The following is a 55627-nucleotide window of genomic DNA, read 5'->3' on the forward strand; positions in this document are numbered from 1 at the left end:
GCGCCGATCCGCCCGCGCGCCGTCGTTGCACCGCGCGTCGCGTGCCGCCCACTGCGTCGCTGTCCCGATTCTCCCCCTTCAGGGCTATATGCGGGGTAAAGCCCAGGCCAGAGGTCCGCCCGGCGCGTCGGGCCCACGGGAGCAGTGGGGCGCACCGGTCCCGTAGGGAGCGCCGGGCGGGGAGCCGTCTACCGGGAGCGGAGCCGTCTACCGGGCGGCCAGTTGCGCCTGCCCCTCCGTGGCGATCCGCTCGAAGACCGCGAGATCGGCCTCGAAGAGCGAATCGGGGATCGGCCAGTGGAGGACCAGTTCGTCGATGCCCAGCTCGGCATGGTGGCCGGCGAAGTCGACGAAGGCGTCCACGGAGTCCAGCGGACGGTCCGGGGTGAAGCCGGTCAGCATGATCTTCTGGAGGTCGGCGACGTCGCGGCCCTGGTCGGCACAGGCCTTCCCCAGCCGCTCGAACTGCCCGCGGATCGCCTCGTGCGACTCCGCCGGGGTGCCGCCCCCGTTGGACACCTTGGGATCGCCGGTCGTCACCCAGGCCTGGCCGTACCGGGCCGCCAGATTCAGCCCCCGCGGGCCGGTGGCCGCCACCGCGAACGGCAGCCGCGGCCGCTGCACACATCCGGGAATGTTGCGCACCTCGTGCGCGGAGTAGTGCGTGCCCTCGTGGGAGACCACGTCCTCGCTCAGCAGCCGGTCCAGCAGCGCGACGAACTCGGCGAAGTGGTCGGCGCGTTCGCGCGGCGCCCAGGGCTCCTGGCCGAGCGCGGTGGCATCGAAGCCATTGCCGCCGGCGCCGACGCCGAGGGTGATCCGGCCGTCGCTGATGTCGTCGAGCGAGATCAGTTCCTTGGCGAGGGTGACCGGGTGCCGGAAGTTCGGCGAGGTGACGAGGGTGCCCAGCCGCAGGCGGGAGGTGACGCCCGCCGCCGCGGTCAGCGTCGGTACGGCGCCGAACCAGGTCCGGTCGCGGAAGCTCCGCCACGAGAGGTGGTCATAGGTGTACGCGGCGTGGAAGCCCAGCTCCTCGGCGCGCTGCCACACCTCCCGCCCGCCTTCGGACCAGCGGCGGACGGGGAGTATCAGGGTGCTCAGTCGCATACTCCGAGCTTACGGCCGTCCGAAGGAGCCGACGATTCCCCCGCGGTGCTCCGGGCGGCCCGGTCCACCTGCCCATACGTCCTCGGACCGACGGCGCGCGGGCTCATCCGCGCAACCCACCGCACTCCTGTGCACCGCGGTACGGGAAGATGGCCCCGTGACTGATGCCTCCGCCCCTCCGGCCCGGGCGCCCGAAACGGCCGTGACGCCCCGGCTGATCGCCACCGATCTCGACGGCACCCTGCTGCACGACGACAAGACGGTCTCGGACCGCACGATCGCCGCGCTCGCCGCCGCGGAACGGGCCGGCCTGGAGGTCTTCTTCGTCACCGGACGCCCGGCCCGCTGGATGGGCGTGGTCAGCGACCATGTGCACGGTCACGGCCTGGCGATCTGCGCCAACGGCGCGGCGGTCGTCGATCTGCACCGCGGCGGCCGGATCGTCGAGGTCAGCCCGCTGGAGCGGACCGCCGCCCGCGAGGTCGTGGACGCGCTGCGCAGCGCCGCGCCCGGCACCTCGTTCGCGGTCGAGCGGACCGGCGGCATCCACTACGAGCCGCAGTACCCGCCCCTGCTCCTCGATCCGGCAGCGGTCGTCGCCCCGGCGGAGAAGCTGCTCGCCGATGACTTCGTCCCGCCGCTGGGCCCGGAGGACACCGAGCCGGACGGCCCGGACGGCGCCGCCCCCGCCTTCCCCGACCAGCCCGTGATCAAGCTGCTCGCGCACCACCCCGAGCTGGACCCCGACGCCTTCCTCGCGCTGGCCCATACGGCGGCCGGCGCTCTCGCGACCTTCACCCGGTCCAGCCCCACCGCCCTCCTGGAGATCAGCGGTCCCGGCGTGAGCAAAGCCGGCACCCTGGCCCGCTGCTGTGCGGAGCGCGGTATCGCGCCGGAAGAGGTCGTCGCCTTCGGGGACATGCCCAACGACATAGCGATGCTGTCCTGGGCCGGCACCTCGTACGCCATGGCCAACGCGCACCCGGATGTGCTGGCCGCCACGACGCGCCGTACGGAGTCCAACAACGACGACGGTGTCGCGGCGGTCATCGAGCGGATCCTTCGGGACGGCCACCTCTAGGGCCCGTCCGGCGCGACGCCGCCCCGTGCCGTCTTACAGCGGCGCCTCCCACCGCACCATCGTGCCCGTGCCGCCCTCGCCCGGCCCCGGGCCGTACGTACTGGAGCCGCCCAGCGCCTCCGCCCGGTTGGCGAGGTTCTTGAGGCCGCTGCGGCGGCCGCTGTCCGGGATACCGATGCCGTCGTCGGCGACGGTAAGACGGACACCGTCGGTGCCGTCCGGGAGCCGGATCGTGGCATCGACGACGACCTCGATCCGGGTTGCCTGGGCGTGCCGGAAGGCGTTCGACAGCGCCTCCCGCAGCGCGGCGATCAGGTTCTTGCCGGTCAGCCCGCCGACCCGGGTGTCGACCGGGCCGATGAAGTGGGCCGAGGGCTGGAAGCCGAGCGGTACGGCCGCGGTGCCGATCTCGCGCAGGACCCGGGTCCGCAGCCCGGACGGCGCCTCGGCCGGGCCCTGTTGGAGGGCGAAGATCGCGGTGCGGATCTCCTGGATGGTCACATCCAGCTCGTCGACGGCCTTGCCGACACCATGGGCCACCTCCGGCACCACGGTCCGGCGCTGTGCGCTCTCCAGGATCATGCCCGTCGCAAACAGCCGTTGGATCACGAGATCGTGCAGGTCACGGGCGATCCGGTCGCGGTCCTCGTAGACGGCGAGCCGCTCGCGGTCACGCTGGGCGTCGGCCAGCACCAGCGCCAGCGCGGCCTGCGCCGCGAACTGGGTGGCCAGCGTCCGCTCCGCAGCGGTGAACGGGCGGGCGCCCCGGGACCGCGGGGTCGCGAGGGTGCCCAGCACCCGGCCGCCGCTCTTGAGCGGCAGCATCATGCTGGGCCCGAACCGCTGCGCGATGTCGGTGACCATGCGCGGATCGGTGGCCGAGTCGTCCACGAACACCGGCTCCCCGGCGAGGAGTTGTTCCACCACCGGGCTGTCGGTCGGAATCTGCGTCCCCATGATCCCGGCGGGCTCGTCCGCCGACACCGCGACGATCTCCAGCCCGCCCTCCTCATCGGGCAGCAGCACGATGCCGGCCGCCGAGTCCGCCAGCTTCCGCGCCTGCTCGGCAACCACGGCGAGCGCATCGTCCACATCGCTGCCGGCGAGGAGTTCGGTGGTCACCGCCACGGAGCCGTCGATCCACCGCTCCCGCTGCCGGGTCGCCGCGTACAGCCGGGCGTTGCCGATCGCGATCCCGGCCTCGGTGGCCAGCACCCGCACCATGTGCAGGTCCTCCTCGCTGAACACCCCGCCGTCGCGCTTCTCCGTCAGATAGAGATTGCCGAAGATGTCGCCCTGGACGCGGATCGGCACCCCGAGGAAGGTCCGCATCGGCGGATGCCCCGGCGGGAAACCGGCCGAGCGGGCGTCCTTCGTGAGGTCGTCGAGGCGCAGCGGCTTGGGGTCGTGGATGAGCGCACCCAGCAGCCCCTTGTGGCCGTCGGGCAGCGCGCCGATCCGCTGGTGCTGCTGCGGGGTCACGCCGTACGTCACGAAGTCCGACAGCCCCTCACGGGCCTCGTCGATGATCCCGATCGCCGCATAGCGGGCGTCGGCGAGCTCGGCGGCCGTCTCCACGATCCGGTCCAGGGTGCTGTGCAGATCGAGCCCCGCGCCGACCGTGCGCATCGCCTCCAGCAACTGCGGCACCCGGGCGGTCAGCTCGGTCGACAGACCGCGCAGACTGCGGGTCGCCTCGGTGGCGGCGTCCATGGGGTCGGGGACCGCACCCGGGCCACCGCTCCCGAGGTCCCTGGGGTCTGAGGGTGGTGGTCCTGCCGTGGCTGCCATGCCATGAGCCTAATAAGGGCGGTTTTCCGGGGAAAGTCCAGTTTACGGGGGTGGGCTGTCGGCCGGCCCGTGCACGCCACCGGCAGGCCCCCGCTCCCCGCCGCCGGCCGGCCCCCGCGCTACCCCACCGGCTGGGCCTCGCCGTACGCCGCGTCCACCGCCCGCTCGCGCTCCAGCATCCGCCGGAACGGGCCGTCGGCCGCGGCCAGCTCCGCGTACGTCCCGCGCTGCACGGCCCGCCCGCGGTCCAGGACCAGCACCTCGTCGACCGCGTCCAGGCCGGTGAGCCGGTGGGTGATCAGGACCGTCGTACGACCCTCGGTCGCGGTCAGCAGATCGGCGGTCAGCGCGTCGGCGGTGGCCAGGTCGAGATGCTCGGCGGGCTCGTCCAGGACGAGCACCGGGAAGTCCGCGAGCAGCGCACGGGCCAGCGCCAGCCGCTGCCGCTGGCCACCGGACAGCCGGGCGCCGCGCTCCCCGATCATGGTGTCCAGCCCGTCGGGCAGCCCGCGCACCCAGTCCGCGAGCCGCGCCCGGCCGAGCGCGTCCCACAGATCCTGGTCGGCGTCCGCGTCACCGCGCCCCTCCGGCCGGGCGAGCCTGAGGTTCTCCCGCAGCGAGCTGTCGAAGAGGTGCGCGTCCTGCGCACACAGCCCCACCAGCCGCCGCACCGCGTCCCCGGCCATCTCCCGGGCAGCCGTGCCGCCCAGCGTGTAGGTGCCCGACTCCTCGTCCAGGAAGCGCAGCAGCACCTGCGCCAGCGTGGTCTTCCCGGAGCCGGACGCGCCCACGACGGCGAGCCGGTGCCCGGCCGTCAGGGTGAAGCCGATGCCGTCCAGCGCCGGGCGGTCCTGTCCCGGGTGGCGCGCGGTCAGCTCCCGTACGGCCAGCGGGAACGGCGTCGCCGGAGCGGCGGCCGGGGTGACCGGCTCGGACACCGGCACCGGCGCGTCCAGCACCTCGAAGACCCGCTCGGCGGCGTGCCGGGTGCGCCGGCGGTACTGCGCCGCGAGCGGCAGCCCCGCCACCGCCTCGAACGCGGCCAGCGGCGTCAGCACGACGACGGCCAGCGCCACCCCCGTCAGCCGGCCCGCGTGCACGGCCTGGACACCCGCCACCGCCGAAGCCGCGACCGTCAGCCCGCACAGCAGCGCCGACAGCCCGGCGCCGGTCCCGGCCACGGCGGCCGAGCGGGAGGCGATCCGGGTCAGCTCCCGGTCCGCGCGCCGCACCGATTCCGTACGGGCCCCCAGGGCGCCGGCCACCGTCAACTCGGCGGTACCGGTGAGCAGATCGACGACCCGGGTGGCGAGCCGCCCGCGGGCCGGCGCCAGGCGGCGCTCCGCACGGCGGGCCAGCGCACCGGAGAGCAGCGGCACCGCCACCCCCGTGAGCAGCAGCCCGCCGGCGAGGATCGCCCCGGCCTCGGGCAACAGCCATCCGGTGAACCCGACCGCACCGGCGCCGACCAGCACCGCCGCACCGACGGGCAGCAGCCAGCGCAGGAAGTAGTCCTGCACCGCATCGACATCGGCCACCAGCCGCGAGAGCAGATCGCCCCGGCTGCGCTCCCTGAGCCCGGCCGGCGCCAGTCGCTCCAGCCGCCGGAAGACGGCGACGCGCACGTCGGCGAGCATCCGGAACACCGTGTCATGGGCGACCAGCCGCTCGGCATACCGGAAGACCGCGCGCCCGATGCCGAACGCCCTGGTCGCGGTCACCGCCACCATCAGATACAGCACCGGCGGCTGCTGCGCCGCGCGCGAGATCAGCCAGCCGGATGTCGCCATCAAGCCCACCGCGCTGCCCAGCGCGAGGCTCCCGAGCAGCAGCGCCAGCGCGAACCGGGCCCGATGGGCACGGGCCAGCCGCCGCAGCCGGCCGAGCGCCGCACCGCTGGAGGAGTCAGCAGCGGCCCCGTTCGCGGCTTCGGGCGCGAGGTCCACGGAAGCGGCCCAGGCGTCCCCGGAAACCGCCTCCCCGGCCGTCTCCGGCCGCACCGCCGCCGCGGCCGCTCCGGCACGCCGCACCGCGCCCGACGCCTCGGACACGGCGGCCCCCGCCACCGGTCCCGGCAGCCGCACCACCCGGTCCGCCACCGCCAGCAGCGCCGGCCGGTGGACGACGAGCAGGACCGTACGGCCGACCGCGAGGCGGCGGACCGCGGCCACGATCGCCTCCTCGGTGGCGCCGTCCAGGTTCGCGGTGGGCTCGTCCAGGAGCAGGATCGGGCGGTCGGCGAGGAAGGCGCGGGCGAGCCCGAGGCGCTGGCGCTGACCTGCGGAGAGCCCGGCACCGGACTCGCCGAGCCGGGTCGCCATGCCGTCCGGGAGCGCGTCGACGAAGTCCAGCGCGCCCGCGTCTCCCAGGGCGGTGCGCACCGCGTCGTCCGCCGCGTCCGGGCGCGCCAGCCGTACGTTCTCGGCGATGGTGCCGGCGAACAGATGCGGGTGCTGCGGCACCCAGGCGATCCGCTGCCACCAGCTCTCGGGGGAGAGGGACGCGATGTCGTGGCCGTCGGCCAGGGCCCGGCCCTCGGACGGTGCGGTGAAGCCGAGCAGCACGCTCAGCAGGGTGGACTTGCCGGCGCCGGAGGGTCCGACCAGCGCGACGGTCTCCCCTGGCCGGACCTCGAACGAGGTCGCGGGGAGCGAGTCGGCGGTCCGTCCCGGGTGGCGGACCACCAGTTCCTCGACGGCCAGCGCGGTGCCCCGGGGAGCGGGCGCGGTGCCGGGCGTCCGCAGCGGGGTCTCCAGGACGGCGAAGATCTCTTCCGCGGCCGAGAGCCCCTCGGCCGCGGCGTGGTACTGCGCCCCGACCTGCCGCAGCGGCAGATACGCCTCGGGCGCCAGCACCAGCACCATCAGGCCGGTGTAGAGGTCGAGTTCACCGTGCACCAGCCGCATGCCGATACCGACCGCGACCAGGGCGACGGAGATGGTGGCGAGGAGTTCGAGCGCGAAGGAGGAGAGAAAGGCGATCCGCAGGGTGCGCAGCGTCGCCCGGCGGTACTCCCCGGTGATGGACCGGATGGCGGCGGCCTGGGCCTTGGCCCGGCCGAAGACCTTCAGGGTGGGCAGGCCCTCGACGACATCGAGGAAGTGGCCCGACAGCCGGGCGAGCAGCCGCCACTGACGGTCCATCCGCGACTGGGTGGCCCACCCGATCAAGACCATGAACAGCGGAATCAGCGGGAGCGTGAGCACGATCGTGAGCGCCGAGAGCCAGTCGCCGGTGACGATCCGGGCCAGCACCGCGAGGGGAACGACGACCGCCAGCCCCAGCTGCGGCAGATAGCGGGCGAAGTAGTCGTCCAGGGCGTCGATGCCCCGGGTGGCGAGGGCGGTGAGTTCGCCGGTACGCATCTCCAGGGTGCCCGCACCGGAAGCGCCGCCCGCGCCGGCCGTCTCCGGGACCTGCGCGCCGCCGTCCGTGCGGCCGATGACCGCGCCGGGCCCCAGCCGCGCCGCCCGCTCGATCAGCCGCATCCGCAGCTCGGACTTGGCCGCCGCACCGGCGCGGTGGGCGGCCAGTTCGGTGAGCCAGGAGACCAGGCCGCGTCCGGCGGAGACCGCGGCGAGCAGCGCCAGAGGTGTGGTCAGGGCGCCGAGGGCGAGATCGTGCTGGAACGCGCCCACCACGACCTCGGCGATCAGCATCGCCTGGCCCACGACCAGGCCCGCTCCGGCAAGCCCGAGCACCACCACCGCGATCAGAAAGCCGCGGGTGGCGTGGGCGTAGCGGAGCAGACGCGGGTCGACGGGTTTCACGTGAAACATGTCCTCCTGCTGAGGCCGCCCCGAAGGGCGGCGGCTCAACTAGTGGGCTTCGGCTATGTGTTGGGTGCCGATGCGCTTACGGAACACCCAGTAGGTCCACCCTTGGTAGAGCATCACGAGCGGTGCGGCGAAACCGGCACCCCACGTCATGATCTTCAGGGTGTAGGGGCTGGAGGCGGCGTTGCTGACCGTGAGGTTCCAGCTCTCGTTCAGCGTGGACGGCATGACGTTCGGAAAGAGCGTCAGGAAGAGCATCGTGACCGCGGCCACGACGGTGAGGCCGGAGAAGGCGAACGCCCAGCCCTCGCGCCCGAGCCGGTTGGCCCCGAGCGCCGCGACCAGCGCGACCACCGCCACGACCATGGCGACCAGGCTGGCGCTGTCGCCCTTGTCGGCCTGCGTCCAGCCGAGGAACCCGACCGCCGCCACCGCGGCGACCGGCCCGAGGACGGCCGCCATCCGGCGCGCCCGGTCCCGGATGTCACCCACCGTCTTCAGCGAGGCGAACACCGCGCCGTGGAAGGTGAACAGCGTCAGCGTGACCAGACCGCCCAGGAGCGCGTACGGGTTCAGCAGATCGAGCAGGCTCCCCACATACTCCTTGTGGGCATCGATCTTGACCCCGTGCACGATGTTGCCGAAGATCACGCCCCACAGCACCGCGGGCAGCAGCGAGGTCCAGAAGATCGTGTGCTCCCAGTTCCGCTGCCAGCGCTCCTCGGGCCGCTTGACGCGGTACTCGAAGGCGACACCGCGCAGGATCAGGCAGACGAGGATCAGCAGCAGCGGCAGATAGAAGCCGGAGAAGAGAGTGGCGTACCACTCGGGGAAGGCGGCGAAGGTCGCACCGGCCGCACTGATCAGCCAGACCTCGTTGCCGTCCCAGACCGGCCCGATGGTGTTGATCAGTACCCGCTTCTCCTGCCGGTCACGGGCGAGGAGCTTGGTGAGGACGCCGATTCCGAAGTCGAATCCTTCGAGGAAGAAGTACCCGGTCCAGAGAAAGGCGATAAGGACGAACCAGACGTCGTGGAGTTGCACAGTCGCCTCCTAGTACGAGAAGGCCATCGGCCGGTCGGCGTCCGTGCTGTCGCCGCCGATCTTGGTGGGCGGGTTGAGGTCGGAGTCGTTGAGCTCCGGGGGGCCGGCCTTGACGTACTTCACCAGCAGCTTGATCTCGACCACGGCGAGGATCGCGTAGAGCGTGGTGAAGACGATCATCGAGGTGAGGACCTCGCCCTGCGAGACGCCCGGGGACACCGCGTCCGAGGTGCGCAGCACGCCGTAGACGGCCCAGGGCTGGCGGCCCATCTCGGTGAAGATCCAGCCCCAGGAATTCGCGAGGAGCGGGAAGCCGAGGGTGACGAAGGCGAGCGACCAGTACCACTTGCTCAGCCGGGCACCGAGCTCCTTGTTCCTGGTGAGAGCGAGCCGGGGTGGTTCCTCGTCCCCCGTACGCAGCCCCGGCGCCAGCCAGAACTTCTTACGGGTGAGCCACAGTCCGGCAAGCCCGATGGCGAACGACGACATCCCGAAGCCGATCATCCAGCGGAAGCCCCAGTAGGCGACCGGGATGTTGGGCCGGTAGTCGCCGGGCCCGAACTTCTCCTGCTCGGCCTTGTTGACGTCGTTGATGCCGGGGACCGGCGAGGTGAAGTCGTTGTGGGCGAGGAAGGAGAGCAGACCGGGAACCTCGATGGCGACCTTGTTGTGCCCCTTGTCGACATCCCCGTAGGCGAAGACCGAGAACGGCGCCGGCTTCTCCGTTTCCCAGAGCGCCTCGGCGGCGGCCATCTTCATCGGCTGCTGCTTGAACATGACCTTGCCGAGCGAGTCACCGCTGATCGCGGTGAGGACACCGGCGATGACCAGCGTGATCAGCCCGAGCCGCAGCGAGGTGCGCATGACCTTGATGTGCTTCTTGCGCATCAGGTGGAAGGCGGAGATGCCGACCATGAACGCGGCGCCGGTCAGGAAGGCCGCGGTCAGCGTGTGGAAGACGACAACCAGGGTGGTGTCCTGGGTCAGCACCTTCCAGAAGTCGGTCAGCTCGGCCCGGCCGTTGGCGGCGTTGTACTTGTAGCCGACCGGGTGCTGCATCCAGGAGTTCGCCGCGAGGATGAAGTACGAGGAGAGCAGGGTGCCGATCGACACCATCCACATGCAGAAGCAGTGGATCTTCTTCGGCAGCTTGTCCCAGCCGAAGATCCACAGGCCGATGAAGGTGGACTCGAAGAAGAACGCGATCAGCGCCTCGAAGGCCAGCGGAGCACCGAAGACGTCGCCGACGAACCGCGAGTAGTCGGACCAGTTCATCCCGAACTGGAACTCCTGGACGATGCCGGTGACGACACCCATCGCGATGTTGATCAGAAACAGCTTGCCCCAGAACTTGGTGGCCTTGAGGTACTTCTCCTTACCCGTACGCACCCATGCGGTCTCGAGTCCGGCCACCAGAGCGGCGAGGGAGATCGTCAGGGGGACGAACAGGAAGTGGTAGACGGTCGTGATGCCGAATTGCCATCGCGCCAGAGTCTCTGGCGCCAACGCCAGTTCCATGTCGTGCTCCTTACGTCGCCGTGTGGCACCACGGCAATGCCCCTTATGCACCCAATAAAAGACGCATAACGGATGGGCTTGTGAACGCGTTCACATTCACAAGCAATTATCTCCTATGACTTTTGAGCCAATCCCAGGGGGGTACGTGACTGCGATCACGTACCCCCGGAAACACCCCGAGGCCGTGGGTCGGGTAGACCCACGGCCTCGGTACGGCGTCCTGACGACGGCCTACAGCGCCTTGCGGAACTCCTCCGCGGCCTGAAGGAACAGATCCATGGCAGAGCTCTCGCCGATCGTCACCCGCACTCCTTCACCGGGGAACGGCCGCACGACCACCCCGGCCCGCTCGCAGGCCGCGGCGAAGTCGACCGTCCGGTCCCCCAGCCGCAGCCAGACGAAGTTGGCCTGCGACTCCGGGACCGTCCAGCCCTGCCCGAGCAGCCCGTCCACCACCCGCGCCCGCTCGGCCACCAGCGCATCGACCCGCTCCAGCAGCGCGCCCTCGCTGCGCAGCGACGCCACCGCCGCCTCCTGCGCGAGCTGGCTGACCCCGAACGGCACCGCCGTCTTGCGCAGCGCGGCGGCCACCGGCTCATGGGCCACCGCGAAGCCGACCCGCAGCCCCGCCAGGCCGTACGCCTTGGAGAAGGTCCGCAGCACACACACGTTGGGGCGGTCGCGGTAGAGATCGATGCCGTCCGGCACCTCGGCGTCCCGGATGAACTCGCGGTATGCCTCGTCCAGCACCACCAGCACATCGGCAGGCACCCGGTCCAGGAAGGACTCCAGCTCGGCACGGCGTACGACGGTGCCGGTGGGGTTGTTGGGGTTGCAGACGAAGATCAACCGGGTCCGGTCGGTGATCGCGGCGAGCATCGCGTCCAGGTCGTGCACCTCGCCGGAGGTCAGCGGGACCTGCACGGGCGTGGCGCCGGAGACCTGGGTGATGATCGGGTACGCCTCGAACGAACGCCAGGCGTAGATCACTTCATCACCGGGCCCGGACGTCGCCTGGACCAGCTGCTGAGCCACCCCGACCGAGCCGGTGCCCGTCGCCAGATGCTCCACCGGCACCGAGAACCGCTCGGACAGCTCCGCCATCAGGCCCGTGCAGGCCATGTCCGGGTAGCGGTTGAAGGACCCGGCAGCGGTCACCGCGCTCTCCAGGACCCCCGGCAGCGGCGGATAGGGGTTCTCGTTGGAGGACAGCTTGTAGGTGACGGGGCCGCCGGCCGCCGCCGGCCGGCCCGGCTTGTAGGTGGGGACGCCGTCCAGCGCAGCACGCAGCTTCGGGGTCTTCTCGCTCACCGCAGGTCCTCCTCGACCGTCCACTCATCTCCAATACTGCACACCTTATGAGGATTAACCCGTTCGGCGGCAGCCCCGACCCGCCGGCGGCGACTCTCCACCACCTGGACGGGCCCGCCGGAGAGCCCCGCGCAATCCCTCCTGGGAGCGCTCCCCGGACCGACGCACGCCGGTGGCTTACGCCGTGGCGCGCATCCCTCGTCAAGGTGACTTGAGACCACTTCGGGACCGGAACCGATCGACAGGTCAAGGTGGAACTTCTCCCCCGGAATGATCACTGCGAACGCCAACTCCCTTTATTTTGCAGGGAATTGGTGACTGATCACCGTGCAGAAACGTGCCTTTCCACAGCCGTTGGTCGACCCCTGTGAATTGCCGTGACGAGCCCTACTATCGGCTCGCCATGACAGCAGCAGGGAAGCACCAGGTGAGCCGGTCGACCGGCCGCCGGCTGGGGCGGGCGGGCATCCGGGACGTGGCCGCCGCAGCCGGTGTGTCGATCACGACTGTCTCCGACGCGCTCAACGGCAAGGGCCGGCTTCCGGATGCCACCCGTAGCCATGTCCGCGAGGTGGCCGACCGGCTGGGCTACCGCCCGTCCGCAGCCGCCCGCACGCTCCGTACCGGCAAGTCAGGGCTCCTCGGCCTGACCGTGACCACGTACGGGGACGAACCCTTCACCTTCACCGAATTCGCCTACTTCGCCGAGATGGCCAGAGCCGCCACCTCCGCGGCCCTGGCCCGCGGCTATGCGCTGGTCATCCTCCCGGCGACCTCCCGCCACGATGTGTGGTCCAACGTCGCCCTCGACGGCACGGTCGTCATCGATCCCGCCGACGGCGACCCCGTCGTCACCGAACTCGTCCGGCACGGCATCCCCGTCGTCTCCGACGGCCGCCCCGGCGGCGCACTGCCCGTCACCGGCTGGGTCGACAACGATCACGAGGCGGCCGTCCTCGGCCTGCTCGACCATCTCGCCGACGCCGGCGCCCGCCGCATCGGCCTCCTCACGGGCAACACCACCGACACCTACACCCGCCTTTCGACCACCGCCTATCTGCACTGGTGCGAGCGGGTCGGCCAGGATCCGGTCTACGAGTCCTACCCGGCCCACGACCCGTGCGCGGGGGCCGTGGCCGCCGACCGGCTGCTGGCCCGCCCGGACCGCCCGGACGCCGTCTACGGGCTCTTCGACCCCAACGGCACCGACCTGCTCGCCGCCGCCCGGCGCTACGGCCTGCGGGTTCCGGAGGACCTGCTGCTGGTCTGCTGTAGCGAGTCCACGCTCTACGCCGCCACCGAACCGCCGATCACCACGCTGTCCCTCAAACCGCGCCGCATCGGCACCGCCGTCATCCAGATCCTCATCGACGCCATCGAAGGGCTGGACAACGGGCGGCCCATCGAACAGGTGATACCTACCGATCTCATCGTCCGTGCCTCGTCCCAGCGACGGTCACCGCGAACGACCGTCAGCCCGCCACGGGGACCGGCCGGCGACTGAGGGTGCTCCCACATACGGACGACCCGGCGTTCTCTTCTCCGCGGAAAAAACACGGCGATCTCGGTGCAAATCAGCCGCGAACGCCGGGGTCTGGCGGATTGACCACCCCCGGGTGCGTCACAACCCGCGACCAGCATTCCTATGATGGGCGCACGACACCGCGGACCGCCGTCGACCAGGCAAAGGTCCGAGAGGTGCACGGCGGCGCGACGGTGGAGGGGTCGATGACTCAGGGGGCCAGTCTGGGACCCATGGTGCGGACCATGGCGGGAGAAACTCCGGCGCCTGCTCCGCCGCCCGGAGTGCCTTCCGGCACGCCCGCCGGGTCCCCCGTGCCGCCCGCCGGCCCGCCGCTGCATCTGCCTGCCGGTGCCCCTGCCGCACCTCCGGCCGCGCCCCCCGCGGCGCCGCCGGCCGAGCTGCCCGAGGAGTACACCCCGACCGCGCGGGACCTCCCGGTCATCACCCCGGGCCGTACGGACACCCTCATCGACCGCCCGGCGGTCGTCCCGGTGCCCGAACCGGCCCAGGACCCCGACGCGCCCGAGGGCATGGGCCCGCTGTACGTCGTCGGCGATGTGCACGGCTACTACGACGAGCTGCGCGAGGCGCTGGCCGCCGAGGGGCTGATCGACGCCGACGGCAACTGGGCGGCGGGCAACGCCCGGCTCTGGTTCCTCGGCGACTTCACCGACCGCGGCCCGGACGGAATCGGCGTCATCGACCTCGTCATGCAGCTTTCCGCCGAGGCCGCGGCGGCCGGCGGCTACTGCAAGGCCCTGATGGGCAATCACGAACTCCTGCTGCTGGGCGCCAAGCGCTTCGGCGACACCCCCGTACAGTCCGGCGCCGGCACCGCGTCCTTCCAGGCCGCCTGGCTCCTCAACGGCGGCCAGAAGAACGATATGGACCGCCTGGAGGACCACCACCTCCAGTGGATGGCCCGGCTGGACGCGGTGATGGAGGAGGACGGGCATCTGCTCGTGCACTCCGACACCACCGCCTACCTCGAATACGGCGACTCCATCGAGGCCGTCAACGACACCGTCCATGACGTGCTCACCCGCAGCGAAGCGGATGAAGTCTGGGATCTGTTCCGCAAGTTCACCAAGCGCTTCGCCTTCCGCGACGAGGCCGGTTCGGACGCCGTCCGGGAACTCCTCGACGCCTACGGCGGCGACCGGGTCGTCCACGGCCACAGCCCGATCCCGTATCTGCTGGGCGAGGTCGGTACGGAGGACGGCGAGAGCGAGAGCGTCGCGGTCGAGGGCCCGCATGTCTACGCCGATGGTCTGGCCATCGCCATGGACGGCGGCGTCACGATGGCCGGAAAGCTGTTGGTCGTGCAACTTCCGTTGGCCGGCTGAGGGTTGGCCCGATAGTCGTACGCCTGTCCGACCTACGGGCGGTCAGCACGAAAACGGGGAGCGGCACCGGCGGAAACCGGTCGTGGCATTACTCAATTTCCGCAAACTCTCTGTCACGCCGTGCCGGAGTCGCTCTACCATCGGACTATCCGTAGCAGGCTCTCCTCCGTTTCCGCCCACTGCCCGGCCAACGCCGGCCGTACGGCCCTACGGAGCATCGGGGGATGCACATGAACAGCGCTCCGCACCTGCTGAACGAGGATCGCGCGGAATTTGCGCGGCTCCTCGATGAGGCACTGCGTACCGCCCCGTACCGCCCGGACGACCTGACCGCCGCCACGGGAAACCCTTTCAATGCCGAGCAGTTGCGCACGATGGCGCTCAGCGCGACCACCGCCATCGCCGCCTGCGCCACGGCCGAATACCAACGCTATGTGCAGCTCCGCGCCGAGTTGCGCGCCCCGGCGCCCCTCGTGTCCGTCGCCGATGCGGACGGCGAGGAGCAGAACGCGGACCCCGACGGGAGACCGGGACCGGACAGCGCCGCGGCCCTCGACGAGGCCGAAACCACCGGCGCCGGGCTGACCGCCATGATCGCCGTGCTCGCCCCCGTGCTCGCCGGTATCGCCGCCGTGCTCTTCCTCCTCCTCGGGTATGTGCTGCGCGCCGTCAGCCCTGACAAGTCCCTGGCCCAGCCGCTGATCAGCGTCGGCTGGATCTTCGCGGCGCTGACCGCGGCGGGCACTCTCGTCGCCATGGCCGGCCTGCTCATCACGGCGCTGCGCAACGGCGCCTCCGCGCAGGTCGCCGGAGCGGAGCAGCCGTCCGAGGCGCTGAACCAGGCCCACGAGGCCTGGCGCCGCGCCCTCCTGGAACGCGGTCTGCTGCCCTTTCTCCGTGCGGCCCTCAACGACCCCAGCGCCACCCCGGACGACGACCCGGCCCGCTACGTCCCACGCAGCACCACGTCCCCGGAGAGCCGGATTCCCACCCTCGGCTACACCCGCCCCCAGTTCACCAGCCCCGACAGCGGCTCCTCGGGGTCCCGCCCGCGCTACTCTAGCCCGGACTTCACCAGCCCGGATTACGGCGGGCCGGAGCAGCGGACGGATTAGGGCCTGTCTGCGAAGTCCCGTCGTTCGCTGGTGCGGCTCTTCCGGATCCGAGCGGGTGGGAGCGGCATGAGGAAGGCCCCCGCCCGTCGGGCAGGGGCCTTCCTCAGGGTGCGTCCGGACGGATCGGCTAGTCCGCGATCGGCAGATACACGCGGTTGCCCGCCGCCGCGAACTCCTTCGACTTCTCGGCCATCCCGGCCTCGGGGTCGAGGGCCAGGTCACCGCCATGTTCGCGGCGGATGTCCTGGCTGATCTTCATCGAGCAGAACTTCGGCCCGCACATCGAGCAGAAGTGGGCCGTCTTCGCCGGTTCGGCGGGCAGCGTCGCGTCGTGGAAGGCGCGGGCGGTGTCCGGGTCGAGGGCCAGGTTGAACTGGTCCTCCCAGCGGAACTCGAAGCGGGCGTCGGAGAGCGCGTCATCCCATTCCTGGGCGCCCGGGTGGCCCTTGGCCAGGTCCGCCGCATGGGCCGCGATCTTGTACGTGATGACGCCGGTCTTGACGTCGTCGCGGTCCGGCAGGCCCAGGTGCTCCTTGGGCGTGACGTAGCAGAGCATCGCGGTGCCCCACCACGCGATCATCGCCGCTCCGATACCGGAGGTGATGTGGTCGTAGGCGGGCGCGATGTCGGTGGTCAGCGGGCCGAGCGTGTAGAACGGCGCCTCTTCGCAGATCTCCTGCTGGAGGTCGATGTTCTCCTTGATCTTGTGCATCGGGACATGTCCCGGGCCCTCGATCATGGTCTGGACGCCGTGCCGCTTGGCGATGGTGTTCAGCTCACCGAGCGTCCGCAGCTCCGCGAACTGCGCCTCGTCGTTGGCGTCCGCGATGGAGCCGGGGCGCAGCCCGTCACCGAGCGAGTAGGTGACGTCGTAGGAGGCGAGAATCTCGCAGAGCTCCTCGAAGTGCGTGTAGAGGAACGACTCCTGGTGGTGGGCCAGGCACCAGGCGGCCATGATCGAACCGCCGCGGGAGACGATGCCGGTCTTGCGGCGGGCCGTGAGCGGCACATAGCGGAGCAGCACACCGGCGTGCACCGTCATGTAGTCGACGCCCTGTTCGGCCTGCTCGATGACGGTGTCCTTGTAGATCTCCCAGGTCAGTTCCTCGGCCTTGCCGTCGACCTTCTCCAGCGCCTGGTAGAGCGGGACGGTGCCGATGGGGACGGGGGAGTTGCGCAGCACCCACTCGCGAGTGGTGTGGATATTGCGGCCGGTGGAGAGGTCCATCACCGTGTCGGCGCCCCAGCGGGTCGCCCAGGTCATCTTCTCCACCTCCTCCTCGATGGAGGAAGTGACCGCCGAATTGCCGATGTTGGCGTTGACCTTCACCAGGAAGTTCTTGCCGATGATCATCGGCTCGATCTCCGGGTGGTTGATGTTCGCCGGCAGCACCGCGCGGCCGGCCGCGATCTCGTCGCGGACGAACTCGGGCGTGACCTTCTCGCGGACGGCGACGTACTCCATCTCCGCGGTGATCTCGCCGCGCTGGGCGTACGCGAGCTGGGTGACCGGGGCGCCCGCACGACCGCGGCGCGGCTGACGGGGGCGGCCCGGGAAGACCGCGTCGAGGTTCTTGAGTCCGCCGCGCGGCGAGGTGTGCTTGAGGCCGTCGTCCTCCGGCCGCATGGGGCGGCCCGCGTACTCCTCGGTGTCGCCGCGGCCGATGATCCAGTTCTCCCGCAGCGGCGCCAGACCACGGCGGACGTCGGTATCGATATTCGGGTCGGTGTACGGCCCTGACGTGTCGTAGAGCGTCACGTCCTTGCCGTTGGTGAGGTGCACCCGCCGGACGGGCACCCGAAGATCGGGGCGCGATCCGGAGACATAGCCCTTGTGCCAGCCGATCTGCGGCTTTTCGCCACCGTTGGCACCGTTTTCGGGCGTGCGTGCATCCTGCAGAGTCATGAGACCCCAACTCCCTACGCCGGCATTACCCGGTAACAGGTTCGGCGGTCGACGCAGCGGCTTCCGTCCGCCGGCGTTTCACGTGAAACGCCGCTGGGACGGAGGTCAGCGCCCTCTCAGCCCGGTGCTCCGAGCTCCCGCGATTGCAAAGGTGCCACCACGGTAGCGGCCGATGTGGCGCGGTGAACAGTGGGCCCCTGGAGTTCTTGCGATGATCGGGCGGTGTCCGCTCACGAGTCCCACCCCCACCCCGCCGCGCACTCCCATGGGCACGGCCATGGCCCTGCGGCGCCCGTCTCCCGGCATCTGCGCAAGGTCATCGCGGCCGTACTGATCCCGTTCGCGGCCGCGGTGGCGGTCGGTCTGGTCGTGCTCTGGCCGGGCGGTGCACCTCCGCACAAACCGTCCGGGGTCGGCTTCGATCAGCCCACGGAGAGCGCCCGAGTGGTCAAGGTGACGGAGGTGAACTGTGCGGATGTCCATGCCGAACAGCAGCCCCAGCCCCCGTCCCCGACGGGGCAGCCACCGGCCGGGGGAGCGGACAAGGGCAAACCCTGTCAGCAGACGACGATCGAAGTCACCACCGGGCAGCACAAGGGGCGCACCTTCCAGACGGTGGTGACCCCGGACGCCCTGCGCCACTACACCACCGGACAGGAGGTGGTGGTGGCGTACTCCCCCAAGGCGCCGAAGGAGTTGCAGTACTCGGTCAGCGATGTCGACCGGTCGCTCCCGATGTGGCTGCTGGCCGCGATCTTCGCCTTCGCCGTGGTGATCGTCGGCCGGCTGCGTGGCGTACTCGCACTGGTGGCGCTGGCGGCCAGCTTCGTGGTCCTGACGCTGTTCATCCTTCCGGCGATCTTGCAGGGCTCCAATCCGCTGGTGGTGGCGGTGGTCGGGGGCAGCGCGATCATGCTGATCGCGCTGTACCTCTGCCATGGGCTCACGGCCCGTACATCCGTGGCCGTGCTCGGCACCCTGGCATCACTGCTACTGATCGGGCTGCTCGGATCGGTCTTCATCGGCTGGGCGCTGCTGACCGGCAATACGGACGACACGACCGGGCTGGTGCACGGCCTGTACCCGGACATCGAGATCCGCGGTCTGCTGCTGGCGGGGATCATCATCGGTTCGCTGGGCGTGCTCGACGATGTGACGGTGACCCAGACCGCCGCGGTCTGGGAGCTCAAGGAGGCGGACCCGTCGGCGGGCTGGCGCAAGCTGTACGGCGCCGCGATGCGGATCGGCCGGGACCATATCGCGTCCGTCGTCAACACCCTGGTGCTGGCCTACGCGGGCGCCGCGCTGCCGCTTCTCTTGCTGTTCTCGATCGCACAGAGCAGCGTCGGTACGGTCGCGTCGAGCGAGGTGGTCGCGGAGGAGATCGTCCGCACGCTCGTGGGCAGCATCGGGCTGGTCGCCGCGGTGCCGCTGACCACACTGCTGGCCGCGCTGGTCGTCTCGGCGGACCGGAAGGAGCCGAGCGCGCCGGCGAGCGGCGACACGGGTACCGGGCAGGGGGCCGGGGCCTGTGCCACGGTGGGAGCCGGGGCCACGGTGAGTGCCGGGGCCGGGGTCAGCGGCGGCGTGCCTACGAGCCCCACGGGTGGCCGGCAAGGACGCCGTGGGGGACGCGGCAAGCGACGCAAGCAGGGATGACGGGACGGCGGGAACAGGGGAGGGGAACGACGGGCAGGGTCAGCCGGCCGGGGCTTCTGTGAGGATCTGGTCGAGCACGGCCTCCAGGGTGTCGCAGACCTCTTCCTTGCCCAGCGGCACCAGCCGGTCCGTACGGTCCAGGAAGGCGACCAGCGGCGCCGCACTCACCCGGAACAACGCACGCTCGGCGCCGACTTGAAGGCTGATGAGGACATCGCTGAGGTGCTCGGGGGAGGCCGGCCCGATACGCACATCACCCTCACCGGACGGCCGGCTCAGCCCGTCCAGCAGCAGCTCCCGGCCGAATGCCCAGGTCACCGGCGCATCGCCGGGAAGATCGAAGGTGAGGCGGACGGCGTACGGATCGGCGCTGGCGAAGTCCAGCTCCACCGGAATCCGGAACGCAAGCTCCTCCGAGACGACGAAGCTCATGATCACTTCTGCCTGAACTGTGTCGGTCATCAACCACTGCCCCGCACTTGATCGGAGATGGCCGGGAAACAACGCCCGTAGCCCTGTTGGCGCCATCGTCTGCCACGTGCCAGCAGATCACAAGGAGTGAGTTTTCAGATACTGATAGAGAAGGCGAGTGTCGTTAGTGTCGCCTCCGCCATTTTCCGTAGTCGGTCTGTAACGGACCGCAATCGACGCAGTTCGTCCACGGGCAGAGATACCGCCAACGTCGCCGCGGCCGCCCCTACTTGGACAGGAATGGCGGCGCACACCGTGCCGATGGCATATTCCTGGCGCTCATAAGCGGCATGGCCGCGACGCACCGTATCCAAACGATGCAGCAAATCGTCCTCAGTTCGCACGGAAAAGGGCGTTATCGGCTGGACGGGATGGCGCGCCAGATGCTCTTTCCTCGTCGCCTCGTCGAGCTGCGCGAGCAGACATTGCCCGATCGCATGGGCGTGTGCGGTGGTACGGAAGTCGACCCACTCCACCACCGGCGGCCGCGCCGGGTCATCGGTCAGCGCCACGACCTCGACTTCACCCTCCCGGTAGACGGCGAAGTAGACGGCGGCGCCCAGCTCCTGGCCCACCACGGCCAGCGCGTCGGAGAGATGGGCCCGTTGCCGGCGCCTGGCCCCGGCCCGGCCGATGACCTCGGCCGCCTGACCGAGGACGAAGACCCCGTTCTCCCGCTGGAGATAGCCCTCGTGCGTCAGGGTCCGCAGCAGGTGGTAGGCCGTCGGCAGCGGCAGCCCGGCCTCTCTGGCCAGTTGCTTGGCGGGCGCGCCATCGGCATGCGCACCCACCGCCTCCAGCAGGCGGAGCGCCCGCTGCACCGATCCGATCAAGGTGGGGTGGGAGGCGGATTCGCCGTTCACGATTGCCAACGCCAACCCCCAGGTCCGCTCGCAGAGGGGCACGGGCCGGTCACGGGACCAACTCCCGTGACCGCGCGCCTCCCAGGCACCCGATGGCGCCCGGACCCGGGCTCGCCCCACCCGGGTTTCCGGAACGCCACCGTCCGGAACACGCCTGCGATCGGCACTCTAGCCCGACAGGTCGGGGCGAAAGGCCGAAAGACGGAGGAGTTACCCCGCCCGCGCGCCACCGGGCCGGGCTGTGCGGGCCGGGTTCGACATCGGACCCAACTACGTCGCGATGAGGTGTTTTTGAGGGATTTGCGAGGTGGGCTGTTCGGTGATCCGCATCGAGCCGAGCGGACCACGGCCGACCGCCGGCGGTCGAGCACCGGCGGTCGGTCGTACCGGCTGTGGCCTACCAGTCGCTCTTCGACGAGGAGGACGACGAGCCGCTGACCCGGCGGACGAGGTAGATGACTCCGGCGATCAGGGCCGCCGCGATGAGGACCTTGAACAGCACGCCGATCAGGAAACCGAGCGCGCTGGCGATCAGTCCGCCGAAGACGACGATCACGACGACGGGCACCACGACCCAGGTGACCCACCACGGAAGCCCTGCGAATATCCCCTTACCGGCCACTGCTCTCCCCTGCTTTCTGTCTTTCGCGCTGTCGTTGTCCGTACCGCGCTTCTGTCCGCCGCGCCGTGTCCACGCGGATGGCACCGTCCGCGTGCTGCGGGTCTGCCGCCTCGCGCCTCAGGTTTCCCTTCACTCACGATGCTAGGGCGCCGACCACGGCCGTGGGGGCCTCGCAGCCCCGGTCCTCCCCTGACGCTTCCCCTACGGGTTCCGGGGTCCGACCCTTAGCTCTCAGGAGGAGAAAAGACCACCATCACCCGGAGGTCCTCGCTGATGTGGTGGAACTTGTGGGGCACCCCCGCCGGCACATAGACCACGCTGCCCCGCGCCACCGACTGCGTCTCCTGCCCGACCGTGATCGCCGCCCGGCCGCTGACCACGAAATACACCTCGTCCTGCGCGTGCGGCTGCTGTGGATCGACGCTGCCGGCATCCAGCGCATACAGCCCGACCGACATGTTGCGTTCCCGGAGGAACTGAAGATACGCACCGTCGTTCGCGGCCCGCTCCGCTTCCAGCTCTTCCAGTCGGAAAGCCTTCATGCCGTTCGCACCCCTCGATGATTCAGACTCGTCTGCGACGATCTCACCATGAAGCATTTTCTGGTCAAGACGATCGCCAACGCCGCGGCGCTTGCCGTGGCCATCTGGCTGCTCAAGGACATCACGCTCACCGGTGAGAACACCGGCCGACAAATACTGACCCTGATCCTCGTCGCGCTGATCTTCGGGCTGGTCAATTTCCTGGTCAAGCCCCTGGTGAAGTTGCTCTCCTTCCCCCTGTTCATCCTCACACTCGGCCTGATCACGCTGGTCGTGAACGCGCTGATGCTGCTGCTGACCTCCTGGCTCGCCGGCCAGGCCGACCTCGCCTTCCATGTGAACGGCTTCTGGACGGCACTGCTCGGCGGCGTGATCATCTCCATCGTCGCCTGGGCGATGCATGTGATCCTTCCCGACGAGGACTGACCCTTGACCGCTCCCTTCCGCATCTGCTTCGTCTGCACCGGCAACATCTGCCGGTCGCCGATGGCGGAGTCCGTCTTCCGTGCCCGCCTCACGGAGGCCGGGCTCGACGGCCTGGTAGAGGTCGACAGCGCGGGGACCGGCGGCTGGCACGAGGGCGATGGAGCCGACCCGCGCACGGTCGCCGTGCTGCGCGCGGGCGGCTATGAACACGCTCACACCGCCCGGCAGTTCCAGGCCTCCTGGTTCGACCGCCTCGACCTGGTCATCGCGCTCGACTCCGGCCATCTGCGCGAGCTGCGCCGGCTGGCCCCCACCCCGCGGGACGCCGCCAAGGTCCAGCTGCTGCGTGCGTACGGGACGGGCGCGGGGGCGGACGGCGCCCCGGGTCCGGGGTCCGCCCCTGCCCCCGCCTCCGATCTCGGCCCCGACCACTCCGGCGATCTCGACGTCCCCGATCCGTACTACGGCGGTTTCGAGGGCTTCGAGGAGTGCCTGGAGATGGTCGAGACGGCGAGCGACGGCCTGCTGGCCGCGATCAGCGCCACGCTCCCGGCCCGTACCGTCGTCACGGCCCGCGTCCCCGACCATGACCACCGGCGCGCTGTCCCGGAGCCACAGCCGCCGCAGGGGAAGGAGAGCGCATGACGGGCGACGGCACCCGCGCCGTACGAGCCGGGCTCCCGGGGCCCGCGGCCTATGAGCCGGCCCTCCCCGGACCGGTCTTCGCGGCCCACTACCACCTCCCCGGCGACGCCACCGGCCCCTACACCTACGGCCGCGATGCCAACCCGACGTGGACCCGTCTGGAACAGGCCATCAGCGCACTCGAATCGCCGGACGAGAGCGCCCACACCGTCGCCTTCGCCTCCGGAATGGCGGCGATCAGCGCGGTGCTCTTCTCCCACCTGGGCTCCGGTGACGCGGTGGTGCTCCCCAGCGACGGCTATCAGCTGCTGCCTGCCCTGCGCACGCGCCTGGAGAGCTATGGCATCGAGGTCCGCACCGCGCCAACCGCACACGACGCACAGCTCGATGCGCTGGACGGCGCCCGGCTGCTGTGGATCGAGACGCCCTCCAACCCCGGCCTCGATGTCTGTGACATCCGGCGGCTGGCCGACGCGGCGCACCGCCGGGGCGCGCTGGTCGCCGTCGACAACACTCTCGCCACCCCGCTCGGCCAGCGCCCCCTCGACCTGGGCGCGGATTTCTCGGTGGCCAGCGGCACCAAGGCGCTGACCGGCCATGGCGACGTCCTGCTGGGCTATGCCAGCACCCGTGATGCCGCGCTCGCCGATTCCGTACGGCTGTGGCGCAAGACCGTGGGCGCCATCCCCGGGCCCATGGAGAGCTGGCTCGCGCATCGCTCACTCGCCACCCTCGCGCTGCGCGTCCGCCAGCAGTCGGCCGGTGCCCTGGCGCTGGCCACGGCCCTGGCCGACCGCCCGGAGGTCACCGGCCTGCGCCATCCCGGCCTGCCGTCCGATCCGTCCCATGAACTCGCCACCCAGCAGATGCGCACGGGCCGCTTCGGCTCCGTGGTGTCCTTCGTGCTGCCCGACAAGCCCTTCGCAGAGCGGTTCCTGGACGCGCTGACCTTGGTCGACGATGCGACCAGCTTCGGGGGCGTACGGTCCAGCGCGGAGCGGCGGGCCCGTTGGGGCGGAGACGCGGTGCCGGAGGGCTTCATCCGCTTCTCGGTCGGTGTCGAGGAGCCCGAGGATCTGATCGCGGATGTCCTCCGGGCGCTGGACCTGGCCGCACAGAGCTGATCCGGCAAACCGGACGAACCAGACCATCGGCATGAGTCGAACAAGCGGGGCGCACCGCCGCATCCAGCAGGCCTGAAGACACAAGGACGGCCGGCAGGGTATCCCCCCTCGTCACCCTGCCGGCCTGCGGTTCCACATGGCCCCGAGCCCACGCGTTTCACGTGAAACCAGATGTTCCACGTGAAACCAACCGCTCGAACAAGGCTAGTTGACCGAGCGTCAGTGTCCAATCACGCTAGCGACACATCCCTATCGACAAATTTATAGTTGGCCCGCGACCAGGCTTCCGAGAGGCGCAGGAGATACGCGATGGATCTGGCTCTGCTGCGCACCTTTGTCACGGTCCACCGAGCCGGCTCCTTCACCCGCGCCGCGGCCTTACTCGGCCTCTCCCAGCCCGCGGTGACCAGCCAGATCCGGGCGCTGGAACGGCAGTTGGGCCGCCCGCTCTTCCTCCGGTCCGCCCGTGGGGTCACCCCGACCACCATCGGCGACGAACTCGCCCACAAGGTGGCACCCCACCTGGATGCGCTCACCGAGATCACCGAAGCGGGCCTGGACCGGGACTCCGTCAGTCGTACTCTCCATCTCGCCGGTCCGCCGGAGTTCCTCGCCGAGCGCGCGCTCCCGGCGCTGGCCCCGCTGATATCCCAGGGCCTGTCCATCCGCACCTCCTTCGGGTCCGCGGAGGAGATGCTGACCGGCCTGGCGGACGGTCACCACGATCTGACCGTCACCACGACCCGGCCGCGCGGCGGGCTGCTCACCGCCACCCCGCTGTGCGACGAGGAGCATGTACTGATCGCCGCGCCGCACTGGGCGGATCAGCTGGGCGGCCCGGCGGTACGGGAGGCCGGTGGTGTCCGCCTGCTGGAACCCGTACCGATCGTCGAGGTGCACGAAAGCCTGCCGCTGATCGCCCGCTACTGGTCCACGGTCTTCGACGCCAAGCCCACGGCCTCCGCGGCCGTGATCGCCGGCGATCTGCGCGCGGTGCTGTCCTGCGTCATGGCCGGTGCGGGGCTCGCCGTCCTGCCCCGCTATCTGTGCGCCGATGCGCTCGCGGGCGGCGATGTCATCACCCTGCTCGATCCGCCGGTGCCCCCGCTGCGGACCTACTTCCTGGCCATACGGACCGGGACGCTCGGCCTGCCGCATATCGCGCGGGCGCAGGAATGGCTGCTGCGCACCGCTGTCGACTGGTGACCGAGGGGCGAGGGTTTCACCAGGCCGTGACTGCGGCATCTGTCCCCTATGAACGAACGGCCAGTCGTCAAACGCACCGCCCGCGCGATCCTGCTGGACGGCGCGGACCTCGTTCTGATCAAGCGCACCAAGCCGGGCCGCGCCCCGTACTGGATCACGCCCGGCGGCGGCGTCGAGCCCGAGGACGCCACCGTCATCGACGCCCTCCACCGTGAGCTCGACGAAGAGCTGGGCGCGAAGATCAAGGACGTGGTGCCGGTCTTCGTGGACACCGTCGAGCACTTCAGCGACGGCGGGGTGGACGGCGTCAAGGTCCAGCACTTCTTCGTCTGCCGGCTCGACTCGATGGACCTCGCACGCCGGCACGGCCCCGAGGTCGAGGAGCCCTGCGGGGACTACGAAATCGTGCGGGTGCCCTTCACCCGCGTCGGCATCGCCTCCGTCGAGGTCGTACCCCTGTCACTGCGGCACTACCTGGACGGCAACATCGAGGGCGTGCGGGCCATGCACGCCCCCGACCTGGGCTGAGCGGCCACCACGCCACCGCGACGGCCGGTGCCTCGGGAGCTGTGTCAGTCGTCGCTCGGGTCGAACCAGCCACGGAATCCGGCCTCGTCCTCCACGGGACGACGGGGCTGGGCGCGGGCGAGCACCCGCTCGACGCGGTCCAGGAACTCCGCGTTCAGCTCCTCCACGAAATCCCGCCGTCCGTCGACCTCGGTCCCGACGCCACATCCGGGCTCGGGTCGTGCGGCGTCGGGCATGCCGACGTGCGCGGGGTCGCCGCTGAACACCGCAGCCGCGCCCTGGTAGGCCGCCTCGCCGGTGTCCTCGTGCAGGCCGCCCCGCAGATGCTCGTTCGTGCGCTCCGTGCGCCGGAACGGCGGCCGTTCGTTCGCCTCGGCCGCCGCGCCGAAGAAGTCGCCGCCCTTGCGCTTGCTGTCGTCGGTGCCCCACGCCCGCGCCCCGCGCTGCTGCGCCGGGACCTTCTGGAGATGTGGAATGTGCTTGGCGCAGTGGATGTACGCCTCTTCGACCTCGACCGTGACCCACAACTGGGCGCGCCGCCCGGGGATCGGGTCGACCGGCAGATCCGCGTGCTGCGCCCGCATCTCCTCGTCCATGACGACCCGCGCCCGGCCGTTGATGTGCAGCCCGATGCGGTCCCGGGTGAAGTCGATCATCAGGATGCCCAGGCGGGGGTTCTCCGAGATATTGCCGATGGACGCCATGACGCCGTTGCCGCGGTATTCCGGGTACGCCAGCGTCCGGTCGTCGAGCACCCGGAGGAAGCCCGGCGGGCCGGCCCGGAAGGTCGAGTCGCAGTCGCCGTGCCGGTCGGCCGTGGCCAGGAAGAACATCTCCTGTCGGGCCACGAACTCCCGCATCCGGACATTGAGATGGTCCAGGACCTGATCCCCGTAGAAGCGGTCGGCGCGCTCGGTCGTACCGAGTCGCTGCTGCACCAAGTGCTCGCCGTCGCTCCCGGGGCGCTCCTGCCTCGGCATGCGCCACCCCTCCCCTGTTGGACCGTCTTCGCCCTGCACTGCCAAGACTTCAATCTCCCGCTGAGACCAGCTCTTCTATGGAGTCGTGCCATATGCGGTCGGTCGGGATGCCCACTCCCACCAAAGCGTCCACACCACTGCGGATCAACCCTGGCGGCCCGGAAAGATAGGCGTCGTATTCCCGGTACGGACCGTATTGCCGTACCGCGTCCGGAAGTTGCCCGGTTTCACTGCTTGTCCCGCCACGCGCCGCCGGTCCGGTGGCGACCACCGGGCGGACGGAGAGCCAGGGGTGGGTCTGTTCGAGCCGCAGCATGGTGTCGAGGTCGTAGAGGTCCTGGCCGCTGCGGGCGCCGTAGAAGACCTCGACGGGGCGCCGGACCCCGTGTTCCGCGACATCCTCGACCAGGGCCTTGATGGGCGCGATGCCGGTGCCGCCGCCGACGCACAGCAGACCGCTGCGCGTGGTGTGGTCGATAGTCATCGAGCCGCCGGGGGCCCCGAGCCGGATGACATCGCCGGGGCGGGCGCGATGGACCATGGCGTTGGAGACCCAGCCGGCCGGGACCGCCTTGACATGGAAGGAGAGCAGACCGTCGGAGCGGGGCGCGGAGGCGAAGGAGTAGTGCCGCCAGATGCGCGGCCACCAGGGGGTTTCCACGCTGGTGTACTGCCCGGCGAGGAACGGGTAGGGCTGGTCGGGGCGGACCGTGACCACCGCGATATCGGGCGTACGCAGCTCATGCGAGACGACTTCGGCCTGCCACCAGGCGGGCGCCACGGCCTCGTCCTCGGCGGCGGCGTCGATCATGATCTGCGAGATCGCCGTGTAGGCACGCACCCAGGCGGCCTGGGTCTCCGGCCCCCAACTGGACGTCGCATAGCGCGCGAGGGCGCTGAGCAGGCATTCGCCGACCGCCGGGTAGTGGTCGGGCTGGGTGCCGTATTTGCGGTGCCCGCGGCCGAGGTTCGCGAGGTACGCGCTGAGCACATCGGCGTCGTCGACATGCTGGGCCGCGGTGAGCAGCGCCTTGAAGAGACGGTCGCGCTGGGTGTCCATCGAGGCGGGGAACAGCGCCCGCAGATCGGGGTGCTGCACGAAGAGCAGCGCGTAGAAGTACGAGGTGACCTTGTCGGCCACCGGCTCGATCTCCGCCATGGTGCGCCGGATGAGAACCGCGTCGGGAGAGGCCGGTTCCGCGGAGGACGCCGAGGCGGTCACGGCCTCGAGCGAGGGCTCCGGCGCGGGGGCGGCGGGCCGGGTCCTGGGGGTGAAAGCGGAGGGGGCGGGGGCCACGTTCTGGGCGGGCGGCGCCGGGGCGGCGTGGGCCGTGGGCGCTCCCGTGGCGCGCGCCGACTGGTGTACGGGCTCGGGCTCCCGGCCGTGGACGGACACGCGCTCCCAGGTGGGCTGACCTCCCCGGGACGGCTGACGCTCCCAGGAGGGCTCGGCCTCGCGGCGCGGCGGTGCGGACGGGGCCTCGTACCCGGAGGCGGCCGCGGGCTGTCCGGTGGGGGCGGGTGCGGTGGGCGCGCCGCCCGGGTGCCGCGCGGGCGGGGCCTGCGACGGCTCCGTCTCACGCACCCGCTCAGCGGCGGTGCCTACCGGCCGGATCGGATTGACCGGCCGACTGGGTATCTGTTCCCGGTCGTTCGGCTCGCCTCCCGCGTCGTGGTCTCTGTGATCACCGCGGTCGGGGTGGGCACTCCGGTCGTCCGGTTCGGCCCGGCCATCCTGGCCCTGTTGCCGGTCCTGGCTGTTTTGCCGCTCCTGCTGTTCTCCGGAGGACTTCTTTGCCGGCGGAGTGAACCAACCCCAATCGCCACTGCTCCCGCCGGAAGAGCCGTTATCGGCCGACGTAGTGGTCGGAGCGTCCATGGTCTGCCTCGCCTCGAACGTCTTTCGGTCGTCTTCGCACTTCCGTTGATCGGAACTGCCCGGAATTCCCCCGCCCTGCCCCGGAATTCTTCATCGACTCAAGCCATTCCGGCAACATCCTGCGAAGCGGACAAATCTCACTTCCTTGCGACATAGTGGAGCAGATGACGCGTCAGCAGCATGCCACCCTTGCTCACGACAGTGGACAAATAGTTGGAAGTGCGGGTGTCGCGGGCCGCTTCGCCGCTAGACTGACGAGTTTTGCCCGCCCTTCGCGTACCCGCGGAAGCCCTCACTCCGCCAAGCCGGACTCGACCATACCGGCAGTAGTTGAAACCACAAGTCCTGATCTTGGAACACTGTGCGCGGCCCTTCCGATAACAGTGATCCTCCCCACAGACTGCATTTTCAGCGCACACAGCGGACGAATCCTCCGTGGAAAGTACGGAATTACTCGCCAGTACGCACCAGTGCGTATGCATCGCGCAGATCACGTCCCGCATACGCATATGAGGCCAGGTCACTGACATGGTGATCCGCATTCACAGCCACGGACCGCGGAACTGCCGCAAACAGTTCGGTGTCCGACAGGGAGTCGCCGTACGCCACACAGTCGGCGCGGGTCAGTCCGTACCGCACGCAGAGTTCATCGGCGATACGCACCTTCGCCGCCGAGGTGAGGATGCCGGCCGGCTCCACCGCCTGCCGGATCGGCACCGCCGGCCAGCGGGAACCGTGCGCCGCGTCGGCACCCCAGGCCAGCAGCCGTTCGACAAAGAACGCCGGGGACAGGGAAATCACCGCGCACCGTTCACCACGTGCCCGGATATCCGCCCAGACGTCCCGGATGCCGGTCAGCCACGGCGCACCGTCGAAGGCCGCGGCCACCTGAAGTTCGGTCAGCTCGGCGGCCCACAGCTCACACGCCCGCTGGGCGAACTGCACGGGCGTCAACCGGCCCGCCGCAAATCCGCGCTCCAGCTCACCGATCTCCCGGTCCAGCCCGAGCTGCCGGGAGATCTCGACCGCCGCCGCGGACCCGTGGAGCAGGGTCCCGTCCATGTCGAACAAATGCAGCTTGCTCATGGCCCGGAGCCTAGGACGCCCGGCGGCCGGAGGCGTGGGCGGGAGGGGGTATAGGTGCAACTGGGTTCGTACGGCCCCAAATCCGGCGAAGCGCACGCCCCTCTACGTCGCGGCCGGGTGCGTACTCAAGGCCGCGTACCCGCGGATACTCCCGCCGGCAGATGTACCGCGCGGCGCGGGGCGGGACCGTGTCGGTATGCAGCAGCTCAGCCGCCCCGCCCGCCGGGCCGTCCTCGTCCTTCACCTCGCCGCATCCGTCAGCTGGCTCGGTCTCACCCTCGGGCTGCTCGCGCTCGGCATCACCGGCTACACCACCGGCTCCTCCGAGATGGCGGCGGTCGCCTACCGGGCGATGAAGATCTTCGGTGACTGGCTGGTCCTCCCACTCGCCTTTGCCTCGCTGGTCAGCGGGCTGGTGCTGTCCCTGGGCACCGCCTGGGGGCTGGCCCGGCACCGCTGGGTCGTCGTGAAGTTCTGGCTGACGCTCATCACCGTGCTGCTGTCGGTCTTCTCACTCCGGCCCGGCATCAACCACCTCGCCGCCGAGGCCGCCGCGGGCACTCCGGTCGCCGACATCAGCCTCGTCGTCGCGCCGTCGGTCGCCACGGCCACCTATCTCTTCCTCACCGCGATCTCCGTCCTCAAGCCCTGGGGGCTGACCACACGCGGCAGCCGGCTGCGCGCGGCGCGGACGGCCGAGGCCCGCGCCGGTCGGGCACGAAGGGACGGCATCGAGGGCGCGGGCGTCCGCTAGCGCGGGACAGGGCCGGGGTCAGGCGAGGTCGGCCTCCGCTATCGCTGCGGTGACGATCCGGTGGTCCTGTTCGGGGGCGCCGCCGCCGAAGCCGAGTGCGCCGATCAGCCGGCCATCCCGATGCAGCGGCACCCCGCCCGCGAGGAAGAGCAGCGGCCGGTCCAGCGCCGTGGGCAGGGTGTGGAAGAGCCCGTCGGGGCGTACCAGGTCGACGAGGTCGGCGGTCGGCGCGTCCAACTGAAGGGCGGTGTACGCCTTGCGGGTGCTGGTCTCCCCGGAGATCAGCACCGCCGTGTCGTCCCGCCGGAAGCCGAGCAGCTGACCACCCGCATCGAGGACGGTGACGCTGCCCCGCACACCGAGACTCTGGGCGGCGCGGGCGGCGGACTCGATCAGGGCGTCGGCTTCGGGGGTGGTGAGGGGGCGGACGGTGGGGGCGACCGTGGGGGTGGCTGTGGGGGTGCTCATGAGAGTGGTCCTTGGGGTGTGTGACGACGGCTGCGCCGGTGGAGCGCAGAGTGCCGGTGGTATAGGGGCGAGGCTTCGGGTGTGCGGGTGGTCCGGGGTGGTGCGATACGGGGACGTAGCCGTCAGCCGTGTGCTGCCGGTACGGGCTCGTCGGCGATCACGGTGGGTCCGCCCGCGGCGACCACCTGGCCACGGCCCGCCTGCCGTCGCTCCAGGGCGGAGGCGAATATCGCCACCCCCAGCGCCGCGACGGTCATCAGCGCACCGACCCAGTTGGGCGCGGTGTAGCCCAGGCCGGCGGAGATGACGATCCCGCCGAGCCAAGCGGCCAGGGCGTTGCCGAAGTTGAAGGCCGCGATATTGCCGGCCGAGGCAAGGGTGGGCGCCGAGGCCGCCTGGTCCATCACCCGCTTCTGTAGCGGCGGCACGGTGGCGAAGCCGAAGATGCCGATCAGCGCGAGGGTGACGGTGGCGGCGAACTTGTCGTGCGCGGTGAAGGTGAACGCGGCCAGCGAGAGCGCCAGGCCGGTCAGCGACACAAAGAGCATCGGCATCATGGCGCGGTCGGTGAAGCGGCCGGAGACCAGGTTTCCGCCGACCATGCCGAGGCCGAAGAGGGCCGTCAGCCAGATCACGGAGGACGGTGCGAAGCCGGTGACCTCGGTCATCATCGAGGCGAGGTAGGTGACGGCCGCGAAGACGCCGCCGAAGCCCAGGATCGTCATCAGCATCGCGAGGCCGACCTGCGGGTTGCGGAACACCGCAAGTTCGCTGCCTATGGGAGAGGCCGCCTTCGCCCGCTGTGCGGGGACCAGCTTGACGATCCCCAGCAGGCCGATCACGCCGAGCGCGGTGATGGCGTAGAAGGTGGTGCGCCAGTCGAAGTGCTGGCTGAGCATGGTGCCGGCCGGTACGCCCACGACGTTGGCGACGGTCAGACCGCTGAACATCAGCGAGAGGGCGGTGGCCCGCTTCTCGGGCGCGACGAGATCGGCGGCCACCAGCGCGCCGATGCCGAAGAACGCGCCATGTGTGAACGCGGCCACGATCCGCCCGACCAGCATGATCCCGAAGTTGGGCGCGATGCCCGTGAGCAGATTGCCCACGATGAACAGGCCCATCAGCAGCATCAGCATCTGCTTGCGGGTGAAGCGCGTGCCGAGAGCGGTCATCAGCGGCGCCCCTATGACCACACCGAGGGCATAGAGGGTGGTCGCGTATCCGGCGAGGGGGATGGAGACCCCGAAGCCGGCCGCCATGCCGGGCAGCAGACCCATGACCGCGAACTCGGTCGTTCCGATCCCGAAGGCACCGATGGCGAGAGCCAGGAGTGCGAGTGGCATGACGGATCCCTTCAGATCATTGCGTCCGTCCCTTACGGGCGTCCACAATAATTGCAGACGCGGGCTAATTGCAAGCGCCGTATATTTCGGAAGTGACCTATCCTGGTCGTGCGCCCCATGAGGAGGTCTTCGATGACGCAGCGGACACGGGAAAAGCGGGAGACGCAGGAGACGGCGGTCCCGCAGCCGGCAGCGGCCGCGCCCGGCTGCCCCCCGGCGGAGCCCCCCGGGCCGGCGCAGGGCTGGTGCGCCTTGTCCGCACTGCACGGCCGCATCGAGTCACACATCGAGCGCGCACTTCAGGCCGCGCACGACCTCAGCGTCCGGGAGTTCTCGGTCCTCAATGTGCTCAGCGAGCAGCACGACGGGCCGGGCGGTCATCTGCGGATGCACCAGGTCGCGGACTCCGTCGTGCTCAGCCAGAGCGCCACGACCCGCCTGGTCACCCGGCTCGAGGAGCGCGGACTGCTCTCGCGCTATCTGTGCCCCGACGACCGGCGCGGCATCTACACCAACGTGACGCCCGACGGCCTCGCGCTCCTGGTGGAGGCCCGGCCCACCCACAACGGCGCACTGCGCGAAGCCCTCAAGGACGCCGCCCGGCGCCCCGAGCTGGCACCCCTGGTCACCGCCGTCGAAACGCTCGCGCCGCCGGAGTGACGTCGAGGGGCGGATGAGGGGCGGATGAGGGACGGTCTGCGGCGGTACGGGCGGCCGGGCCGCCTCCCTGCCGGCGCCGGTGATCGCACGGCATAAGGTCGCGCCCATGAGCGATATCGAGATACGCCGCGCGACCGAATCCGATCTCCCCGCCATCGTCGCGATGCTCGCCGACGACCCCCTGGGCGCCGCCCGTGAGTCACCGGACGACCTGACTCCGTACCGTGCCGCGTTCGCAACGCTGGTCGCCGACCCGCAGCAGCACCTGGTCGTCGCGGTCCGTGCGGGGCAGCCGGTCGGCACGCTCCAGCTCACCGTCATTCCCGGCCTGTCCCGGCGCGGCGCCACCCGCTCGATCATCGAGGGCGTCCGGATCCACCGCGACGAGCGCGGCGGGGGCCTCGGCACCCAGCTCATCGAATGGGCGGTGGCCGAATCCCGCACGCTCGGCTGCCAGATGGTGCAGCTGACCTCGGACGCGACCCGGATCGACGCGCACCGCTTCTATGAGCGCCTCGGGTTCGAGGCCTCACACCTGGGCTTCAAGCTCCCGCTCTGAGGAACGGGTCGCCGGCACCCGGCCGTCCCGGTCATGTCTGGCGCGTACGCTCCCGCGCTCGGTGTGCCTTCTGGCGACAGGCACCACCGCAGTAGCGCGCGGGTCGGCCCGTGCGCGCCGCCGCGATCGCCGCCCCGCACACCTCACACCGCGATTCGTTACGTTTCACCGGCTCGGCTTCGAGTTCCGTTACGGCGCGTTCCGTCCGCAGGGCATCACACATCAGCACGGTCATCCGGCCCGGAGCCGCGTCCCCGGAACCGGCTCCCGGCACGGCCCGCTCCATCGAAAGACAGCCGACCAGCAGCGCCCTGAGCTCCGTTATCCCGACGTCCGGCCGCACGTCGCCCGCCTCTTGGGCCCTTCTGAGCAGGACTTCCAGCGCATCGTCGAAGTTCTGCCCGACCCCCGGCGACGGCTCGAAGCGGCCCGCGCCGGCCTCCTCCAGCGCGTCACACAGCGCCTTGTTCCGTGATGCGAGCCGTACCACCGAGGACAGAAAGCGAAAGAAGACCGGACCGGGATCCATGACCTCGGCCAAGTCCCTTGCGGTATCGGTGAACAGCTCGATCCGGTCCACGATCGTCGCCCTGAACAGGGCTTCCTTGGACGGGAAATGGCGATAGACGGTCCCGGCGCCGACCCCCGCACGGCGTGCGATCTCCCCGAGCGGAACCCCCAACCCCTGTTCCTCGAAGGCGAATCGGGCCGCCTGGAGCACCAGCGCCCGGTTGCGCCGCGCATCCGCACGGGCGGGCGTCACACCACCGTCCGTCACTGCCGGGCCTCCTGGGAACGACTGATACCGAGTCACGCGCGCCACGTTTTTTAAGCGGGTCGCTCATTCCGATTCTAGGGGAAGCCCTGAGCAAGATCGTTAAGCGCGTTGCACCGTCGCGGCGGCGGCCGGAATCAGCGACCGGCAGACAGTCGGCGCGCGCCCGACCGACTCCGTCACACCGAAGCCCGCGACCGACGGCGCGATGGGCGCGGAGGCGGCGCCGCGCAACCGCCGCCGGGCCGTCGGGCCGCCGTCTTCAGCGTCCAGCCTGACCCCGGAGCCCGGGGCGCGCCACCGGAAGGCTCCTGACGGGGACGAGAGCGCCGCCGACCGCCATGCCGTCACCATGGCCCCCTCCGCGGTCGCGGCCCGGCGTACGACAGCTCGCCCGCTTCGCCCCCCAACAGCCCCTGCGCACAAGGTGTTTCACGTGAAACGGCGCCGCGTCCCGACATACGCGTGGGGTCGTGTTTCACGTGAAACATGACCCCACATCGACAACGCGCCTAGAGCCAGGCGCCCACTCGGCTCAGCCGGCGACCACCGCGTCCCACGCCTTGCCCGCCGCCTGGGCCGCGCCCTCGGCGTCCACGGACACGCCCAGGGCGCGCAGCCCACCCGCCAGCGCCACCAGCGATGCCGTGACCACCGCCCGGTCGGCGGCGCGGCCATAGTGGTTCACCCGGATCATCTCCTCGGCCAGGGCGCCCGCCGCGGCCTGCACCGGCACCGCCGCGTCCACCGCGACCGCGGCGTTCACGATCTCCCGGGCATCCACTCCCTCGGGTGCGCGGAGCGTCGTGGCGGCCGGCGCCGCGTCCTCGTCGCGCACGACATACGGAGTGAGCCCGCCCAGCGCCCGCACACCGGCCCGGGTCGCCGCGGCCGCCGCCCGGTGCCGGGTGAGTACCGCCTCCAGGCCCTCGGCCTCCAGACGGTCCGCGGCCTGCTCCAGCGCGAGCATCTCCAGCTGTGCCGGAGCGTGCGGAAGTGCGGTACGTCCGCCGTCGATCCAGCGTTCCTTCCAGTCCAGCAGCGAGAGGTACGAGCGCCGCGGAGCCTGCTCGTTGGCGGCGATCCGCTCCCAGGCGCGGGCGCTGACCGACGCCACCGACACCCCGGCGGGCCCGGCCATCGCCTTCTGCCCGCCGATCACACAGAGGTCCACGCCCCACTCATCGGTGAGCAGCGGCTCGGCACCCACCGAGGCGACCGCGTCCAGCATCAGCAGCGCGCCGTGCTCCCGCACCACCGCGCCGATCTCGGCCACGGGGTTGGTGTTGCCGGTGGCCGCCTCCGCGTGCACCAGGCTCACAAAGTCGATCTCGGGGCGCTCCCGCAACGCCTCCGCCACCTGCTGCGGGGTGACCGCACCCGTGAACGGCGCGGTGACGGTGACCACCTCGGCGCCACAGGACCGCAGCCAGCCGCCGAAGGTCTCGCCGTACGGACCGGTGATGATGTTGAGCGCGGTGCTGCCGGGCCGCACGGCCGAGCGGATGCAGGCCTCCAGCGGCAGCAGTGCCTCGCCCTGCATCGCCACGACATCGCAGCGGGTGCGCATCAGGGCCGCGACCTTGTCCTCGATCCGCGCGAAGTGAGCCGCGGTCAGCGCAGGCAGGTCGAGCAGGTCCGGGGTGGCGGGGTTCGCGCTCGGGTCAGACACAGCAGTCACAGGGGCCTTCCAGCGGTAGCGAGCCGACTCGGTGCGGCTCCTGACATCGGATTCGACTGTACGTCCGGGCGCCGGGCCGCCACCGTACGGGCCTCAGACCCGCCAGCCGTCCGGATCCACCCCGCCGGGCACCGGCGCCGACGGCTCGTACGGCTCGCGCGTGAACACGAAGGTGCCGAGGTCCAGATGGCTCACCGCACCCTCCCGGTCCCGCCCCACCCGCAGGGTCTCGCCCGCGTAATAGCCGTCCAGCCCGGTCCAGGTGCCGTCCTTCTCGGCCCGGAACCGCGAGGCGCGCCCCGCCCCGGACAGCGGGGTGAGCTCCAGCCCGCGCTCGGCCCGCAGCCGCAGGGCATGGGGGTTCGCGCCCCAGTACCAGGGTCCGGTCAGCGCCAGCAGCTCCGGATCCAGCGGGCCGGGCAGCGGGCGCCAGGGCTCGGGGATCCGGGGCTCGTGCGCGATGACGATCCCGGTGAGATCGGTGGCGACGGCCCCGGCCGCCGGGCCCGAGGTGCAGTTGGTGAGGACGACCGCGGCCACATCCTCCTCGACATCTGCCCACAGCGCCGCCAGGAACCCGGGCATCGAGCCGTGGTGCCCGACCAGCAGCCGCCCCTCCCGCCGCAGGAGCTGTACTCCCAGCCCGTACCCCGCATCCCACGCACCGCTCTCCGGCGGCACGGCCGGGGTCCGCAGCTCCGCCAGACTCGCCGCGCCGAGCGCCCGTCCGTCGCCCCGCAGCAGGAATGCCGCCCAGCGGCAGAGGTCCTCAAGCGTCGACCACAGCTGCCCCGCCGGGCCCATCAAGCCGGTGTCCGCGGCCGGTTCCGGCAGCAGCGCATCGGCCCACGGGTGCACCGCCCAGCCCGTCGCGTACGGCCGCTCCGGACACAGCGTCGTACGGCTCATGCCCAGCGGTGCCAACACCTCGCGCCGCAGCACCTCGTCCCACGGCACACCGCCCCGCAGCCGTTCGACCAGCGCACCGAGCAGTGCATAGCCGACGTTGGAGTAATGGTGCCGCCGGCCGGCCGGATGCCGCTGCGGGCGCTCGTCGAAGAGGTCGGCCGGCTCGGGCCGCAGCTCGCCCGAGGTCCGCTCCCACCAAGGCCCCCGCGGTTCGGCCGCCAACCCCGCGCTGTGGGAGAGCAGTTGCGCGATCGTCGCGTCCGGCACCGGAGTGTCCGCCAGATGCCTGCCGACCGGGTCGGACAGCCGCAGCAGCCCCTCGTCCCGCAGCCTCAGCACCAGCACGGCGACGAAGGTCTTGGTGAGCGAACCGATCCGGTACTGCACATCGCCGTGCGGTGCCTCCCCCGCCACCGAGCCCCGGGCCCCGGTCCACACCGCTCGTCCGCCGCGGACGACCGCGCCCGTCATCGACGGTGCGCGCCCCTCGGCCTGCCCGACCGCCAGCCGGTGCAGCAAAGCCCGCCGGGTCTGCGGCAGCAGCTCCGTGCACGCGTCGGGTGCACCGGCCATGCCCGGCTCCCGGCCCACGGCCTCGGAAGGGGGAAAGTCCGTGGACTCTGCGATGGTCATGGCGCTCCTCAACAGCGGTTCCGGCTCGGCCGGGCCCCATCCTCGCCGCATCACCGGAGCGCTGCCGACCCGATCACCGCACCCAGTTCCATCTGCTCGTCGGCCGGCAGCCGGCGGGCCGCGTGCACCATGTGCAGCGCGGACCGCAACCGCACGCGGTCCTCGGCCGTGCCGAGGTATCCGAGGTAGGCAGGGAGCGCCAGGCCCAGCGCCATGAGATCGCCCCGCGCGCACCACCGTGACACCAACTCCCGCACCTGCCCGTCGACCGCGTCGTCGAGGCCCCGAGGCGCCCCCTGCGCACCGGCTTCGTCCGCCGCTGCGTCGTCGCGCGCACCGACCGTCTCCCGCAGGCCCGCCGCGATCGCGAAGCGGTTCCAGTCGCCGTACTCACCGTCGGGAGCCTGCGCCACCCGCTCCGCGGCGCGCTGGAAGTAGGTGTACGCCAGGGCAGTCCGGCCGAGTTGCCGGTAGGCGTGCCCCATGTTCAGGTACAGCGACGCATAGAACCCGGCCACCCGCTCGTCCGCCACCCGGTCGGCGCGGTCCAGGCACTCCTGGTTCCAACGGAGCGTCTCTTCGGGCGAGTTCTGGTGCCGGGCGAGATAGTGCGCGGCGATGCATGCCTCGTAGTCGTCGGTGGTGCTGTCCCATGCCTGCTGGAAGAGGGCGCGCGCCGCATCGGCCCGCCCCTCCGCCTCGGCCTGCATCCCCGCCACGCACAGTCGCACCACAGGCAGTTCCGGATCCACCGGTCCGCTCCCCTCATCCATCCCCGTTGACCGGTCTTCGGTCAATGACCTCAGCCATCGGTGCGCTCGGCAGCGTCGACCGCCGCTCCGGCGCCCTCGCGCACCGGCATCACCAACGTCGTAAAACTCCCCTGGTCGGCGGACCGGATTAGAACGGGCCGGTCCGGCGCGGCGATCTCCAGCAACGCGTCCGGCCCGACCCCGGCCTCCAGCGCCGGCACCAGTACGGCCGGATCGAAGGCGATCCGCAGCTCAGGCCCGGTGCGCACCACCCGCATCCGGACGGGCTCCCGGCCCCCGCCCGTCACCTCCAGCACCGTCCCGGCCGCGCGGCCACTCGCCTCCGTGTCCGGGACCGCCGAGCCGCCCGCGTCCGCCACGTCCCCCTGCCCCTGCTCCGGGCCACCGACCGACAACGACACCGGCCCCGTGCGCCCGTTCATCGCGTCCCGCAGCCCCACCCGGTCGACGATCACCCGATGCCGCCCCGCCGCCAGGTCCGCCGGTATCAGCCGGTAGTCCGGAAACCCGTCGGCATCCCCACCGCCGCTCCACCCCTGCCCGGCGCCCTCCGGCAGCTCCCGGCAGTCCGCCGCGCTCCGCAGCCGGACCCCCGCCGCGTCTTCCGCGCACTCGATCTCGACCGTCACCTGCCGTACGGCCCACTCCGCCAGGCTCCGCGCCGTGTCGGCACCGATCAGCACCCGCCGCGGACCGCCCTCGAACCCGTCCGGCCGCAGCACCCGCACCGCCAGCCGATAGCGGTCGGTCGCCACCCAGCGCACCTCGCCGTCGACGAGTTCCAGCAGCACACCGCCCAGGACCGGAAGCTCCTCCCGGGCCGCCCCGGTCGCGGCGGCGGGCACCACCTGCCGTACCGCACTGGCGAGTTCGGCGCCGCCCACCCGCGCCCGCGCCCAGCTCCCGCGGTCGTCCGCGACGCCGGACGACCGCAGGAGCCCCTCCACCACCGCCCGCGCCTCGTCCGCCGTCCGCCGTGTCTGCGCCAAGTGGGCCCGCAGTACGCCATGCGCCGCGTCCTCGGGACCGTCCAGCACCACCGCGGCATCCACCAGCGGCAGCCCCGCCGCCCGCAGTTGCCGCAGCTTCACCGCCCGCGCCGCCTGCCCCGCCGCGTAGCGCCGGTACCCCGTCACGGCATCCACCCGCGCCGGCCGCAGCAGCCCGCAGTCGTCGTAGAACCGCAGGGCGCTCGGCGCGAGGCCCACCCGGCGCGCGAAGACGCCGATGGTCAACAGCTGTTCGGTGTCGTCCATGGACGCGATTGTGGGGCTTCCACCAGCCTGAAGGTCAACGCCGGCGGGCAGCCCGCGCCGTCACAGGGGCCCTGGTGCGGCGCCGCCTCAGGCGGTCAGCGCCGTGGCGCTCCGGAACGTCCGCCGGTAGGCCAGCGGCGCCACCCCCACCGCGCTGTGCAGATGCTGGCGCAGCGAGGTCCCGGTGCCGAAGCCCGCGTGATGGGCGACGAGGTCGATCGACCAGTCCGTGGTCTCCAGCAGATGCCGGGCGCGCTCGATGCGCTGGCCGGCGAGCCACTGACCAGGGCTCATACCGACCTCGTCGCGGAACCGCCGGGTGAGGGTGCGCACGCTGACCCGGGCGTGCCCGGCGAGGTCGGTCAGGGTGAGCGGCTCGCCGAGACGCTCCAGGGCCCAGGCGCGGGTGGCGGCGGTACCGCCCGCCGAGGGCTCCGGCACGGGCTGCCGGATGAACTGGGCCTGTCCGCCGTCCCGCCACGGCGGCACCACACACAACCGGGCCACCTCATTGGCGACGGCGCTGCCGTGGTCCCGGCGCACGATGTGCACACACAGATCCACCCCCGCGGCCGCACCGGCCGAGGTGAGGACATCGCCGTCGTCGACGAACAGCACATTGGGGTCGACCCGGACAGTCGTGAAGAGGCGTTGCAGCTGGCTGGCCTCGCACCAGTGCGTGGTGGCCGGGCGGTGATCGAGCAGCCCGGCCGCGGCCAGCACGAAGGCACCGGTGCAGATGGCCACCATCCGGGTGCCGGGCCGGACATGCTCCAGCGCCGCCCGCACGTCATCGGACAGTTGGCCGTCCTCCCGGAGCGTGCCCGGCGAGTGGGCCGGCGGGATGACGAGAGTGTCGACGTGCGCGAGGGCGGAGGCGTCCGCGGTGACCGTGATGTCGTAGTCGGCATCGGTGCGCACCGGGCGCCCGTCCGGGCTACAGGTGACGACGGAGTAGAACGGCTCGCCCGCGGCGTCCCGTGCGGCGCCGAAGATCCGCGCGGGAATCCCCAGCTCGAAGGGGACGACACCATTCAGGGCGAGCACTCCGACGCGATGCATGACCCGATTCTTTCAAACGTTGGCCATTTGGACACCGCCGGTCTCGCGGCCACCGCGGAAAGCTGACGGGACCTCGGGAAACGCGGCTGCAAGGCGGCGCGTGCACCCGATCCCCCGCCATGGGCACAGACGAAGGAGAGACCATGTCCGAGACCGCGACCCCGCAGATGCGGGCCGTCAGCCAGGACACCGCCGGAGGCCCTGAGGTCCTCAAGGTGATCACGACCGCCCGGCCGGCGCCCGGCCCCACCGAGATCCTGGTCCGGGTGCACGCCGCGGGCGTCAACCCGGCCGACTGGAAGACGCGGAACGACGGCCGGTTCCTCAACGGCAGCGAGCCGCCGTTCATCCTGGGCTTCGATGTCTCCGGTGTGGTCGAGGCCGTCGGCCGCGGGGTGACCCTCTTCGAGCCGGGCGACCAGGTCTTCGGCATGCCGCACTTCCCGCACCCCGCCGGGGCCTACGCCGAGTACGTCACCGCCCCGGCGCGCCAGTTCGCCCACCTCCCCGAGGGCCTGGACCACGTCCGGGGCGCCGCCCTCCCGCTGGCGGCACTGACCGCCTGGCAGGCCCTGGTCGACACCGCGCACGTGCAGCCCGGCGCACGGGTGCTGATCCACGCGGCGGCGGGCGGCGTCGGTCATCTCGCGGTGCAGATCGCCAAGTCCCGCGGCGCGTATGTGATCGGCACCGCCCGGCGTGCCAAGCACGACTTCCTGCGCGGTCTGGGCGCCGATGAGCTCATCGACTACACGGAACAGGACTTCGAGACCGCCGTACGCGACGTCGACGTCGTGCTCGACACCATCGGCGGCGACTACGGCGCCCGTTCACTGCGCACCCTGCGTCCCGGCGGCTCGCTGGTCTCGATCCTGCCGCTGGACGACGCCTTCCCCGCCGAGCGGGCGCGCGAGGCAGGGGTACGCGCCGTGTTTGTCCTCGTCGAGCCCGACCGGTCCGGCCTGCAAGCCGTCGCCGGCCTGGTGGACTCCGGAGAACTGAAGGTCACCATCGACACGGTCCTGCCGCTCGAGGAGGTCGCGAAGGCCCACGCCCTGGGCGAGACCGGCCGCACCACCGGCAAGATCGTCCTGACGGTCGCGCCCTGACGACGGTCACCGGGACCCGGCCTGCCGCCGGGTGGCGTCGAGGGCGCCGAGCAGGGACAGCGCCTCGGCGCTGGGGCTGCCGGGTTCGGCGTGGTAGATGACGAGTTGCTGGCCGGGTGCGTCGCAGACATCGAAGGCTTGGTAGGTGAGGGTGAGCGGCCCGACATCGGGGTGGTTGAACAGCTTGGCGTCCCGGGTCTTGCCGCGCACGGAATGGGCCTGCCACAGATCCGCGAAGGCGGCGCTCTGCTCGGTCAGGGTGGCGACGAGCGCGTTCAGCCGGGGATCGTCCGGAGCGAAACCGGCCGCCTGCCGGAGGTTGGCCACGGTCGCCTGCGCGGTCCGGTCCCAGCGGGTGTAGAAGTCCCCGGCGGCCGGGTCGAGAAAGGTCATCCGGGCGAGGTTGTCCGCGGGGTCGAAGGGTGAGTACAGGGCGTCGGCCAGGGCGTTGGCCGCCAGGATGTCCAGGGCGCCGTTGACGACGAAGGCCGGAGTGTGCGGATAGCCGTCCATGAGCTGGCGCAGCGCCGGGCCGACCACGTTCCGCTGCCGCGCCGGACGGTCGTTCGGGGCGATACCGGCCAGCCGGTGGAGGTGGGCCCGGGCATCGGTGTCGAGGTGGAGGGCACGGCTGAGGGCGTCAAGGACCTGCGGCGAGGGGTGGCGTTCACGGCCCTGTTCGAGGCGGGTGTAGTAGTCGACGTTCACTCCGGCCAGCACCGCGACCTCCTCACGGCGCAGCCCGGCGACTCTGCGGACGCCGTAGCTCGCCATACCGACGTCCTCGGGCCGCAGGCCGGCGCGCCGGGCGCGCAGGAAGTCTCCCAGCGTGTTGTCGGACATGCCCCCAGGTTAGGGAGGCGAGCGGTGCGCTGCCTGGGTGTGTGGCACCCAGGCAGCAGGCTTCCTGGTCGGCGGCTCCGCGGGGAGGCCCGTGTAGTCGGTTACCGGCTGTCCCTGCCACCATCAGCCCATGACCGAGTACTCCTGGCCCGACCACGGCCCCGGGGCCGCCGACCGGGTGCGGGCGGCATGGGACCGTACGGTCGCCGCTCTGCCGGTCGGAATTCCCGTCACAGGTGAGGTCACCGGCCGCCGGCCCTTCGGCGTCTTCCTCCGCATCGACGGCCACCCCGACGCGATCGGCCTGGCCGAGGTCGTCCGTATGCCCAGGTGCGGGACCCTCCCGCTCGTGGGCGAGCGGGTGTCCGGCGAGGTCATCTGGCATGCCGGGCACCAGCACCAGGTCAAGATCGAGCTCACCGAGTGGGCCGAACATGATGCCTGGCTGCCCCGCTTCGCCGATGACGAAGTCCTGTGCAAGGGCTGCCGCCTGTGACGCGGCGCCGCCCTCACCGCACCAGCCGCCGCTCCTTCGCGACCGCCACGGCGCCCGCGCGGGTGTCCACACCGAGCTTGTCGTAGATGCGGCGCAGGTGGGTCTTGACCGTGGCCTCGCTGATGTAGAGGGCGCGGGCGATGTCGCGGTTGCCGATGCCGCGGGCGAGTTGGGCCAGGATGTCGCGTTCGCGGTCGGTGAGGGTGGGCCGGGGCCGGCGCAGGTTGGCCATGACGCGGCCGGCGACCGGCGCGGACAGGGCGGTACGTCCCTCGGCGGCGGCGTGGATCGCGGCGAAGAGCTCATCGGGGCGCTCGGCCTTGAGCAGGTAGCCGGTGGCGCCCGCCTCGATGGCACGGGTGATGTCGGCGTCGGTGTCGTAGGTGGTGAGGACCAGGACGTGGAGGGCGGCTCCGGGGGCGGAGGTGAGGCGGCGGGTGGTCTCCACACCGTCGATGCCCTCGCCCAGTTGCAGATCCATCAGCACCACGTCCGGGGCGAGTTTCGCGGCCAGCGCGAGCGCCTCCTCGCCGGTCCCGGCCTCACCGACGACCTCGATGTCCGGGGCGCTGTCGAGCAGAGCGAGCAGCCCGGCCCGTACGACGGCGTGGTCGTCGCAGACCAGGATGCGCACGGGAGCGCGGTCGGGGGTCATCGGGGCGCCTCCAGGGGGACGGCGGCGGACAGGACGGTGCCCTCGCCGGGTGTGGACTCGACGGTCAGGGTGCCACCGAGCGCGCGCAGCCGGGCTCGTATGGCGGGCAGCCCGTGCCCGCGTCCGCTGTCGGGGACGTCGGGCAGCGCGGCGGGATCGAAGCCATGGCCGTCGTCGGAGACGTCCAGGACGACCTCGTCGTCGAGGAGGGTGAGGGTGAGGGTGGCACTGTCGGCGGCGGCGTGCTCGCGGACGTTGGCCAGGGCGCCCTGCGCGATGCGCAGCAGGGCGGACTGGACGCGGTCGGGCAGCCGGGGGAGCCGGCCGTCGTCGTCGACATGGACGCGTACGGTGAGGTCCTCCCCGGACTCCCGCGCGGCCAGGGCGCGCAGCGCCTCGTCGAGGCCGCCGCCGCGGGCGAGGTCGGTGGGGGCCAGGTCGTGCACGAAGCGCCGGGCCTCGGCGAGGTTGTGCTCGGCGACGGACGCGGCGGTGCGTACATGGACCCGGGCCTTGTCCGGTTCCGTGTCCCACACCCGGTCCGCCGCCTGGAGCAGCATCCGCTGGCTGGACAAGCCCTGGGCGAGCGTGTCGTGGATCTCCATGGAGAGCCGATGGCGTTCGGCGAGGGTGCCCTCGCGGCGTTCGGAGGCGGCGAGTTCGCGGCGGGTGCGGATCAGATCGTCGATCAGGACGCGCTGGCGGGCGGTGTGCCGTTCCATCTGGAGGAAGACGGCGGTGGCCAGGGCGGCGACGGCGGGCGGCGCGAGCACCAGGTTCGGGTCGAAGCGCCCGGCGAGCTGTAGTTGCGCGGCGACGACGAGCGCGGTCAGGACCGCCACGAGAACCAGGGCCGCGCGCGGCGGCAGCGTGCGCAGGCCGGTGTAGAAGAGGGGCACCGCGCACCAGGCGAAGCTGGGCGCGAGCACGACCAGCACCATCCACACCGCGACGACCAGCGCCAGCCAGGCCGAGCGCCGCCTGGTGGGGCGCGGACCCGCCTCGCCCAACCCGGGCCCCAGCAGATGCAGGACGGCGAGTACGACGCACAGCGCGATGATCCACGGGGTGCGCGGCTCGCCGGGATGGCGCAGCAGGAATCGGGCGAGCGCTCCACCGAGCAGCAGGAAGAACGCCGCGTGCATCACGGCGCCGAGCCACCGGGTGTCCACGGCGCTCGGTTCGTACGGCCGGTGCCGCATCCGGAACCCGCCTCCCCTCACGCTTGCTTCACTGTGCCCCGGCGACCCGCCGAGCGGCGCCGAACTGGGCAAACACCTCCATTGTCACTGTGCGCGGGGCCGGGCCGGTCAACCGATCGGACGACCCCGGTGTCATCCGTTCCGCAGCGCCGGGGCAGCCGGAACTCCGACGGTACGGGCCCGGTTCCGGGCCGAGGGTGGAGTGGACGAAGCAGGGGCGGCAACCGGGCCGCCCGCCCACCAGAGGAGCCGACGGACCCATGAAGGCCATGAACCCCGCGCACAAGAAGTTCTCCCGCCGCGCCCGCGTCGCCACCGGCGGTGCCGTGCTCGCCGCCGTCGCCCTTTCGGGCTTCGGTGCGGTGTCCGCGAACGCCTCCGCCCCCGCCACGACGTCCGCCGCTGCCGCCGCCGTCACGGACCAGGCCACCACCACCTCCACCCATCTGACGATCGACGCCGCCACCAAGGCCGCGCAGGCCGCGCTGCACGCCGCCGAAAAGGAGGACCAGCGGGTCACGGTCGCCGTCGTCGACCGCAACGGCAACACGATCGTCACCCTGCGCGGCGACGGCGCCGGCCCGCAGTCCTACGAGTCCGCCGAGCGCAAGGCGTTCACCTCGGCAGCCTGGAACGCCCCCACCTCCCAGCTGGTCGAGCGTCTCCAGCAGACCCCGAACCTGAAGGACATCCCCGGCACTCTGTTCCTGGCGGGCGGTGTCCCCGTGACCGCCGGGAAGGGACCGATCGCCGGCATCGGCGTCGCGGGCGCTCCGTCCGGGGCACTGGACGAGAAGTTCGCACAGGCGGGCGCGGACGCGGTGGCCGGCTAGGGGCTTCCGCCGCCCGCCGGCGCACCGGCGGGCGGGGCCTCGACCGGGCTCCTGTCGTGGCCCCGTCCGGCTCCGGAATCACGGCTCGCCGGCAGCCTCACCCAGAAGGTCGGGCGACTTCCCAGGCCGCCTCGACCATCGGAAAGATCTCGTCCAGCGCGGCGTCCGGGTCGGCCGCCTCACGGGCCAGCGCATAGACGTCGATCACGAACCTCGCGATCGTCCGGCAGGCCGTTTCGCTCTGTGACAGGCCGGGATCGGCGACCAGGGCCGTGGCCAGCGACTCCGCGTGGCGCAGCCGCATCGACTCCTCGTACTCCCGCAGGGCACGTGACGCGTCGATCATGCGGTAGATCGGTGCGGCGCCGTCCCCCGTGCAGTGCCGGACCATGGCCTGGATCTCGCGGCGCAGCGCGGGGATGAGTGGCTCGTGCGGCCCCCGGCCGGTGACTGCCCGCGTGAGGCGCTGTTTGAAGTTCTCGTCCTGCTCGAACACCAGGGCCTCTTTCGAGGCGAAGTGGGAGAAGAGCGTGGTGACGGCCACGTCGGCCTCGGCGGCCACGTCACGGATGCCCACCGCGTCGTACCCGCGCTCAAGGAAGAGCCGCAGGGCGGTGTCGGCGATCTTCTGGCGGGTGGCGGCCTTTTTGCGTTCACGGCGCCCGGCCGTCGGCACGGTCATGCCGCTGACACTACCAAATACAAAGGAATAACAGCTCCTAAACCGTAACCGTTAGTGTTACGGTCTGCCGCATGAAGAGAGTGAGCTTCGCCGAGTTCGGCGGTCCCGACGTCCTCCGCCTCGAAGACGCCGAGGAGCCCCATGCGGGCCCCGGCCAGATACGCGTCGCCGTGCGGGCGGCGGGCGTGAATCCGGTCGACTGGCGGATCCGTGAAGGCCAGTTACAGAAGGTCCGCCCGGTCGAGTTGCCTGCCGGAGTCGGGCAGGACGCTGCCGGGGTGGTGGACCAGGTCGGCGAGCACGTCGAAGGGGTCGAGGTCGGTGACCGCGTGTTCGGGCGGGGCTCAAGTACGTATGCCGAGTTCGCCGTCCTCGCGGCCTGGGCCCGTATGCCCGAGAGCCTGACCTTCGAAGAGGCGGCCGGGTACCCCTCCGTCGTGGAGACCGCGCTGCGCATCATCGGTCAGGCCGGTGTGCGGTCCGGGCAGACGCTGCTGGTCAGCGGCGCGTCCGGGGGAGTGGGATTAGCGGTCCTCCAGATCACCCGCGAGCGCGGCATCACGGTGATCGGCACGGCCGGAGCCGCGAACCAGGAGTATCTGCGGAGCCTGGGCGCCCTCGCCACGACGTACGGCGAGGGCTGGGTCGAGCGGGTGCGGCGGCTCGGAGAGGTCGACGCGGCGCTCGATCTGGCCGGGTCAGGCGTGATCCGCGAGCTCGTCGAGCTGACCGGGGATCCGCGGCGGGTGGTCTCCATCGCCGACCTGGGTGCGCCGGAGCTCGGTGCCCGGTACTCCGGCGTGACCGGGAACGTTCCGCAAGCCCTCGCCGAGGCCGTCCGCCTCATCACGCGGGGAAAGCTCCACATACCGGTCGAGAAGGCGTACCCGCTCGCCGAGGCCCCGGCGGCACACATCGACAGCCGGGCCGGTCACACGCGCGGGCGTCGGGTCATCGTCGTCTGAGCCGTTCCCTGCCCGGTCGCACGGCCCGGCGAGCTGCCTTCCTTCCCGCGATCCCGCCGGGCCCGACCGGCAGGTGTGCGACACGCAAGGAGCCCCCATGCACACTCCTGTCACGATCATCGGCGCCGGACTCGGCGGCCTCGTCCTGGCGGCGCCGCCGTCGTCACGAACCTGCTGGTCGGCGCGGACGGCGCATGGTCACGAGTCCGACCGCTGCTCTCCGACGCCATACCCGCATACGTCGGCCGGTCCTTCGTCGAGACCTGCCTGCACGCCGCCGACCCCCGGCACCCGGCCGCCGCGAAAGCGGTCGGCGGCGGGACACTCGTCGCGCTCGACCCGGACGGGAACGGGAAGTGGCTGGTGGCTCACCGGGAGAAGAGCGGGGTCCTCCGCACCTACATCACACTGGCCAAGCCGCAGGACTGGTTCGCCACCATCGATTTCACCGATGCCGCCGCAGCCGCCGAGCGGATCACGGAGGAGTACGACGGCTGGGCACCGGAACTCACCGCCCTGATCACCGCCGGCCCGACCGCGCCGGTCCTGCGCCCCCTCCACGCCCTGCCGGTCGGGCACCGCTGGGACCGGGTGCCGGGCGTGACCCTGCTCGGCGACGCCGCCCACCTCTCCACCCCCAACGGTGCAGGCGCCAACCTGGCCATGCAGGACGGCGCCGAACTCGGAAAGGCCCTCGCCGCACACCTCAACGACATCGAGACCGCCCTCACCTCATACGAACAAGCGCTGTTCCCCCGCAGCGCCGCGGCCGCCGCCGAAGTCGCCCACCACCCCACGCCCCAGGACGTGATCAATTTCTTCACCGACCGGGACCACGCGGGAATCTGACGGTCCCGCGGAGGCGAGCGACGGCGAGCTCTCCTGCTGAACGACTTACCACGCGTACGGAGGTTGTCCGTGTTTGCTGTGCAATACCACTGCTACGGCGGTTCCGAAGTCCTCTGCATGGAGGAGGCCGAAGAGCCGCACGCCGGGCCCGGTCAGGTCCGCATCGCGGTGCGCGCCACCGGCGTCACCCCGGTTGACTGGTACCTGCGTTCAGGGATGCTGCGGGACATCGCCACCCTGGACTTCCCCCACATCCCCGGCATGGATGCCGCCGGAACAGTCGACGAGGTGGGAGAGGGGGTGACCGGCACCGCCGTGGGAGACAAGGTCTTCGGCCTCGTCCCCGTCGTGGATCGGGGAGGCGCCGTGGCCCAGTACGCCGTCCTTGAGGCATGGGCGCCCAAGCCTCGGTCGTGGTCCTTCGAGGAAGCAGGTGGCGCCGCGGGCAACATCGACACAGCCATGCGTGTACTGGAGGCCCTGGAAGCCGCCGAGGGCATGACCTTGCTGATCGAGGGTGCCGCCGGAGGCGTCGGCACCCTCACCGCGCAACTCGCCCAGGCGCGCGGCCTCGATGTGATCGGCACCGCGAGCGAAGGCAACCACGGCTTCCTCGACCGGCTCGGCGTCATTCCCGTCACCTACGGGGCGGGGCTGGCCGATCGCCTCGCCCCACTGGCTCCGCACGGGGTCGACGTGGTTCTGGACGCGGCCGGTAAGGGCTCTCTCGGCGAACTGGTGGCCATCGCCGGCGGCCCGCACCGCGTGGTGACCATCGCGGACTTCGACGCCGACCGACACGGAGTGCGGTTCGCCCGCTCCCCAGCAGGAGAGTCGCCGGGCTGGGCAGGACTGCCCCTGGCGGCCGATCTCGCCGACCGCGGACGCCTCACCGTCCCGCTGCACGCCGTGTTCCCGTTGAAGGAGACCGCCACAGCTCACGACACCAGCGCCACCGGCCACGCGCGCGGCAAGATCGTCATCACCGTGCCCTGACAGCCGTGGGCCTGGCCGCGCTCGCCGCCGCTCAGGTCTGCGCCATGTCCACGAACCGGGAGTAGTGGCCCTGGAACGCCACCGTGATCGTGGCCGTGGGGCCGTTACGGTGCTTGGCCACGATCAGGTCTGCCTCGCCGGCGCGCGGGGACTCCTTCTCGTAGGCGTCCTCGCGGTGCAGCAGGATGACCATGTCCGCGTCCTGCTCGATCGATCCGGACTCACGGAGGTCGGAGACCATCGGCTTCTTGTCCGTGCGCTGCTCGGGGCCACGGTTCAGCTGGGAGAGCGCGATGACCGGGAGCTCCAGCTCCTTCGCCAGCAGCTTGAGGTTTCGGGACATGTCCGAGACCTCCTGCTGACGGCTCTCGGCGCGCTTCGAGCCGCCGGACTGCATCAGCTGGAGATAGTCGATGACGACCAGCTTGAGATCATTGCGCTGCTTGAGCCGGCGGCACTTCGCGCGGATCTCCATCATCGACAGGTTCGGCGAATCGTCGATGTACAACGGCGCGGCCGAGACATCCGGCATCCGGCGCGCCAGCCGCGTCCAGTCCTCGTCCGTCATGCTGCCGGAGCGCATGTGATGCAGGGCGACCCGCGCCTCGGCGGACAGCAGACGCATCGCGATCTCGTTGCGCCCCATTTCCAGCGAGAAGATCACGCTCGGCAGATTGCTCTTGATCGAGCAGGCCCGCGCGAAGTCCAGCGCGAGGGTCGACTTACCCATGGCGGGACGGGCCGCGATCACGATCATCTGGCCCGGGTGCAGGCCGTTGGTCAGGGAATCCAGGTCGGTGAAGCCCGTCGGCACACCCGTCATCTGGCCCTGGCGGGAGCCGATCGCCTCGATCTCGTCGAGGGCGCCTTCCATGATGTCGCCGAGCGGAAGGTAATCCTCGCTGGTCCGCTGCTCGGTGACGGCGTAGATCTCCGCCTGGGCGCTGTTGACGATCTCGTCGACATCGCCGTCCGCGGCGTATCCCATCTGCGTGATCCGGGTGCCGGCCTCGACCAGGCGGCGCAGCACGGCACGCTCATGGACGATCTCGGCGTAATACTCGGCGTTCGCGGCGGTGGGTACGGACTGGACGAGGGTGTGCAGATACGAGGCGCCGCCGACCCGCGCGATCTCGCCGCGCTTGGTGAGCTCCGCGGCGATGGTGATCGGGTCGGCCGGCTCGCCCTTGGCGTACAGGTCGAGGATCGCCTGATAGACGAGCTCATGGGCGGGGCGGTAGAAATCCTCGCCCTTGAGGACCTCGACGACGTCCGCGATGGCGTCCTTGGACAGCAGCATGCCGCCGAGCACGGACTGCTCGGCGTCCAGATCCTGCGGAGGGACCCGCTCGAAGCCGCCGTTCCAGGAGCCGCCGCCTTCGTCGTCGCGGTCCTGCCGGTCGCCGCGGCCGCGGCCCTTGCCCTCGCCCCGCCGGGAGCGGGCGGCCGGCAGCAGGTCGCTGGGACCGGAGTCCGCCCAGGGGTCTTCCATGGGCTCGGGAATGCTCACCCCGGCACCTCCTCCCGTCCGCGACGCGGACCTTGCTGTGCTGTTCTTTCTTACGGCACAGCTCTGACAATCGAGTCGCCCGACTCCGGTTACGGCGCGTCGAGTTCGGACGATTTCTCAGGCCGGAACAGGCGGCGGGTGCCGGACCACGGTAGGCCCGTGGGCACCGTCCGCCAATCTGGTTATCCACAGGCCATGTGGATGACTGCCCTTCAGCTGTGGAGAAGTCCCCGGATCCTGTGCACGGCCCGGGGGAAACTTCTGTGGACAAGCACACAATCACCCCACCCCCAACCCTCTGACCTGCGCTTTTCTCATCCATAGGCTGTGGGGGAGAAAAACTTCTGCCAGCGGTTCAAGATCGCGACAAACGGCGCAGGGGAGACGACTCCACACAGCGGAAAGTAAGGACTGCACAGGGTTTGCATCTCTTACCTGTGGAAGATTAGATTGCGCGCATGACCCAGGCTCCCGCGACACCACGCCGCACCGGCCGCCGCCATGACCGCGAGATCATCGCCCTCGCGCTGCCCGCCTTCGGCTCCCTGGTCGCGGAACCTCTCTTCGTCATGGTCGACAGCGCCGTCATCGGCCACCTCGGCACCCCCCAGCTCGCCGGCCTCGGCGTCGCCGCCGCCCTGCTGACCACCGCCGTCTCCGTCTTCGTCTTCCTCGCCTACGCCACCACCGCCGCGGTCGCCCGCCGGGTCGGCGCCGGCGACCTGCCCGCCGCCATCCGCCAGGGCATGGACGGCATCTGGCTCGCCCTGCTGCTCGGCGCCGCCGTCATCGCGGCGGTGCTGCCCACCGCACCCTGGCTCGTCGAGGTCTTCGGTGCGTCCGGCACCGCCGCCCCGTACGCCACGACCTACCTCCGCATCAGCGCGCTCGGCATCCCCGCGATGCTCGTGGTGCTCGCCGCCACCGGCGTGCTCCGCGGCCTCCAGGACACCCGGACCCCGCTCTACGTCGCCGTCGGCGGCTTCTCCACCAACGCCGCGCTCAACATCGGCCTGGTCTACGGCGCCGGCCTCGGCATCGCCGGCTCCGCCTGGGGCACGGTCCTCGCCCAGTGCGGCATGGCCCTCGCCTACCTCGTCGTGGTCGTCCGCGGCGCGCGACGGCACGGGGCCACCCTGCGCCCCGACGCCGCGGGCATCCGTGCCTCGGCCCAGGCCGGCGTGCCGCTGCTGGTCCGTACGCTCTCGCTGCGCGCGGTGCTGATGATCGCCACGGCCGTCGCCGCCCGGCTCGGCGACGCGGAGATCGCCGCCCACCAGATCGTGCTCACGCTGTGGTCCCTGCTGGCCTTCGCGCTGGACGCGATCGCCATCGCCGGGCAGGCCATCATAGGCCGCTACCTCGGCGCGGGGGACCGCGACGGCGCCCGGGCCGCCTGCCGCCGCATGGTCGAGTGGGGCATCGCCGCGGGCCTGGTCCTCGGTGTGCTGGTCGCGCTCGCCCGCCCGCTGTTCATCCCGCTGTTCACCTCCGACCCTGCCGTGCAGGGCCCGCTGCTCAGCACGCTCCTGGTGGTGGCCGTGACCCAGCCGGTCTCCGGCATCGTCTTCATCCTCGACGGTGTGCTGATGGGGGCGGGGGACGGGCCCTATCTCGCCTGGGCCATGGTCGTGACGCTGGCCCTGTTCGCGCCGGTGGCGCTGGCCGTCCCACTGCTCGGCGGCGGACTGGTCGCCCTGTGGTGGGCGATGGCCCTGATGATGACCGTCCGGATGCTGACCCTGTGGCTCCGCACCCGTTCCGGCCGGTGGATTGTGACCGGAGCCTCTCGTTGAAGCATCTCCCGTAACACGCAGCGCGTGCCGATAATGACCCTGTGCGCTCGCTTGCCAGGAATTCCCTGCTGCCCCTGACGTTCGTCGTCATGGTGGCTGCTGCTGTGGTGGGGTACGCCACGGAGGAAGCCGATACGAACAACGGCAGCGGCGGCGGTGGCCGCAGCAGCTTCGGCAAATCCGGCGAGGCGGGCCAGGACCCCCAGGACCAGGATCCCGCCGCGACGGCCCCGGCCGGTGACGGCAATGCGTACACCCCGCGCCGGACCGAGCAGAACGCCCGGGTCGGTGCGGTCTTCGAGAAGGACGACACCGGTGACCACTTCTGCACCGCGAGCGTGGTGCAGAGTCCGGGCCGGAACATGCTCATCACCGCGGCGCACTGCGCCTTCGACAGCGATGGCAAGACGCCGGTGGACGACCTGGTCTTTGCCCCCGACTACCGCGACGGTGATGAGCCCACCGGCCTGTGGAAGGTCAAAAAGGTGGTCCTCGACGACCGCTGGGCCAAATCCAACGACGAAGATCTCGATGTCGCCTTCCTCCTCCTCGACAAGAAGAAGGACAAGCAGATCCAGGACGTCCTGGGCGGAAACACCCTCGGGATCGACCGTGGCTTCCACAACGAGGTCAAGATCACCGGCTACCCCACCAGCCGCGACACCCCGATCTCCTGCCAGAACCGCACCACGAAGTACAGCAACACCCAGCTGCGCATCCGGTGCACCGACTTCGAGGGCGGCACGAGCGGCAGCCCCTGGCTCGCCGATTACGACCCGAGGAGCCACACCGGCACGGTCATCGGCGTCCTGGGCGGCCATGAAGGCGGCGGCGACGAGGACGATGTCTCCTACGCCGCCTACTTCGACGACGACATCGCCGCGCTCTACAAGCGCGCCCAGGACGCGGACTGACCCGTCCGCCCGCGCTCCGCACACAGCGAAGGGCCGCACCCCGGTGACGGGATGCGGCCCTTCGGCCGGTTACTGCGATTACGCGGCGATGACCTCGACGCCGAGCTTCGCAACGACCTCGGCGTGCAGACGCACGGAGATCTGGTGCGCGCCCAGGCTCTTGATCGGCGAACCGAGCTCGACCCGGCGCTTGTCGACGTCCGGACCACCGGCAGCCTTGATCGCCGAGGCGATGTCGGCCGGGGTGACGGAGCCGAACAGGCGGCCCGCGTCGCCGGCACGGACGGCCAGCTTCACGTTGACGCCCTCGAGGCGGCCCTTGATCTCGTTGGCCTGCTCGATCGTGGCGATCTCGCGGATCTTGCGACCGCGACGGATCTGCTCGACGTCCTTCTCGCCACCCTTGGTCCAGCGGATCGCGAAACCACGCGGGACCAGGTAGTTACGGGCGTACCCGTCCTTGACGTCAACGACGTCGCCGGCGGTGCCGAGGCCGGAGACCTCGTGGGTGAGGATGATCTTCATGATTCGGTCACCCTTCCCTTATCGCGCGGTGGACGTGTAGGGCAGCAGCGCCATCTCACGGCTGTTCTTCACGGCCGTGGCGACGTCACGCTGGTGCTGAGTGCAGTTGCCGGTGACCCGGCGGGCACGGATCTTGCCGCGGTCGGAGATGAACTTCCGCAGCAGGTTCGTGTCCTTGTAGTCGACGTAGGAGATCTTCTCCTTGCAGAACACGCAAACCTTCTTCTTAGGCTTGCGAGCAGGCGGCTTCGCCATTATCTCTCTCCAATGAGTTCAAGAAGTTTGTGCTGACGCCCTCAAGGCCGTCGGCCGTCGCACGGCGCGGTTTCACGTGAAACCGCGCGCGATCGGGCCGCGTACGGGCCTAGAAAGGCGGCTCGTCCGAGTAGCCGCCGCCGGAGCTGCCGCCCCAGCCACCGCCGCCGCCACCCTGCTGGCCACCGCCGGCCGGGCCGCCGGTCGCCCACGGGTCGTCGGCAGGAGCTCCGCCGCCCTGCTGACCGCCGCCGGGGCCGCCGCCCCAGCCGCCGCCACCCTGGCCGCCGCCCTGCTGACCGCCGCCGCCGAAGCCGCCGCCCTGGCCACCACGACCGCTGGTCTTGGTGATCTTGGCAGTGGCGTTCTTGAGGCTCGCGCCCACTTCCTCGACGTCGAGCTCGTAGACCGTGCGCTTCACGCCCTCGCGGTCCTCGTACGACCGCTGCTTGAGGCGGCCCTGGACGACCACGCGGGTACCCCGCGTAAGGGACTCGGCGACGTTTTCCGCCGCCTGACGCCACACCGAGCAGGTCAGGAACAGGCTCTCGCCGTCCTTCCACTCATTGGTCTGACGGTCGAAGGTGCGGGGAGTGGACGCGACGCGGAACTTCGCGACCGCCGCACCGGACGGGGTGAAGCGCAGCTCGGGGTCGTCGACAAGATTGCCGACAACCGTGATGACGGTCTCGCCTGCCATTAGGGGAACCTCTCGGCGGGTGTGCTGCTGGCTGCTGGTGTTGCTGCTACTCGAACCCGGTTACCGCTGGACGCTGACGCGTTCAGTGGGTCTCGGGACGGAGGACCTTGGTCCGGAGGACCGACTCGTTCAGGTTCATCTGACGGTCGAGCTCCTTGACGACCGCAGGCTCGGCCTGGAGGTCGATGACCGAGTAGATGCCCTCGGGCTTCTTCTTGATCTCGTAAGAGAGACGACGACGGCCCCAGGTGTCGACCTTCTCGACCTTTCCGTTGCCCTCACGGACGACGGAGAGGAAGTTCTCGATCAGCGGGGAGACAGCGCGCTCCTCGAGATCGGGGTCGAGGATGACCATCACCTCGTAGTGACGCATGTAGAACCCACCTCCTTTGGACTCAGCGGCCACGGTCGTTCCGTGGCAGGAGGGTCGTATGCGTTCCGCACCCGGTCCGTCCGGTGCTCCGGACAGACATAGGCGCAGACCGTACAGAGTACCTGCCTGATGCCTTCCGGTTGAAATCCGTCCGCTCCACCCCGCAATCTGGAACACAACGGGTGTGAGCGGCGTTACAGTGCGCCGCCCTGTCATCGGAGGTGCCGCATGGCACAGGCACGGACCCAGCGCAATCTGCTGTCGCTTCTCAACAGCGACGGCAAGGACCATCCCGTCGAGAACACCTTCGCGATCGTGACCGTGGTGCTCGGCGCGATCGCCATCTTCACCACGCTCTCTCCCAGCCTGCACCTGGTCAGTTCCTGGGTCGGTCTGATCGGCATCGGCACCGGCCTGTGGGGCCAGTTCATCTCGTCGACCACCGGCGAACGTTTCCTGTTGATCATCGGCCTCGGAGCAGCGGCCGTCGGCTTCTACCT

The 55627-nt window shown here is 70.9% G+C and carries 53 protein-coding genes (1 of these 53 running past the window's edge); 22 read left to right on the top strand and 31 right to left on the bottom strand.

Annotated elements, in window-relative coordinates; all coding sequences use genetic code 11:
• Positions 1-207: 207 nt before the first annotated feature.
• Positions 208-1107 (bottom strand): LLM class flavin-dependent oxidoreductase, encoded by a 900-nt coding sequence (locus tag AC3EUV_RS10920; protein ID WP_432144187.1) that lies wholly within the window; start codon positions 1105-1107, stop codon positions 208-210.
• Positions 1108-1264: 157 nt separating this feature from the next.
• Between AC3EUV_RS10920 and AC3EUV_RS10925 the strand changes: the two genes are divergently transcribed.
• A complete protein-coding gene (locus tag AC3EUV_RS10925; RefSeq protein ID WP_432144188.1) occupies positions 1265-2188 on the top strand; it encodes a Cof-type HAD-IIB family hydrolase in 924 nt (307 codons plus the stop codon).
• 33 nt (positions 2189-2221) lie between these two features.
• Here AC3EUV_RS10925 and AC3EUV_RS10930 read toward each other — a convergent pair whose 3' ends face one another.
• The 5 genes from AC3EUV_RS10930 to hisC form a co-directional block, all read right to left on the bottom strand.
• Positions 2222-3901, bottom strand: a complete 1680-nt coding sequence (locus tag AC3EUV_RS10930) for a sensor histidine kinase (protein WP_432144217.1) — start codon at positions 3899-3901, stop codon at positions 2222-2224.
• A gap of 197 nt (positions 3902-4098) precedes the next feature.
• Entirely contained in the window at positions 4099-7749 is a 3651-nt protein-coding gene (cydD, locus tag AC3EUV_RS10935) for a thiol reductant ABC exporter subunit CydD (protein ID WP_435602825.1), read from the bottom strand.
• Between the two features lie 48 nt (positions 7750-7797).
• Positions 7798-8799 (bottom strand): cytochrome d ubiquinol oxidase subunit II, encoded by a 1002-nt coding sequence (gene cydB, locus AC3EUV_RS10940; RefSeq protein WP_435602758.1) that lies wholly within the window; start codon positions 8797-8799, stop codon positions 7798-7800.
• A gap of 9 nt (positions 8800-8808) precedes the next feature.
• Positions 8809-10317 (bottom strand): cytochrome ubiquinol oxidase subunit I, encoded by a 1509-nt coding sequence (locus AC3EUV_RS10945; protein ID WP_432144191.1) that lies wholly within the window; start codon positions 10315-10317, stop codon positions 8809-8811.
• Between the two features lie 231 nt (positions 10318-10548).
• The gene (hisC, locus tag AC3EUV_RS10950; protein ID WP_435602759.1) at positions 10549-11628 is read right to left on the bottom strand and encodes a histidinol-phosphate transaminase; all 1080 of its coding nucleotides are present in this window, start codon (positions 11626-11628) and stop codon (positions 10549-10551) included.
• 403 nt (positions 11629-12031) lie between these two features.
• On the opposite strand from hisC, the gene AC3EUV_RS10955 reads away from it, so the two are divergent.
• The 3 genes from AC3EUV_RS10955 to AC3EUV_RS10965 all read left to right on the top strand — a co-directional run bounded on the left by AC3EUV_RS10955 (position 12032) and on the right by AC3EUV_RS10965 (position 15614).
• A complete protein-coding gene (locus AC3EUV_RS10955; protein ID WP_432144193.1) occupies positions 12032-13132 on the top strand; it encodes a LacI family DNA-binding transcriptional regulator in 1101 nt (366 codons plus the stop codon).
• 263 nt (positions 13133-13395) lie between these two features.
• Entirely contained in the window at positions 13396-14499 is a 1104-nt protein-coding gene (locus tag AC3EUV_RS10960; protein WP_432144194.1) for a metallophosphoesterase, read from the top strand.
• 224 nt (positions 14500-14723) lie between these two features.
• Entirely contained in the window at positions 14724-15614 is an 891-nt protein-coding gene (locus AC3EUV_RS10965) for a hypothetical protein (protein ID WP_432144195.1), read from the top strand.
• 127 nt (positions 15615-15741) lie between these two features.
• Here AC3EUV_RS10965 and thiC read toward each other — a convergent pair whose 3' ends face one another.
• Positions 15742-17520 (bottom strand): phosphomethylpyrimidine synthase ThiC, encoded by a 1779-nt coding sequence (gene thiC / locus AC3EUV_RS10970; protein ID WP_432144196.1) that lies wholly within the window; start codon positions 17518-17520, stop codon positions 15742-15744.
• 222 nt (positions 17521-17742) lie between these two features.
• Between thiC and AC3EUV_RS10975 the strand changes: the two genes are divergently transcribed.
• Complete coding sequence (locus AC3EUV_RS10975; protein WP_435602760.1) at positions 17743-19179, top strand: YibE/F family protein; 1437 nt, start codon at positions 17743-17745, stop codon at positions 19177-19179.
• 39 nt (positions 19180-19218) lie between these two features.
• Here AC3EUV_RS10975 and AC3EUV_RS10980 read toward each other — a convergent pair whose 3' ends face one another.
• The 4 genes from AC3EUV_RS10980 to AC3EUV_RS10995 form a co-directional block, all read right to left on the bottom strand.
• Positions 19219-19641, bottom strand: a complete 423-nt coding sequence (locus tag AC3EUV_RS10980; protein ID WP_432144198.1) for an SsgA family sporulation/cell division regulator — start codon at positions 19639-19641, stop codon at positions 19219-19221.
• A 104-nt stretch (positions 19642-19745) separates the two neighbouring features.
• The gene (locus tag AC3EUV_RS10985; RefSeq protein WP_432144218.1) at positions 19746-20516 is read right to left on the bottom strand and encodes an IclR family transcriptional regulator; all 771 of its coding nucleotides are present in this window, start codon (positions 20514-20516) and stop codon (positions 19746-19748) included.
• 394 nt (positions 20517-20910) lie between these two features.
• Positions 20911-21135 carry a DUF5326 family protein gene (locus AC3EUV_RS10990; RefSeq protein ID WP_387237627.1) on the bottom strand — a complete coding sequence of 75 codons (225 nt, stop codon included), beginning with the start codon at positions 21133-21135 and terminating at the stop codon, positions 20911-20913.
• 224 nt (positions 21136-21359) lie between these two features.
• On the bottom strand, positions 21360-21677 hold the full coding sequence (locus AC3EUV_RS10995; protein WP_387237630.1) for a cupin domain-containing protein: 318 nt from the start codon (positions 21675-21677) through the stop codon (positions 21360-21362).
• A 48-nt stretch (positions 21678-21725) separates the two neighbouring features.
• On the opposite strand from AC3EUV_RS10995, the gene AC3EUV_RS11000 reads away from it, so the two are divergent.
• The 5 genes from AC3EUV_RS11000 to AC3EUV_RS11020 all read left to right on the top strand — a co-directional run bounded on the left by AC3EUV_RS11000 (position 21726) and on the right by AC3EUV_RS11020 (position 25606).
• The gene (locus AC3EUV_RS11000) at positions 21726-22103 is read left to right on the top strand and encodes a phage holin family protein (RefSeq protein WP_432144199.1); all 378 of its coding nucleotides are present in this window, start codon (positions 21726-21728) and stop codon (positions 22101-22103) included.
• 60 nt (positions 22104-22163) lie between these two features.
• Positions 22164-22748 (top strand): low molecular weight protein-tyrosine-phosphatase, encoded by a 585-nt coding sequence (locus AC3EUV_RS11005; protein ID WP_432144219.1) that lies wholly within the window; start codon positions 22164-22166, stop codon positions 22746-22748.
• On the top strand, positions 22745-23872 hold the full coding sequence (locus tag AC3EUV_RS11010) for a cystathionine gamma-lyase (RefSeq protein ID WP_432144200.1): 1128 nt from the start codon (positions 22745-22747) through the stop codon (positions 23870-23872). The genes AC3EUV_RS11005 and AC3EUV_RS11010 overlap by 4 nt, the downstream gene beginning before the upstream one ends.
• A 309-nt stretch (positions 23873-24181) precedes the next feature.
• Positions 24182-25078 (top strand): LysR family transcriptional regulator, encoded by an 897-nt coding sequence (locus tag AC3EUV_RS11015; protein WP_432144201.1) that lies wholly within the window; start codon positions 24182-24184, stop codon positions 25076-25078.
• A gap of 48 nt (positions 25079-25126) precedes the next feature.
• Positions 25127-25606, top strand: coding sequence for an NUDIX domain-containing protein (locus tag AC3EUV_RS11020; protein WP_042150914.1), 480 nt, complete (start codon positions 25127-25129; stop codon positions 25604-25606).
• A gap of 44 nt (positions 25607-25650) precedes the next feature.
• Here the strand turns inward: AC3EUV_RS11020 and AC3EUV_RS11025 are convergent, their stop codons facing one another.
• From AC3EUV_RS11025 to AC3EUV_RS11035, 3 genes are all read right to left on the bottom strand, one after another.
• Positions 25651-26586 carry a pyridoxamine 5'-phosphate oxidase family protein gene (locus tag AC3EUV_RS11025; RefSeq protein ID WP_432144202.1) on the bottom strand — a complete coding sequence of 312 codons (936 nt, stop codon included), beginning with the start codon at positions 26584-26586 and terminating at the stop codon, positions 25651-25653.
• A 49-nt stretch (positions 26587-26635) separates the two neighbouring features.
• Positions 26636-28465 carry a globin domain-containing protein gene (locus tag AC3EUV_RS11030; RefSeq protein ID WP_432144203.1) on the bottom strand — a complete coding sequence of 610 codons (1830 nt, stop codon included), beginning with the start codon at positions 28463-28465 and terminating at the stop codon, positions 26636-26638.
• A gap of 450 nt (positions 28466-28915) precedes the next feature.
• Positions 28916-29551: an HAD family hydrolase gene (locus AC3EUV_RS11035; protein ID WP_432144204.1), complete on the bottom strand. Its 636-nt coding sequence runs from the start codon at positions 29549-29551 to the stop codon at positions 28916-28918.
• 196 nt (positions 29552-29747) lie between these two features.
• On the opposite strand from AC3EUV_RS11035, the gene AC3EUV_RS11040 reads away from it, so the two are divergent.
• Complete coding sequence (locus AC3EUV_RS11040) at positions 29748-30305, top strand: DUF2269 domain-containing protein (RefSeq protein ID WP_432144205.1); 558 nt, start codon at positions 29748-29750, stop codon at positions 30303-30305.
• Positions 30306-30323: 18 nt separating this feature from the next.
• Here AC3EUV_RS11040 and AC3EUV_RS11045 read toward each other — a convergent pair whose 3' ends face one another.
• Positions 30324-30773, bottom strand: a complete 450-nt coding sequence (locus AC3EUV_RS11045) for a GlcG/HbpS family heme-binding protein (RefSeq protein WP_435602761.1) — start codon at positions 30771-30773, stop codon at positions 30324-30326.
• Positions 30774-30895: 122 nt separating this feature from the next.
• Entirely contained in the window at positions 30896-32116 is a 1221-nt protein-coding gene (locus tag AC3EUV_RS11050) for an MFS transporter (protein WP_435602762.1), read from the bottom strand.
• 132 nt (positions 32117-32248) lie between these two features.
• Between AC3EUV_RS11050 and AC3EUV_RS11055 the strand changes: the two genes are divergently transcribed.
• Together AC3EUV_RS11055 and AC3EUV_RS11060 are read left to right on the top strand one after the other, a co-directional pair.
• Positions 32249-32776: a MarR family winged helix-turn-helix transcriptional regulator gene (locus AC3EUV_RS11055; protein WP_432144208.1), complete on the top strand. Its 528-nt coding sequence runs from the start codon at positions 32249-32251 to the stop codon at positions 32774-32776.
• A 106-nt stretch (positions 32777-32882) separates the two neighbouring features.
• The gene (locus AC3EUV_RS11060; RefSeq protein ID WP_432144209.1) at positions 32883-33335 is read left to right on the top strand and encodes a GNAT family N-acetyltransferase; all 453 of its coding nucleotides are present in this window, start codon (positions 32883-32885) and stop codon (positions 33333-33335) included.
• Positions 33336-33366: 31 nt separating this feature from the next.
• Here the strand turns inward: AC3EUV_RS11060 and AC3EUV_RS11065 are convergent, their stop codons facing one another.
• From AC3EUV_RS11065 to AC3EUV_RS11090, 6 genes are all read right to left on the bottom strand, one after another.
• Positions 33367-34098 carry a TetR/AcrR family transcriptional regulator gene (locus AC3EUV_RS11065; RefSeq protein ID WP_435602763.1) on the bottom strand — a complete coding sequence of 244 codons (732 nt, stop codon included), beginning with the start codon at positions 34096-34098 and terminating at the stop codon, positions 33367-33369.
• Between the two features lie 547 nt (positions 34099-34645).
• The gene (locus AC3EUV_RS11070) at positions 34646-35791 is read right to left on the bottom strand and encodes a pyridoxal-phosphate-dependent aminotransferase family protein (RefSeq protein ID WP_435602765.1); all 1146 of its coding nucleotides are present in this window, start codon (positions 35789-35791) and stop codon (positions 34646-34648) included.
• Positions 35792-35884: 93 nt separating this feature from the next.
• Complete coding sequence (locus tag AC3EUV_RS11075) at positions 35885-37273, bottom strand: serine hydrolase domain-containing protein (protein WP_435602826.1); 1389 nt, start codon at positions 37271-37273, stop codon at positions 35885-35887.
• A gap of 110 nt (positions 37274-37383) precedes the next feature.
• Positions 37384-38085: a hypothetical protein gene (locus AC3EUV_RS11080; protein ID WP_432146838.1), complete on the bottom strand. Its 702-nt coding sequence runs from the start codon at positions 38083-38085 to the stop codon at positions 37384-37386.
• Positions 38086-38135: 50 nt separating this feature from the next.
• Positions 38136-39362: a DNA polymerase III subunit beta family protein gene (locus tag AC3EUV_RS11085; RefSeq protein ID WP_432146837.1), complete on the bottom strand. Its 1227-nt coding sequence runs from the start codon at positions 39360-39362 to the stop codon at positions 38136-38138.
• Between the two features lie 87 nt (positions 39363-39449).
• Complete coding sequence (locus AC3EUV_RS11090; RefSeq protein WP_432146836.1) at positions 39450-40424, bottom strand: GlxA family transcriptional regulator; 975 nt, start codon at positions 40422-40424, stop codon at positions 39450-39452.
• Between the two features lie 143 nt (positions 40425-40567).
• Here AC3EUV_RS11090 and AC3EUV_RS11095 point away from each other — a divergent pair, with 143 nt between their 5' ends.
• A complete protein-coding gene (locus AC3EUV_RS11095; protein ID WP_435602766.1) occupies positions 40568-41533 on the top strand; it encodes an NADP-dependent oxidoreductase in 966 nt (321 codons plus the stop codon).
• Positions 41534-41539: 6 nt separating this feature from the next.
• Here AC3EUV_RS11095 and AC3EUV_RS11100 read toward each other — a convergent pair whose 3' ends face one another.
• Entirely contained in the window at positions 41540-42376 is an 837-nt protein-coding gene (locus AC3EUV_RS11100) for a helix-turn-helix transcriptional regulator (protein WP_432146834.1), read from the bottom strand.
• Positions 42377-42506: 130 nt separating this feature from the next.
• Here AC3EUV_RS11100 and AC3EUV_RS11105 point away from each other — a divergent pair, with 130 nt between their 5' ends.
• The gene (locus tag AC3EUV_RS11105; RefSeq protein ID WP_432146833.1) at positions 42507-42872 is read left to right on the top strand and encodes a hypothetical protein; all 366 of its coding nucleotides are present in this window, start codon (positions 42507-42509) and stop codon (positions 42870-42872) included.
• A gap of 13 nt (positions 42873-42885) precedes the next feature.
• On the opposite strand, the gene AC3EUV_RS11110 is transcribed toward AC3EUV_RS11105, so the two are convergent.
• Both AC3EUV_RS11110 and AC3EUV_RS11115 read right to left on the bottom strand, forming a co-directional pair.
• A complete protein-coding gene (locus AC3EUV_RS11110) occupies positions 42886-43527 on the bottom strand; it encodes a response regulator (RefSeq protein ID WP_432146832.1) in 642 nt (213 codons plus the stop codon).
• Positions 43524-44729 carry a sensor histidine kinase gene (locus AC3EUV_RS11115; protein ID WP_435602767.1) on the bottom strand — a complete coding sequence of 402 codons (1206 nt, stop codon included), beginning with the start codon at positions 44727-44729 and terminating at the stop codon, positions 43524-43526. Before AC3EUV_RS11115 ends, AC3EUV_RS11110 begins: the two co-directional genes overlap by 4 nt.
• Before the next feature lie 260 nt (positions 44730-44989).
• Between AC3EUV_RS11115 and AC3EUV_RS11120 the strand changes: the two genes are divergently transcribed.
• Complete coding sequence (locus AC3EUV_RS11120; protein ID WP_432146830.1) at positions 44990-45562, top strand: GlcG/HbpS family heme-binding protein; 573 nt, start codon at positions 44990-44992, stop codon at positions 45560-45562.
• 97 nt (positions 45563-45659) lie between these two features.
• Here the strand turns inward: AC3EUV_RS11120 and AC3EUV_RS11125 are convergent, their stop codons facing one another.
• On the bottom strand, positions 45660-46244 hold the full coding sequence (locus AC3EUV_RS11125; protein WP_435602768.1) for a TetR/AcrR family transcriptional regulator: 585 nt from the start codon (positions 46242-46244) through the stop codon (positions 45660-45662).
• A 71-nt stretch (positions 46245-46315) separates the two neighbouring features.
• Between AC3EUV_RS11125 and AC3EUV_RS11130 the strand changes: the two genes are divergently transcribed.
• From AC3EUV_RS11130 to AC3EUV_RS11140, 3 genes are all read left to right on the top strand, one after another.
• Entirely contained in the window at positions 46316-47209 is an 894-nt protein-coding gene (locus tag AC3EUV_RS11130; protein ID WP_435602769.1) for an NADP-dependent oxidoreductase, read from the top strand.
• Positions 47210-47284: 75 nt separating this feature from the next.
• Positions 47285-48058 carry an FAD-dependent oxidoreductase gene (locus AC3EUV_RS11135; RefSeq protein WP_435602770.1) on the top strand — a complete coding sequence of 258 codons (774 nt, stop codon included), beginning with the start codon at positions 47285-47287 and terminating at the stop codon, positions 48056-48058.
• 69 nt (positions 48059-48127) lie between these two features.
• A complete protein-coding gene (locus AC3EUV_RS11140) occupies positions 48128-49054 on the top strand; it encodes an NADP-dependent oxidoreductase (RefSeq protein ID WP_435602771.1) in 927 nt (308 codons plus the stop codon).
• A 31-nt stretch (positions 49055-49085) separates the two neighbouring features.
• Here AC3EUV_RS11140 and dnaB read toward each other — a convergent pair whose 3' ends face one another.
• Positions 49086-50564 (bottom strand): replicative DNA helicase, encoded by a 1479-nt coding sequence (gene dnaB, locus AC3EUV_RS11145; protein WP_435602772.1) that lies wholly within the window; start codon positions 50562-50564, stop codon positions 49086-49088.
• A gap of 458 nt (positions 50565-51022) precedes the next feature.
• On the opposite strand from dnaB, the gene AC3EUV_RS11150 reads away from it, so the two are divergent.
• Both AC3EUV_RS11150 and AC3EUV_RS11155 read left to right on the top strand, forming a co-directional pair.
• On the top strand, positions 51023-52360 hold the full coding sequence (locus AC3EUV_RS11150; protein ID WP_435602773.1) for an MATE family efflux transporter: 1338 nt from the start codon (positions 51023-51025) through the stop codon (positions 52358-52360).
• Between the two features lie 41 nt (positions 52361-52401).
• On the top strand, positions 52402-53274 hold the full coding sequence (locus AC3EUV_RS11155; protein ID WP_432146821.1) for a trypsin-like serine peptidase: 873 nt from the start codon (positions 52402-52404) through the stop codon (positions 53272-53274).
• 78 nt (positions 53275-53352) lie between these two features.
• On the opposite strand, the gene rplI is transcribed toward AC3EUV_RS11155, so the two are convergent.
• The 4 genes from rplI to rpsF all read right to left on the bottom strand — a co-directional run bounded on the left by rplI (position 53353) and on the right by rpsF (position 55127).
• Positions 53353-53799, bottom strand: coding sequence for a 50S ribosomal protein L9 (rplI, locus tag AC3EUV_RS11160; RefSeq protein ID WP_159744422.1), 447 nt, complete (start codon positions 53797-53799; stop codon positions 53353-53355).
• Between the two features lie 18 nt (positions 53800-53817).
• Positions 53818-54054, bottom strand: a complete 237-nt coding sequence (gene rpsR, locus AC3EUV_RS11165; RefSeq protein ID WP_003978893.1) for a 30S ribosomal protein S18 — start codon at positions 54052-54054, stop codon at positions 53818-53820.
• Between the two features lie 109 nt (positions 54055-54163).
• The gene (locus AC3EUV_RS11170) at positions 54164-54754 is read right to left on the bottom strand and encodes a single-stranded DNA-binding protein (RefSeq protein ID WP_387237715.1); all 591 of its coding nucleotides are present in this window, start codon (positions 54752-54754) and stop codon (positions 54164-54166) included.
• 82 nt (positions 54755-54836) lie between these two features.
• Positions 54837-55127: a 30S ribosomal protein S6 gene (gene rpsF, locus AC3EUV_RS11175; protein ID WP_006604399.1), complete on the bottom strand. Its 291-nt coding sequence runs from the start codon at positions 55125-55127 to the stop codon at positions 54837-54839.
• A gap of 228 nt (positions 55128-55355) precedes the next feature.
• On the opposite strand from rpsF, the gene AC3EUV_RS11180 reads away from it, so the two are divergent.
• A protein-coding gene (locus AC3EUV_RS11180) for a hypothetical protein (protein WP_235463812.1) crosses the window boundary here: on the top strand, positions 55356-55627 show its 5' portion. Its footprint extends 43 nt past the window's final position; only the first 272 of its 315 coding nucleotides appear in the window; the start codon lies at positions 55356-55358; the stop codon falls past the right edge of the window.

The organism is Streptomyces sp. bgisy130, assembly GCF_057708345.1.

What these genes read in the sequence shown, in the direction of transcription:
- AC3EUV_RS10920 (WP_432144187.1), bottom strand. Translation starts at nt 1,107, where the DNA reads ATGCGACTGAGCACCCTGATACTCCCCGTCCGCCGCTGGTCCGAAGGC.
- AC3EUV_RS10930 (WP_432144217.1), bottom strand. Translation starts at nt 3,901, where the DNA reads ATGGACGCCGCCACCGAGGCGACCCGCAGTCTGCGCGGTCTGTCGACC.
- AC3EUV_RS10945 (WP_432144191.1), bottom strand. Translation starts at nt 10,317, where the DNA reads ATGGAACTGGCGTTGGCGCCAGAGACTCTGGCGCGATGGCAATTCGGC.
- AC3EUV_RS10955 (WP_432144193.1), top strand. Translation starts at nt 12,032, where the DNA reads ATGACAGCAGCAGGGAAGCACCAGGTGAGCCGGTCGACCGGCCGCCGG.
- AC3EUV_RS10960 (WP_432144194.1), top strand. Translation starts at nt 13,396, where the DNA reads ATGGCGGGAGAAACTCCGGCGCCTGCTCCGCCGCCCGGAGTGCCTTCC.
- AC3EUV_RS10965 (WP_432144195.1), top strand. Translation starts at nt 14,724, where the DNA reads ATGCACATGAACAGCGCTCCGCACCTGCTGAACGAGGATCGCGCGGAA.
- thiC (WP_432144196.1), bottom strand. Translation starts at nt 17,520, where the DNA reads ATGACTCTGCAGGATGCACGCACGCCCGAAAACGGTGCCAACGGTGGC.
- AC3EUV_RS10980 (WP_432144198.1), bottom strand. Translation starts at nt 19,641, where the DNA reads ATGACCGACACAGTTCAGGCAGAAGTGATCATGAGCTTCGTCGTCTCG.
- AC3EUV_RS10995 (WP_387237630.1), bottom strand. Translation starts at nt 21,677, where the DNA reads ATGAAGGCTTTCCGACTGGAAGAGCTGGAAGCGGAGCGGGCCGCGAAC.
- AC3EUV_RS11000 (WP_432144199.1), top strand. Translation starts at nt 21,726, where the DNA reads ATGAAGCATTTTCTGGTCAAGACGATCGCCAACGCCGCGGCGCTTGCC.
- AC3EUV_RS11005 (WP_432144219.1), top strand. Translation starts at nt 22,164, where the DNA reads ATGGCGGAGTCCGTCTTCCGTGCCCGCCTCACGGAGGCCGGGCTCGAC.
- AC3EUV_RS11010 (WP_432144200.1), top strand. Translation starts at nt 22,745, where the DNA reads ATGACGGGCGACGGCACCCGCGCCGTACGAGCCGGGCTCCCGGGGCCC.
- AC3EUV_RS11015 (WP_432144201.1), top strand. Translation starts at nt 24,182, where the DNA reads ATGGATCTGGCTCTGCTGCGCACCTTTGTCACGGTCCACCGAGCCGGC.
- AC3EUV_RS11020 (WP_042150914.1), top strand. Translation starts at nt 25,127, where the DNA reads ATGAACGAACGGCCAGTCGTCAAACGCACCGCCCGCGCGATCCTGCTG.
- AC3EUV_RS11025 (WP_432144202.1), bottom strand. Translation starts at nt 26,586, where the DNA reads ATGCCGAGGCAGGAGCGCCCCGGGAGCGACGGCGAGCACTTGGTGCAG.
- AC3EUV_RS11030 (WP_432144203.1), bottom strand. Translation starts at nt 28,465, where the DNA reads ATGGACGCTCCGACCACTACGTCGGCCGATAACGGCTCTTCCGGCGGG.
- AC3EUV_RS11035 (WP_432144204.1), bottom strand. Translation starts at nt 29,551, where the DNA reads ATGAGCAAGCTGCATTTGTTCGACATGGACGGGACCCTGCTCCACGGG.
- AC3EUV_RS11040 (WP_432144205.1), top strand. Translation starts at nt 29,748, where the DNA reads ATGCAGCAGCTCAGCCGCCCCGCCCGCCGGGCCGTCCTCGTCCTTCAC.
- AC3EUV_RS11045 (WP_435602761.1), bottom strand. Translation starts at nt 30,773, where the DNA reads ATGAGCACCCCCACAGCCACCCCCACGGTCGCCCCCACCGTCCGCCCC.
- AC3EUV_RS11050 (WP_435602762.1), bottom strand. Translation starts at nt 32,116, where the DNA reads ATGCCACTCGCACTCCTGGCTCTCGCCATCGGTGCCTTCGGGATCGGA.
- AC3EUV_RS11055 (WP_432144208.1), top strand. Translation starts at nt 32,249, where the DNA reads ATGACGCAGCGGACACGGGAAAAGCGGGAGACGCAGGAGACGGCGGTC.
- AC3EUV_RS11060 (WP_432144209.1), top strand. Translation starts at nt 32,883, where the DNA reads ATGAGCGATATCGAGATACGCCGCGCGACCGAATCCGATCTCCCCGCC.
- AC3EUV_RS11075 (WP_435602826.1), bottom strand. Translation starts at nt 37,273, where the DNA reads ATGGCCGGTGCACCCGACGCGTGCACGGAGCTGCTGCCGCAGACCCGG.
- AC3EUV_RS11085 (WP_432146837.1), bottom strand. Translation starts at nt 39,362, where the DNA reads ATGGACGACACCGAACAGCTGTTGACCATCGGCGTCTTCGCGCGCCGG.
- AC3EUV_RS11090 (WP_432146836.1), bottom strand. Translation starts at nt 40,424, where the DNA reads ATGCATCGCGTCGGAGTGCTCGCCCTGAATGGTGTCGTCCCCTTCGAG.
- AC3EUV_RS11095 (WP_435602766.1), top strand. Translation starts at nt 40,568, where the DNA reads ATGTCCGAGACCGCGACCCCGCAGATGCGGGCCGTCAGCCAGGACACC.
- AC3EUV_RS11100 (WP_432146834.1), bottom strand. Translation starts at nt 42,376, where the DNA reads ATGTCCGACAACACGCTGGGAGACTTCCTGCGCGCCCGGCGCGCCGGC.
- AC3EUV_RS11105 (WP_432146833.1), top strand. Translation starts at nt 42,507, where the DNA reads ATGACCGAGTACTCCTGGCCCGACCACGGCCCCGGGGCCGCCGACCGG.
- AC3EUV_RS11110 (WP_432146832.1), bottom strand. Translation starts at nt 43,527, where the DNA reads ATGACCCCCGACCGCGCTCCCGTGCGCATCCTGGTCTGCGACGACCAC.
- AC3EUV_RS11115 (WP_435602767.1), bottom strand. Translation starts at nt 44,729, where the DNA reads ATGCGGCACCGGCCGTACGAACCGAGCGCCGTGGACACCCGGTGGCTC.
- AC3EUV_RS11120 (WP_432146830.1), top strand. Translation starts at nt 44,990, where the DNA reads ATGAAGGCCATGAACCCCGCGCACAAGAAGTTCTCCCGCCGCGCCCGC.
- AC3EUV_RS11125 (WP_435602768.1), bottom strand. Translation starts at nt 46,244, where the DNA reads ATGACCGTGCCGACGGCCGGGCGCCGTGAACGCAAAAAGGCCGCCACC.
- AC3EUV_RS11130 (WP_435602769.1), top strand. Translation starts at nt 46,316, where the DNA reads ATGAAGAGAGTGAGCTTCGCCGAGTTCGGCGGTCCCGACGTCCTCCGC.
- AC3EUV_RS11150 (WP_435602773.1), top strand. Translation starts at nt 51,023, where the DNA reads ATGACCCAGGCTCCCGCGACACCACGCCGCACCGGCCGCCGCCATGAC.
- rplI (WP_159744422.1), bottom strand. Translation starts at nt 53,799, where the DNA reads ATGAAGATCATCCTCACCCACGAGGTCTCCGGCCTCGGCACCGCCGGC.
- rpsR (WP_003978893.1), bottom strand. Translation starts at nt 54,054, where the DNA reads ATGGCGAAGCCGCCTGCTCGCAAGCCTAAGAAGAAGGTTTGCGTGTTC.
- AC3EUV_RS11170 (WP_387237715.1), bottom strand. Translation starts at nt 54,754, where the DNA reads ATGGCAGGCGAGACCGTCATCACGGTTGTCGGCAATCTTGTCGACGAC.
- rpsF (WP_006604399.1), bottom strand. Translation starts at nt 55,127, where the DNA reads ATGCGTCACTACGAGGTGATGGTCATCCTCGACCCCGATCTCGAGGAG.